Annotated in this window: 44 protein-coding genes and 2 pseudogenes (1 of these 46 running past the window's edge); 25 read left to right on the top strand and 21 right to left on the bottom strand. The window is 71.5% G+C overall.

Translation table 11 applies throughout. The features are described from left to right. Positions 1-283, bottom strand: partial view of a serine/threonine-protein kinase gene (locus H8R17_RS11360; RefSeq protein WP_187823026.1) — the 5' portion only. It extends 1,391 nt beyond the left edge of the window; 283 of the gene's 1,674 nt are visible here — the first part of the coding sequence; the start codon lies at positions 281-283; its stop codon lies beyond the left edge, outside the window. Positions 284-665: 382 nt separating this feature from the next. Between H8R17_RS11360 and H8R17_RS11355 the strand changes: the two genes are divergently transcribed. The 5 genes from H8R17_RS11355 (at position 666) to H8R17_RS11335 (ending at position 11,037) form a co-directional block, all read left to right on the top strand. Further along, entirely contained in the window at positions 666-4,787 is a 4,122-nt protein-coding gene (locus tag H8R17_RS11355; protein ID WP_187823094.1) for an FHA domain-containing protein, read from the top strand. Between the two features lie 167 nt (positions 4,788-4,954). Beyond that, positions 4,955-6,367 (top strand): ABC transporter substrate-binding protein, encoded by a 1,413-nt coding sequence (locus H8R17_RS11350; protein WP_187823025.1) that lies wholly within the window; start codon positions 4,955-4,957, stop codon positions 6,365-6,367. A gap of 7 nt (positions 6,368-6,374) precedes the next feature. After that, positions 6,375-7,721: a carbohydrate ABC transporter permease gene (locus H8R17_RS11345; protein ID WP_223124899.1), complete on the top strand. Its 1,347-nt coding sequence runs from the start codon at positions 6,375-6,377 to the stop codon at positions 7,719-7,721. After that, positions 7,718-8,632, top strand: a complete 915-nt coding sequence (locus tag H8R17_RS11340; protein ID WP_187823024.1) for a carbohydrate ABC transporter permease — start codon at positions 7,718-7,720, stop codon at positions 8,630-8,632. Before H8R17_RS11345 ends, H8R17_RS11340 begins: the two co-directional genes overlap by 4 nt. A 155-nt stretch (positions 8,633-8,787) precedes the next feature. Next, positions 8,788-11,037 carry a bifunctional glycosyltransferase family 2 protein/CDP-glycerol:glycerophosphate glycerophosphotransferase gene (locus tag H8R17_RS11335; RefSeq protein WP_187823023.1) on the top strand — a complete coding sequence of 750 codons (2,250 nt, stop codon included), beginning with the start codon at positions 8,788-8,790 and terminating at the stop codon, positions 11,035-11,037. A gap of 129 nt (positions 11,038-11,166) precedes the next feature. Here the strand turns inward: H8R17_RS11335 and H8R17_RS11330 are convergent, their stop codons facing one another. Continuing rightward, complete coding sequence (locus H8R17_RS11330; RefSeq protein ID WP_187823022.1) at positions 11,167-11,580, bottom strand: organic hydroperoxide resistance protein; 414 nt, start codon at positions 11,578-11,580, stop codon at positions 11,167-11,169. A 119-nt stretch (positions 11,581-11,699) separates the two neighbouring features. Between H8R17_RS11330 and H8R17_RS11325 the strand changes: the two genes are divergently transcribed. The 3 genes from H8R17_RS11325 (at position 11,700) to galE (ending at position 14,977) form a co-directional block, all read left to right on the top strand. After that, positions 11,700-12,197, top strand: coding sequence for a MarR family winged helix-turn-helix transcriptional regulator (locus tag H8R17_RS11325; protein ID WP_187823021.1), 498 nt, complete (start codon positions 11,700-11,702; stop codon positions 12,195-12,197). Positions 12,198-12,314: 117 nt separating this feature from the next. Continuing rightward, entirely contained in the window at positions 12,315-13,916 is a 1,602-nt protein-coding gene (locus tag H8R17_RS11320) for a glycosyltransferase family A protein (protein ID WP_187823092.1), read from the top strand. Positions 13,917-13,996: 80 nt separating this feature from the next. Next, positions 13,997-14,977 carry a UDP-glucose 4-epimerase GalE gene (galE, locus tag H8R17_RS11315; RefSeq protein ID WP_187823020.1) on the top strand — a complete coding sequence of 327 codons (981 nt, stop codon included), beginning with the start codon at positions 13,997-13,999 and terminating at the stop codon, positions 14,975-14,977. Positions 14,978-15,037: 60 nt separating this feature from the next. Here galE and H8R17_RS11310 read toward each other — a convergent pair whose 3' ends face one another. The 3 genes from H8R17_RS11310 to H8R17_RS11300 form a co-directional block, all read right to left on the bottom strand. Then, positions 15,038-15,319: a hypothetical protein gene (locus H8R17_RS11310; RefSeq protein ID WP_187823019.1), complete on the bottom strand. Its 282-nt coding sequence runs from the start codon at positions 15,317-15,319 to the stop codon at positions 15,038-15,040. After that, positions 15,316-15,672, bottom strand: a complete 357-nt coding sequence (locus H8R17_RS11305; protein WP_187823018.1) for a hypothetical protein — start codon at positions 15,670-15,672, stop codon at positions 15,316-15,318. The genes H8R17_RS11310 and H8R17_RS11305 overlap by 4 nt, the downstream gene beginning before the upstream one ends. A gap of 89 nt (positions 15,673-15,761) precedes the next feature. After that, positions 15,762-16,181 (bottom strand): ATP-binding protein, encoded by a 420-nt coding sequence (locus H8R17_RS11300; RefSeq protein ID WP_187823017.1) that lies wholly within the window; start codon positions 16,179-16,181, stop codon positions 15,762-15,764. 207 nt (positions 16,182-16,388) lie between these two features. Between H8R17_RS11300 and H8R17_RS11295 the strand changes: the two genes are divergently transcribed. The 4 genes from H8R17_RS11295 (at position 16,389) to H8R17_RS11275 (ending at position 18,650) form a co-directional block, all read left to right on the top strand. Beyond that, complete coding sequence (locus H8R17_RS11295; protein WP_187823016.1) at positions 16,389-17,240, top strand: helix-turn-helix transcriptional regulator; 852 nt, start codon at positions 16,389-16,391, stop codon at positions 17,238-17,240. Positions 17,241-17,250: 10 nt separating this feature from the next. Then, the gene (locus H8R17_RS11290) at positions 17,251-17,448 is read left to right on the top strand and encodes a DUF397 domain-containing protein (RefSeq protein WP_187823015.1); all 198 of its coding nucleotides are present in this window, start codon (positions 17,251-17,253) and stop codon (positions 17,446-17,448) included. 171 nt (positions 17,449-17,619) lie between these two features. Then, positions 17,620-18,327 carry a GNAT family N-acetyltransferase gene (locus tag H8R17_RS11280; protein ID WP_399476592.1) on the top strand — a complete coding sequence of 236 codons (708 nt, stop codon included), beginning with the start codon at positions 17,620-17,622 and terminating at the stop codon, positions 18,325-18,327. A 134-nt stretch (positions 18,328-18,461) separates the two neighbouring features. Further along, positions 18,462-18,650 (top strand): hypothetical protein, encoded by a 189-nt coding sequence (locus tag H8R17_RS11275; RefSeq protein ID WP_187823014.1) that lies wholly within the window; start codon positions 18,462-18,464, stop codon positions 18,648-18,650. Positions 18,651-18,751: 101 nt separating this feature from the next. On the opposite strand, the gene H8R17_RS11270 is transcribed toward H8R17_RS11275, so the two are convergent. After that, on the bottom strand, positions 18,752-19,390 hold the full coding sequence (locus H8R17_RS11270) for a TetR/AcrR family transcriptional regulator (RefSeq protein ID WP_187823013.1): 639 nt from the start codon (positions 19,388-19,390) through the stop codon (positions 18,752-18,754). Positions 19,391-19,673: 283 nt separating this feature from the next. On the opposite strand from H8R17_RS11270, the gene H8R17_RS11265 reads away from it, so the two are divergent. The 4 genes from H8R17_RS11265 (at position 19,674) to H8R17_RS11250 (ending at position 25,450) form a co-directional block, all read left to right on the top strand. Further along, positions 19,674-20,588 carry an ABC transporter permease gene (locus tag H8R17_RS11265; protein WP_187823012.1) on the top strand — a complete coding sequence of 305 codons (915 nt, stop codon included), beginning with the start codon at positions 19,674-19,676 and terminating at the stop codon, positions 20,586-20,588. Continuing rightward, on the top strand, positions 20,581-21,495 hold the full coding sequence (locus tag H8R17_RS11260; RefSeq protein ID WP_399476573.1) for an ABC transporter ATP-binding protein: 915 nt from the start codon (positions 20,581-20,583) through the stop codon (positions 21,493-21,495). Before H8R17_RS11265 ends, H8R17_RS11260 begins: the two co-directional genes overlap by 8 nt. Before the next feature lie 92 nt (positions 21,496-21,587). Next, positions 21,588-23,792: a CDP-glycerol glycerophosphotransferase family protein gene (locus H8R17_RS11255; protein ID WP_399476571.1), complete on the top strand. Its 2,205-nt coding sequence runs from the start codon at positions 21,588-21,590 to the stop codon at positions 23,790-23,792. Continuing rightward, positions 23,789-25,450, top strand: coding sequence for a glycosyltransferase family 2 protein (locus tag H8R17_RS11250; RefSeq protein WP_187823011.1), 1,662 nt, complete (start codon positions 23,789-23,791; stop codon positions 25,448-25,450). The genes H8R17_RS11255 and H8R17_RS11250 overlap by 4 nt, the downstream gene beginning before the upstream one ends. 27 nt (positions 25,451-25,477) lie before the next feature. Here the strand turns inward: H8R17_RS11250 and H8R17_RS11245 are convergent. The 7 genes and pseudogenes from H8R17_RS11245 to H8R17_RS11215 form a co-directional block, all read right to left on the bottom strand. Then, a pseudogene (locus H8R17_RS11245) lies at positions 25,478-26,142 on the bottom strand (response regulator). Positions 26,143-26,330: 188 nt separating this feature from the next. Beyond that, positions 26,331-27,038: pseudogene (locus tag H8R17_RS11240) on the bottom strand (histidine kinase); the annotation flags it as partial. 63 nt (positions 27,039-27,101) lie between these two features. Continuing rightward, positions 27,102-28,583, bottom strand: coding sequence for a hypothetical protein (locus H8R17_RS11235; protein WP_187823088.1), 1,482 nt, complete (start codon positions 28,581-28,583; stop codon positions 27,102-27,104). After that, positions 28,567-29,025 (bottom strand): GtrA family protein, encoded by a 459-nt coding sequence (locus tag H8R17_RS11230; RefSeq protein WP_187823010.1) that lies wholly within the window; start codon positions 29,023-29,025, stop codon positions 28,567-28,569. Before H8R17_RS11230 ends, H8R17_RS11235 begins: the two co-directional genes overlap by 17 nt. Before the next feature lie 113 nt (positions 29,026-29,138). Continuing rightward, positions 29,139-34,076, bottom strand: a complete 4,938-nt coding sequence (locus H8R17_RS11225) for an NAD-glutamate dehydrogenase (RefSeq protein WP_187823009.1) — start codon at positions 34,074-34,076, stop codon at positions 29,139-29,141. Positions 34,077-34,614: 538 nt separating this feature from the next. Next, the gene (locus H8R17_RS11220; RefSeq protein WP_187823008.1) at positions 34,615-35,280 is read right to left on the bottom strand and encodes an HAD family hydrolase; all 666 of its coding nucleotides are present in this window, start codon (positions 35,278-35,280) and stop codon (positions 34,615-34,617) included. 98 nt (positions 35,281-35,378) lie between these two features. Continuing rightward, positions 35,379-35,894 (bottom strand): DUF6912 family protein, encoded by a 516-nt coding sequence (locus H8R17_RS11215; protein ID WP_187823007.1) that lies wholly within the window; start codon positions 35,892-35,894, stop codon positions 35,379-35,381. Positions 35,895-36,225: 331 nt separating this feature from the next. On the opposite strand from H8R17_RS11215, the gene H8R17_RS11210 reads away from it, so the two are divergent. Next, complete coding sequence (locus tag H8R17_RS11210; protein WP_187823006.1) at positions 36,226-36,975, top strand: Rv3235 family protein; 750 nt, start codon at positions 36,226-36,228, stop codon at positions 36,973-36,975. 234 nt (positions 36,976-37,209) lie between these two features. On the opposite strand, the gene secA is transcribed toward H8R17_RS11210, so the two are convergent. Next, positions 37,210-40,056: a preprotein translocase subunit SecA gene (gene secA, locus H8R17_RS11205; RefSeq protein WP_187823005.1), complete on the bottom strand. Its 2,847-nt coding sequence runs from the start codon at positions 40,054-40,056 to the stop codon at positions 37,210-37,212. A gap of 289 nt (positions 40,057-40,345) precedes the next feature. Here secA and H8R17_RS11200 point away from each other — a divergent pair, with 289 nt between their 5' ends. Both H8R17_RS11200 and H8R17_RS11195 read left to right on the top strand, forming a co-directional pair. Then, positions 40,346-40,915, top strand: coding sequence for a GNAT family N-acetyltransferase (locus H8R17_RS11200; RefSeq protein WP_187823004.1), 570 nt, complete (start codon positions 40,346-40,348; stop codon positions 40,913-40,915). Positions 40,916-41,184: 269 nt separating this feature from the next. Next, entirely contained in the window at positions 41,185-42,384 is a 1,200-nt protein-coding gene (locus tag H8R17_RS11195; RefSeq protein ID WP_187823003.1) for a winged helix-turn-helix domain-containing protein, read from the top strand. 30 nt (positions 42,385-42,414) lie between these two features. On the opposite strand, the gene H8R17_RS11190 is transcribed toward H8R17_RS11195, so the two are convergent. The 3 genes from H8R17_RS11190 to H8R17_RS11180 form a co-directional block, all read right to left on the bottom strand. Then, positions 42,415-43,164, bottom strand: coding sequence for a response regulator transcription factor (locus H8R17_RS11190; protein ID WP_187823002.1), 750 nt, complete (start codon positions 43,162-43,164; stop codon positions 42,415-42,417). A gap of 205 nt (positions 43,165-43,369) precedes the next feature. Continuing rightward, positions 43,370-44,059: a ribosome hibernation-promoting factor, HPF/YfiA family gene (hpf, locus tag H8R17_RS11185; protein ID WP_187823001.1), complete on the bottom strand. Its 690-nt coding sequence runs from the start codon at positions 44,057-44,059 to the stop codon at positions 43,370-43,372. Positions 44,060-44,369: 310 nt separating this feature from the next. After that, positions 44,370-45,227: a ComF family protein gene (locus H8R17_RS11180; protein ID WP_187823000.1), complete on the bottom strand. Its 858-nt coding sequence runs from the start codon at positions 45,225-45,227 to the stop codon at positions 44,370-44,372. 158 nt (positions 45,228-45,385) lie between these two features. Here H8R17_RS11180 and H8R17_RS11175 point away from each other — a divergent pair, with 158 nt between their 5' ends. Beyond that, entirely contained in the window at positions 45,386-45,772 is a 387-nt protein-coding gene (locus tag H8R17_RS11175; protein ID WP_187822999.1) for a spore-associated protein A, read from the top strand. Positions 45,773-45,859: 87 nt separating this feature from the next. Here the strand turns inward: H8R17_RS11175 and H8R17_RS11170 are convergent, their stop codons facing one another. From H8R17_RS11170 to mtnA, 4 genes are read right to left on the bottom strand one after another with little or no spacing between them, the layout of a single operon-like run. Continuing rightward, positions 45,860-47,695 (bottom strand): LpqB family beta-propeller domain-containing protein, encoded by a 1,836-nt coding sequence (locus H8R17_RS11170; RefSeq protein WP_187822998.1) that lies wholly within the window; start codon positions 47,693-47,695, stop codon positions 45,860-45,862. After that, positions 47,685-49,901, bottom strand: a complete 2,217-nt coding sequence (gene mtrB, locus H8R17_RS11165; RefSeq protein WP_187822997.1) for an MtrAB system histidine kinase MtrB — start codon at positions 49,899-49,901, stop codon at positions 47,685-47,687. The genes H8R17_RS11170 and mtrB overlap by 11 nt, the downstream gene beginning before the upstream one ends. Before the next feature lies 1 nt (position 49,902). Further along, positions 49,903-50,592, bottom strand: coding sequence for a two-component system response regulator MtrA (gene mtrA / locus H8R17_RS11160; RefSeq protein ID WP_187822996.1), 690 nt, complete (start codon positions 50,590-50,592; stop codon positions 49,903-49,905). An 8-nt stretch (positions 50,593-50,600) separates the two neighbouring features. Continuing rightward, positions 50,601-51,746, bottom strand: a complete 1,146-nt coding sequence (gene mtnA, locus H8R17_RS11155) for an S-methyl-5-thioribose-1-phosphate isomerase (protein ID WP_187822995.1) — start codon at positions 51,744-51,746, stop codon at positions 50,601-50,603. A gap of 140 nt (positions 51,747-51,886) precedes the next feature. Here mtnA and H8R17_RS11150 point away from each other — a divergent pair, with 140 nt between their 5' ends. Genes H8R17_RS11150 through H8R17_RS11130 form a run of 5 tightly spaced genes read left to right on the top strand, consistent with a single transcriptional unit; the run spans position 51,887 to position 57,530 of the window. Further along, positions 51,887-53,245 (top strand): glycerophosphoryl diester phosphodiesterase membrane domain-containing protein, encoded by a 1,359-nt coding sequence (locus tag H8R17_RS11150; protein WP_187822994.1) that lies wholly within the window; start codon positions 51,887-51,889, stop codon positions 53,243-53,245. 4 nt (positions 53,246-53,249) lie between these two features. Continuing rightward, positions 53,250-54,035: a DUF4129 domain-containing protein gene (locus tag H8R17_RS11145; RefSeq protein ID WP_187822993.1), complete on the top strand. Its 786-nt coding sequence runs from the start codon at positions 53,250-53,252 to the stop codon at positions 54,033-54,035. Then, positions 54,032-55,231, top strand: a complete 1,200-nt coding sequence (locus H8R17_RS11140; protein ID WP_187822992.1) for a DUF4350 domain-containing protein — start codon at positions 54,032-54,034, stop codon at positions 55,229-55,231. The genes H8R17_RS11145 and H8R17_RS11140 overlap by 4 nt, the downstream gene beginning before the upstream one ends. Further along, positions 55,231-56,220, top strand: coding sequence for a MoxR family ATPase (locus H8R17_RS11135; RefSeq protein ID WP_187823087.1), 990 nt, complete (start codon positions 55,231-55,233; stop codon positions 56,218-56,220). Before H8R17_RS11140 ends, H8R17_RS11135 begins: the two co-directional genes overlap by 1 nt. Next, positions 56,220-57,530 (top strand): DUF58 domain-containing protein, encoded by a 1,311-nt coding sequence (locus H8R17_RS11130; RefSeq protein ID WP_187822991.1) that lies wholly within the window; start codon positions 56,220-56,222, stop codon positions 57,528-57,530. Before H8R17_RS11135 ends, H8R17_RS11130 begins: the two co-directional genes overlap by 1 nt. Positions 57,531-57,671: the final 141 nt, after the last annotated feature.

The raw sequence follows: 57,671 nt of genomic DNA, 5'->3' as shown, positions 1-57,671 counted from the left end.
CCAGGGCCAGCAGATCGCCCTCGACGACGAGGTCGCGGATCCGGACGATGTTCGGGTGGGTCAGCCGGAGCAGCACCGACCGCTCCCGGAGGAAGCGCATGACGACATCGGCGTCGTTCGCCAGCTCCTCCTTCAGGACCTTGATCGCGACGGTCTCGCCCGGCTGACCGGGTACGGCCGCCTCGGCGCCCGCGGTCTCCCGCTGGCGGGCGCGCCATACAGTGCCCGTGGCGCCGCGCCCCAGCGGCTCCTCAAGGAGGTACTTGCTCCCTACCGGACGCACGTCATGCGCTCCCTGCTGCTTGCGAATCAGTTCCGACCCACTGTAGTGGCGCAGTCGGAGGCACCGGCTCCAGTGGAGCCGGCTCCTGCCCGTCAATGCCCGTCAATACCCGTCAAGGTTTCGAAGGAAAGACGCTCGACTCGATCCGCAGGTTGCCGGAGCGCGGACGTGACCGATCTCAACCGGTCTTCGGCCGATCAACGACAGGTCACTGGTCAGCCACTTTTCCGGCCAGAGCCGACCAATCAAGATCATTTGATGTCCGATGACGGGCGCGCTGTCAGTGGCAGGTGCGAGGATGCCTCCTGTACTGGACGACGTGCTCGCGGGGCCTCCGGCCCCGTATTCGCGGGCGCCCGCGCAGAAGGGACCGCTGACGGCGATGCAGATCCGGCTGACCGTCGTAGACCCGCTGGGTTCCCCGGCTCCCGCGCGGGGCCGGGCCGCGAGCCGCGACGTGCTGGTCACGGCGCCGGCGGGCACGGCCCTGGCCGCGGTGGCGCCCGCGCTGGCCGCCGCGGTCACCGGCGAGGGCGGCCACACCCCGGCCGAGCGCGGCCGGGAGTCCGGCGGCGCTCCCGTCGTGCTGTACGCCGGTGCGCAGCGGCTCGACGCCCAGCGCTGCACGCTTGGCGTGCCCCCGCTGGTCGATGGTGCCGTGCTGTCCGTGGGCGCGCCGGGCGAGCCCGAGCCGCATCCCGAGCTGGACGACGCCCCGACACAGCTGCACGTGATCGCCGGCCCCGACGCGGGCGGCGTCCACCTCCTCCACGGCGGCGAGATCCGCATCGGCCGCTCCGCCGACGCCGACATCCCGCTCGACGACCCGGACGTCTCCCGGCTGCACTGCGCGGTGACGGTCGCCGCCGACGGCCGCGTCTCGGTCGCCGACCTGGGTTCCACGAACGGCACGGCCCTGGACGGCACCCGCGTGGGCCCCCGCCCGGTCCGACTCGCCCCCGGCGCGTTGCTCCGTATCGGTGAGTCGGCCCTGCGGCTGGCCCCCACCGGGGGACCCGGGGCGCGGGTGGAGACGGCACCGGACGGCGAGGGCCACGTGCGCGTGCCGGCGGCGGACGGCGAAGGACACGTCCGGTCCGCCGTCGCCGGAACAGGGACGCCACACGCACGCGGGCCGGGCACCCCGACGACGAACGGCACATCGCACGCTTACGGCACGGCCGACTGGGTGTCCGCCGCGGACACGTCCGCCGCGGACACCCAGGGACATGCGGTGCCCGGCCAGGGCGGGGCGCCGCGGATCGAGCGCCGGGCGGGGTCGGGGGCGCCGGGTGCGGGATCTGCCGGGGACGCCTCTGAAGCCGCCCGCGCAGGTGCCTCACGGGCGGGCTCCGGGGAGGGCGACCCGCACGGTGGGCGGGCCGGGGTGGGGGCTTTCGGCGACGCGGACGGATCGCGAGCGGGTTCCGGAGACGCGCCGCGCGTGGGTGCCCGGGACGGTGACACACACGGCGGAACGGCCGGAGCGGGGGCTGTCGGCAGCCGGTTCGAAGCCGGGGGCGCCGGGGATCCCGGGGGCGCCGTGTCCCGCCCGTTGGCGGCCGACGGCAACGGCTCCGGGGCGGCGGCCCTCGACGACCGGTCCGGTCGTGAGGGCGGGCGCAAGGCGACGCCGATTCGGGGTACCGACGTGCCGCAGGGCGTGCGCAGGCGCGGAGGGCTCGCGGCGTGGGCGCGGCGGCTGGCCGGTGGGCGCGTGGAGCCTGCGGCGGACGGACGGCGGGAGTACTACGACGACAAGTCGGCCGGAGTGGCGGCGGAGACGTCGGCCGTCGTGCCCGGGGTGCCGGAGACCTGGCCGGATCCGGCCACCCTGCTGCTGGCAGCACTGGGGCCGGGGCCGCGGCTGTGGGAGCGCGGGCCCGGGCATCCGGAGGCGCTCGCGGTGCGGCTCGGCACGGCCGACCGGACGGCGCCCGACGGATCGGGACTGCTGCCCGCGGTGCCGGTGACCGCCGGGCTGTGCGAGGTCGGGGCGCTGGGGCTGGCCGGTCCGCGCGGGCGGCTCGGCGGGCTGGCCCGCGCGGTACTGGCCCAGCTCGCCGCGCTGCACTCCCCCGACACCCTGGAGATCGTCCTGATCAGCGCGGACCGCTCCCGCCCGCTGGAGGAGCGCACCGCCGAGTGGTCCTGGCTGGGCTGGCTGCCGCACGTCCGCCCGGGACACGGCCAGGACTGCCGCCTCCTCCTCGCCTACGACCGCGAACAGGCCATGGCCCGCACCGCGGAACTCCTGCGCCGCCTGGAGGACCACCCGACGCAGACGCGCGCCGCGGCACGGCCGACGGCGCCAGGAGAGCGGACGACGGACAGAGCGGACCTCGCCGGTGTGCCGAGCTCCTCCGGCACGCCGGGTCCCTCCGGCGCAACAGCGTCCGGCGCGGGCGGCACCGGCGGCACACCGGGGTCCGCGGCGACCGGACCCGGTGCGACGGGATCCCGTGCGACCGGATCGGGCGCGGCGGCATCCGACGCGATGTCCTCCGACTCGGCACGGATCAGCGGTACGCAGGGATCCCCGGCCGCCAACGCCGCGCCGCAGTACGGCACGGCGGCACAGGCCGCGGCGCCCACCAGCGGCGACACTCACCCCGCCCCCGCTCCCACCCCCGACGCCCCGCACCGCGGTGCACCCCGCCGCCCCTCCTGGGCCAGGGACGACGACCGTGCCGACGAGGCGAACGGGTTCCCTGGGCCGTACACCGTGGTCGTCGTGGACGGGGACCCCGGTGGTGCCGATCTGCGCGACGCGGTGGCGCGGCTGGCGCTGGAGGGCCCGCGGGCCGGCATACACGTGGTGTGCCTCGCAGAGACGGCCGCCGCCTCCCCGGCCTCGCCGGTGACGGAGACGTACGAGGCCGCCTGCGCGGTGGCGCCGACGTTCCGCGACTGCAGTGCCGTAGCCCTGCTCAGCGGCGACGTGGCCACGGCCCTGCGGCTGCTGCGCGTGGCCCGCACGGGCGGCACCGGAGCATCAGCGGCATCCCCCGCCGACCAGCGGCGCGCCGCACCCGGCAACAGCGACCGGCGCCCCACCGCCCCCAGCTGCACCGACCAGTGGCACCCGGCACCCGGCACCGGCCCCGCCCCCGGCCCCGGCGACCAGCACCCCACCGACCGCCACCCCGCCGCACACAACGCCCCGCACTCCCCCGGCCCCGTGGGCCACGGCACCATCGCCGCCGTGGACGCCGTCTCTCCCGCCTGGGCGGAGCGGTTCGCGCGGGCGCTCGCGCCGCTGCGGGCGGACGGCGGCGGTGCGCGGCACGCGTGCGTGGCAGCACCGTTGCCTCAGGCGGCGCGGCTGCTGGACGAGTTGGGGCTGGCGCGGGCGACCCCAGCCTCCCTGATGGCGCGCTGGGCGGACGCGGCCGACGACACGGCGGCGCTCGGCGGACGGGTGTGCGCCGTGCTGGGGGCCGGTCCGCGCGGGCCGGTCTGCGCGGACCTCGTGGCCGAGGGACCGCACCTGCTCATCGAGGGCCCGGCGGGCAGCGGCCGTACGGAGCTGCTGCGGGCCGTGGTCGCCTCGCTGGCCGCAGCCGAGCGGCCGGACCGGCTGGGCATCGTCCTGGTGGACGGCCGCGACGGCGCCGGACCGGGCGGCGGGCACGGCGACGGTCTGCGGGTGTGCACGGACGTACCGCACGTCACCACGTACCTCAGCGCCAACGACCCGGTCCGCATGCGGGAGTTCGCCCAGTCCCTGAGCGCCGAACTGAAGCGGCGCGCCGAGTTGCTGGGCCGGTCCGACTTCACCGAGTGGCACACCGGCCGCGAGCTGTCCGGCCGGATGGTCGCCCAGCGCACGGCGGCGGCGCGCGGCGCCTCAGGCTCGGGCCCGGTCTCGGGCGCGGCTGCGCGGGCCAGCGGCGGCGCGGACGACGGCTCCGGTGACCTCGACACCCCGCCCAGCTCGACCCTGCGGCTGCGGCCGGGAGCCGCCCGGCGGCGGACGGAGGCCGCGCCCCCGCTGCCCCGGCTCGTCGTCGTCGTGGACGACCTGGACGCGCTGGTCTCCCCGGCGCTCGGTTCGCCCGGCCGGCCCGCCGCCGGTTCCGTGATACGGGCGCTGGAGGCGGTGGCCCGGGAGGGCGCGCGGCTCGGCGTGCACCTGGTGGCGGCCGCCGGGCCCGGCGGCCGTACGGCGCAGACGGAGCCGGCGCGGCGGGCGGCCCTGCGCGTCGCGCTGGACGCGCCGGCGGCGGGGACGGACGAACCGGCGCCGGGCCGGGGACGGCTGACGCGCGCGGACGGGCGGGTCACCGCGTTCCAGGGCGGGCGGGTCACGGGCCGTATCCCGCGGACGGCGACGCTGCGGCCGACGGTCGTGCCGCTCGACTGGCACCGCATGGGCGACCCGCCCACCCGGCGTCCGGTACGGGAGTTGGGCAACGGGCCGACTGATCTGGCGCTGCTCGCCAGCGCGTTGGAGAGGGCGGCGCGGGAGGTGGCGTCCTTGAAAGTCGCTTCACTCCTGTAAGCACCCGGCGCCCCAGTCGAGGTCTTTTTCCCTCCGCGAGTCACGAGGGGGTCACGATCTTCCGCTGGACAGCTCAGGTGCCCTTGCCGCCCATAACTCTCCAGCGTAGACCAGACCGCACGGGACAGGGTTCGAGCGTTCGACGAGGAACGAAGAACGGGGCAGTGATGCGACGCACCACGAGCAGCACGATCCGGACACCCAGGTCGCCCAAGTATCCCACGGCAAGGCGCACACCCAGGGCCGCGAAGACCGCGGCCGCCGTCCTCGCGGGAGCCCTCGCGCTCTCGCTCACCGCTTGCGGAGGCGACGACGACAACAGCAGCGCAGGAGAGACGGGCAAGGAAACAGGCACCACCGTCACCCTCCCCAAGCTGAACGGCGAGAGCCTGGAAGTCGCCGCCGTCTGGACCGGCACGGAACAGGCCAACTTCAAGAAGGTCCTCGCGGAGTTCGAGAAGCGCACGGGTGCCAAGGTCACCTTCGTGCCCGCCCAGGACCCGATCATCAACTTCCTCGGCTCGAAGATCGCCGGCGGCCAGCCCCCGGACGTGGCGATGCTGCCGCAGCCCGGCGCGATCAAGCAGGCCGTCGGCAGGGGCTGGGCCAAGCCGCTGGGCGCCGAGACCCAGGCGCAGCTGACGAAGAACTTCTCGCAGGGCTGGCAGGACATCGGCAAGGTGGGCGGCAAGCCGTACGGCGTGTACTACAAGGCCGCCAACAAGTCGCTGGTCTGGTACAACAACCAGGTCTTCGAGAACGCGGGCGCGAGTGAGCCCAAGACCTGGAAGGACCTGCTCACCACCGCGCAGACGATCTACGACTCCGGCGTCACCCCGTTCTCGATCGGCGGCGCCGACGGCTGGGTCCTCACCGACTGGTTCGAAAACGTCTACCTCTCGCAGGCGGGCCCGGAGAAGTACGACCAGCTGGCCAAGCACGAGATCAAGTGGACCGACCCGTCCGTGAAGCAGGCCCTGACCACCCTGGCCGAGATCTGGGGCAAGAAGGACTACCTCGCGGGCGGCCCGAACGGCACGCTGCAGACCGAGTTCCCGGCGTCCGTGACGCAGGCCTTCACCGGCGGCGACCAGCCCAAGGGCGCCATGGTCGTCGGCGCCGACTTCGTGCAGGTCAACATCGGCGAGGCCAAGGCGAAGATCGGCACGGACGCGAAGGTGTTCCCGTTCCCGGCGGTCGGCGACACGGCCCCCGTGGTCACCGGCGGCGACGCGGCCGTCATCCTGCGGGACTCCAAGGCGTCGCAGGCACTGGCCACCTTCCTGGCCTCCCCGGACGCGGCGGCCATCCAGGCCGGTCTTGGCGGCTACCTCTCGCCGAACAAGAACGTGCCGAACTCGGCGTACCCGAACGCGGTGCAGCGGGAGATGGCCAAGGCGCTCGTCGAAGCCGGCGACGACTTCCGCTACGACATGTCCGACCAGGCACCGCAGGCCTTCGGCGGCACGCCCGGCAAGGGCGAGTGGAAGATCCTCCAGGACTTCCTGAAGAACCCGACGGACGTCGCGGGTACGCAGAACAAGCTGGAGGCGGCCGCCGCGGCTGCGTACGGAGGCTGATCCGGCGATGACGTCGGCCACGGCGGCAGGGGTCCCACCGACCCCTGCCGCACCCAAGTCGCGCAAGAGCGTGACGGGCACGCGCAAGACCGTGGCGGCACTGTTCCTGCTGCCCGCTCTCGTGCTGCTCGGCGCGCTCGTGGTGTACCCGATCGGGTACTCGCTCGTCCGCAGCTTCTACGACCAGTCCGGCGACGGCTTCGCCGGATTCGACAACTACGAGGCCCTGTTCACCGACCAGGGCATACGCACCGCCCTGAAGAACAACATCATCTGGGTGGTGTTCGCGCCCACGATCGCCACCGCGCTCGGCCTGATCTTCGCGGTGCTGACCGAGCGGGTGCGCTGGGGCACGGCGTTCAAGCTCGTCGTCTTCATGCCGATGGCGATCTCGATGCTGGCGGCGGGCATCATCTTCCGCCTGGTGTACGACCAGGACCCGGAGAAGGGCGTCGCGAACGCGGTGTGGGTCGGCGTCCACGACACGTTCGCGCAGGCGTCGGCGTTCCCGAAGGCGCACCCGGGCCGTGAGTCGCCGCTCGAGTCCGCGGGCGGCGGCGCGTTCATCACGAAGGCGCCGGTGCGCGCCGGGGATCCGGTGGCGCTGCCCCTGGTGGGTGTGGCCCCGGACCAGATGCCCGACGGCGCGCAGACCGCGGTGGCGCCGAAGGCGGAGCCGGGGAAGGTCACCGGCACGGCCTGGCAGGACTTCACGCGCGGCAAGGGCGTCGGGACCCTGAACGGGGTCGACGGGTCCGAGACGGGCTACGCCGGGATGAAGATCGAGGCCGTCAAGGACGGCAGGGTGGTCGCGTCGACGACGGCCGGCGACGACGGCACGTTCACGCTGCCGGCCTCGGCGGACGGGGGCCGACTGCGGCTCCCGGCGAGCAACTTCAAGGAGCCGTACAACGGCCTGAACTGGCTCGGCCCGTCGCTCGTCACACCGGCGATCATCGGGGCGTACATCTGGATGTGGGCGGGCTTCGCGATGGTGCTGATCGCGGCCGGGCTCGCGGGCATCCCGCGCGACCTGCTGGAGGCGGCGCGGGTGGACGGCGCGAACGAGTGGCAGGTGTTCAGACGGATCACGGTGCCGCTGCTCGCCCCCGTCCTCGCGGTCGTCACCGTCACCCTGATGATCAACGTGCTGAAGATCTTCGATCTGGTCTTCATCATCGCGCCCGGCTCCTCCCAGGACGACGCGAACGTCCTCGCCCTGGAGCTGTACCGCAAGGGCTTCTCCGAGGACCAGCCGGGCATCGCGAGCGCCATCGCGGTGTTCCTGCTGCTGCTTGTGATCCCGGTGATGTGGTTCAACATTCGTCGGCTCAGGCGGGAGGCCAGGCGATGACCGCGGACACCACACGTCTCACGAAGGCGGCGCCGCCGCCCGTCACGGCCGGCAGCGCCAGGCAGTCGCTCGGCGGGCGGATCGTCGACAAGCTCAGCGGCGGTCTGGTCCGTGCCTTCCTCATCGTCGTCGGCCTGTTCTGGCTGGTGCCGACGGTCGGTGTGCTGCTGGCCAGCCTGCGCGCACCGGAGGACATCGCCGCGACCGGCTGGTGGAACGTCTTCACCCAGCCCTCGCAGCTCACCTTCGGCGCCTACCAGAAGCTGCTGGAGAACGACGACATCACCAACTCCCTGGTGAACACGGTGGCCATCACCGTGCCGGCGACCGTCCTGGTGGTGGTGATCGGCTCGCTCGCGGGCTACGCGTTCGCCTGGATGGAGTTCCCGGGCCGCGACTGGTGGTTCCTGGGCGTGGTCGGCCTGCTGGTCGTGCCCGTGCAGGTGGCGCTGATCCCGGTCGCCGAACTCTTCGGCAACATCGGCGTCTTCGGCTCGCTCATCGGCGTGATCCTGTTCCACGTCGGCTTCGGTCTGCCGTTCGCGGTGTTCCTGCTGCGGAACTTCTTCGCCGAGATCCCCAAGGAGCTGCTGGAGGCGGCCCGCCTGGACGGGGCGGGCGAACTGCGCCTGTTCCTGCGCGTGGTGATGCCGCTGGGCGGGCCCGCGATCGCGAGCCTCGGCATCTTCCAGTTCCTGTGGGTGTGGAACGACATGCTGGTCGCGCTGATCTTCACCGACTCCGACAGTCAGCCGATCACGGTCGCCCTGCAGACGCAGGTACGGCAGTTCGGCAACAACGTCGACGTGCTGGCGCCCGGCGCGTTCATCTCACTGGCGATCCCGCTGGTCGTGTTCTTCGCGTTCCAGCGGCAGTTCGTGCAGGGCGTGATGGCGGGGGCGGTCAAGTAGCCGACGGAGCAGGCTGGTGGGGGCGGTCCGGGATGGAGTACCGGGCCGCCTCTCGGCGCTGACGAGGGTGTCCCCCGAATGCCGTAGCCGCCGTAACCAAGTCACTCCAACGGCCGTTGCCGGGCCGAACGCCCGCGCCGACCCATGGATGTGCCTTGCCCAGGTTCAGTGTCATCGTCCCCGCGTACAAGGTCCAGGCGTACCTGCACGAGTGCCTGGATTCGGTGCTCTCCCAGTCGTACCCCGATCTCGAACTGATCGGGGTGGACGACTGCTCGCCGGATGCCTGCGGCGCGATCCTCGACGAGTACGCCGTGCGCGACCCCCGGGTCAGGGTGCTGCACCTGCCGGGGAACACCGGCCCGGGCGGCGCCCGCAACGCCGCTCTGGAGGAGGCGGCCGGCGACTATCTGCTCTTCCTGGACGGCGACGACACGCTCGCCCCGGACGCACTGCGGTCGATCGCCGACCGGCTGAAGGAGACGGACGAGCCGGACGTGCTGGTGTACGACCACGCGCGCACGTACTGGTCGGGCGAGACCGTCCACAGCCGGGCCGCCGGCCGGCTCACCGAGCAGGACTCGGCGCCGTTCCGCCTGGAGAACCGACCGGGGCTGCTGCGGCTGCGCACGGTCGCCTGGAACAAGGCGTGCCGGCGGGAGTTCGTGCGCGAGCACGGCTTCGCGTTCCCGCCCGGCCACTACGCGGACACGCCGTGGACGTACCCGCTGCTGATGACGGCGGAGTCGCTCGCGACGCTGGACCGGGTGTGCGTGCATCACCGGCAGCGCCGCCACGGCAGCGTCCCGCGCACCGCCGGCGAGCGGCACTTCGACGTCTTCGAGCAGTACGACCGGGTGTTCGCCTATCTCGACGAGCGGCCCGAACTGGCAGCGTGGCGGCCGGTGTTGTTCCGCCGCATGGTCGACCATCTGTGGGCGGTGTCCGCCCGCCGGAACCGGCTGCCGCGCCGCGCCCGGGCCGAGTTCCTGCGGCGGGCCCGCGCCCACTACCGCCGCTACCGCACGCCGGGCGCCGGTGTCCCGCCGCGCACCCGGTTCCGTCACGCCCTGGTCCGCTTCGGCCTGCGCCGCACCTGGACGGCCCTGCGGTGGGCGTCGGCCGTGGGCCGCGCGGCGACCCACTTCGCCGGGCTGCTCCTCCGGGGCGTGCGTGCCGCCCTGCTGAAGGCCCACTACCGCGTCCAGCGATGCCTGCCCCTGCGCGCCGACCGCGCCGTCTTCACCGCCGACGGCGGCCAGGGCTACGGCGGCGACCCGGCCGCGCTGGAGCGGGCGTGCCGCAGCCTCGCCCCGCATATCGGCACGGCGTGGATCGCCCGCCCCGAGTACCACGCCGCGATCCCGCCGGGCCCCCGCCGTGTCACCCCGGGCACGGCCGCCTACTGGACGGCGCTGGCCCGCTCCACGTACCTGGTCACGGACGCCGGCCTGGACCGCCGCCTGGTCAAGCGCCCCGGCCAGATCCTCGTCCAGACCCACCGCGGCACGCCGCTCAAGCACCAGGGCCTCGACCTCCAGGAACGCCCGGCCGCCGCCCGCGACACCGACTTCGCGCAGCTGCTGCGCGAGGTCGACACCTGGGACTTCGTCGTGTCCGCGAACCGCCACTCCACCCTGACCGGGGAGCGCGTCCACCCCGGCCGCTACACCACGCTGGAGTACGGCCGCCCCCGCACCGACCTGTTCCAGAGCACGACCTCGCACGACGTGGCCCAGCTGCGTGAGTCCCTCGGCGTACCGGAGGGCACGGTGGCGATCCTGTACGCGCCGACCCACCGCGACTACCGCCGCACCCAGCGCCACACCCTCGACCTGGAGCGCATCGTGCGGCGCCTGGGCCCGCGCTTCGTGGTCCTGGCCCGCGCCCACCCCCGGCACGGCGGGCCGCTGGCCCGCGCCGCGGGCCGGGTCATCGACGTCACCGGACACCCGAGCGTGGAGTCGCTGTGCCTGGCCTCGGACGCCCTGGTCACCGACTACTCGTCGCTGATGTTCGACTACGCGAGCCTGGACCGGCCGATCGTGATCCACGCCGACGACTGGGAGGCGTTCACGGCGGCCAGCGGCACCTACTTCGACCTGCGGTCCTTCCCGCCGGGCGCGGTGGCGCGCAGCGAGGACGAGCTGATCGACATCTTCGCCACCGGCCATTGGCGCGGCTCGCGCTCGGCCCAGCTGCGCTCGGCGTTCCGCGAGCGGTTCTGCCCGTACGACGACGGACGCGCCGCCGAGCGGGTCGTACGCCGGGTCGTGCTCGGCGAGTCCGACACGGGCCTGCCTGCGGTCGTGCCGCTCGACGAGCGGCGCGCGGTGCCGTCGGCGGCCGCGGCGCTGGACCGCTCCCCGCTCACCACCGTGCCGCACCCTGCCGGCCCCCGCTGACCGCGCCCGCCGAATCCGCCGACCGCCCCTTCGGAGTTGCCATGCCCCACGGTTCGTCGCGGCCCACCCCGGCCCGTGTGCCCGCGCCGGTCGGGTGATCCACGGCTGATCCACCGGGGCGCGCCCGGTCTACTCGACGGCGAGGTCGACCGGGATGTTGCCGCGGGTGGCGTTGGAGTACGGGCAGACCTGGTGGGCCTGTTCGATCAGCTTGCGGCCGGTCTCCTCGTCCACGCTGTCGGGCAGTTCGACGCGGAGGGTTACGGCGAGGCCGAAGCCCTCGCCCTGCTTGCCTATGCCGACCTCGGCGGTCACGGCGGCGTCGCTGACGTCGACCTTGGCCTGCCGGCCGACGAGACCGAGGGCGCTGCCGAAGCAGGCGGCGTACCCGGCGGCGAACAGCTGCTCCGGGTTGGTGCCCTGGCCGTTGCCGCCCAGTGCGACCGGCATGCCCAGCGGGAGGTCGAGGACGCCGTCGGAGCTGACGGCGCGGCCCTCGCGGCCGTGGGTGGCGGTGGCGACAGCGGTGTAGAGCGCGTCCATGGAAAAACCGTCCCTCTCGAGTCGTGTTCCGGCGGCGGTGGCGGCCGCCTCACGACCATGAGTAGAGCACACAATTTAGTTGTACACAACTGAATGGCGTCAAGCGCTACCCTGGAGGCATGGCCTCGACCCCGACGACCCCCGCACCCGCCCCGGACGGCGACTGGCTCCGCCTCGACCAGCAGATCTGCTTCTCCCTGAACGCCGCCTCGCGCGCCTTCGGCGGTATCTATCGCGTCGCACTGAAGGACCTGGGGCTCACCTACCCCCAGTACCTGGTGATGCTGGTGCTCTGGGAGCACGGCGAGCTGCCGGTGAAGAAGCTCGGCGAACATCTGCGCCTCGACTCCGGCACGCTGTCCCCGCTGCTCAAACGGCTGGAGGCGGCCGGTCTGGTCCGGCGGGAGCGCAGCGCGCGCGACGAGCGGTCGGTGGAGGTACGGCTGACCGAGGAGGGCACGGCGCTGCGGGAGCGGGCGCTCGAGGTGCCGCGCCGGATCGCCGCCGCTACCGGCGTCGACGTCGGCGAACTCCGCGAGCTGCGCGCCCGCCTCGACCGCCTCACCTCGGCGCTGGACGCGGCGGCACTGGAGGAGACTCCGCTGCGCGCGCCGTGAAAATCAGGGCCGGTGAGTGAACCGGGATCCGGTTCCGACCGTCTTCACCAACGGGCACTAAGTACGTCATAGCGGGGCATTTGGTCATCTTTCCTGCAATCATGCACGTGGATGCCCATGAAACCTCACCTCCCCCAGGTCGGCATCGTCGTCATCGGCTACGACGACGCCGCACACGTGACCGAGGCGGTGCGCTCCGCGCTCGCGCAGGGGCCCGCCGTCCGTGAGGTCGTCGCCGTCGACGACTGCTCGACGGACGGCAGCGCGGAACTGCTCGCCCGCCTCGCCGAGGAGGAGCCGCGGCTCACGGTGGTGCGACGCCGGGTCAACAGCGGCGGCTGCGGCAGCCCGCGCAACACCGGACTGGACGCGGTGACCTCGCCGTACGTGATGTTCCTGGACAGCGACGACGTGTTGCCGCCCGGCGCGGTGGACGCGCTGCTCGACGCGGCGGCGGGGACGGGCGCGGAGGTCGCGAGCGGGCTGTGCGTGCGCCGTGAGCTGCCCTCGGGGCGCGAGGTGCCCTGGCAGGCGCCCCTGTACGCGACGCACGCCGTCATCGCACGTCCGACGCGGTGCACGCGCCTGGTCCACGACACGCTCTGCGTCAACAAGCTCTACCGCACCGCCTTCCTGCGCGAGCACGGCATCCGCTTCCCCGAGGGCCGCTTTCCCTACGAGGACGTGGTGTTCAGCGCGCGCGTGCTGGCGGCCGCCCCGCGCATGGTGCTCGTCCCGGACCAGGTGTACGTGTGGCACGTGCGCCGGTCCGCCGAGCGGCTGTCGATCTCGCTGGACCGGACCGGGATCGCCAACTGGCGGGCGCGCACCGAGGCCTGTCGGCTGGCGTACGAGATCCTGCTGGGCGCCGGGCAGAAGGAGCTGGCGCGGGCGGCGCGGGCCAAGTTCCTCGACCACGAGCTGCGCATGTACGTGCGCGAGCTGGGGTTGCGCGACGCCGCCTACCAGCGCGCGTGGTGGGCGCTCACGCGGGCGCACCTCGCGGCGTACGACGCGACCGACTGGACCGTGAACCCGACCGCGCCGGGCCGCCTGATCGGGCGGGTCGTCCTGGCCTCCGCCGAGCCGCGCGACCTGCCCCGCCTGCGGGAGCTGGCGGCCCGCCCGGCGCGCCTGCTCCCGCCGTACGCCCTGACAGCGGACGGCACGCCGGTCTGGGCGGACGATCTTCCCCAGGTCACGCTGGAGCCCCTGCTGATCCGTCCGGTGCGCCTGCTCCCGCTCGCCGTCGACGCGGAACTGCGCCCACACGCGCGTGCCACCCGGCTCCGGCTGCGCCTGCACGAGCTGTACGGGCGGCTGGCGCAGGCCGGGCCGCGGGCGCTGGAGATCGAGTGGCGCAGCCGCGACGGCCGGACCGGCCCGTGCAGCACCGCGCCCCTGGTCGCCTCGCTTGCCGGCGCCACCTGGTCGGCCGAGACGACCGTGGATCTCACCGCGCTGTCGGCGCCCGGCCCGGGCACCTGGGATCTGCGCCTGCGGGTGCGCATCGGCGACGGCGCGAGCCGCGAGGTCACAGCGCACGCACTGACGGGCGCCGGGCTGCTGCGCCGCCACGCCGTGCCGAACGCCCGGCGCGGCGTGGTACTCGTGCAGCCGTACGCCACACACTCGGGCGCGCTGGCGCTGCGGGTGGCGCCCGGCGTGCGCGGTGTCACCACAGTTGCGCGCAGCAGGCTGCGGCGCCTGCTTCACTGATACCGGGGAGCTGGTATCCGACGGTCCGAGCGCACGCCCGGACCACCACCACGGGCCAACTGACGAGGGGACGGCCGCACATGACCTGGCTGATCACCGGCGGCGCCGGTTACATCGGGGCGCACGTCGTACGGGCGATGACCGAGGCGGGCGAACGGACGGTCGTGTACGACGACCTGTCCACCGGCATCGCCGAGCGCGTGCCGGACGACGTCCCGCTGGTGCTGGGCTCCACCCTGGACGGCGAGCGGGTCGCCCGCGCGCTGACCGACCACGCCGTCACCGGCGTCGTCCACCTGGCGGCGAAGAAGCAGGTGGGAGAGTCGGTGGAGCTCCCCCTGCACTACTACCGCGAGAACGTCGAGGGCCTGCGCGTCCTGCTGGAGGCGGTGACCGCGGCCGAGGTGCCGTCCTTCGTGTTCTCCTCCTCGGCGGCGGTGTACGGCATGCCGGACGTGGACCTCGTCACGGAACAGACCCCGTGCGTGCCGATGTCGCCGTACGGCGAGACCAAGCTGGCCGGGGAGTGGCTGGTGCGCGCGACCGGCCGGGCGACGGGCCTGTCCACGGCCTGCCTGCGCTACTTCAACGTGGCGGGCGCGGGGGCCCCGGAACTGGCCGATGTGGGCGTCTTCAACCTCATCCCCATGGTCTTCGAGAAGCTCACGGAAAACGCGCCCCCGCGCATCTTCGGCGCCGACTACCCCACCCCCGACGGCACCTGCGTCCGTGACTACATCCACGTGGTGGACCTGGCCGAGGCCCACGTCGCCGCGGCCCGCGCGCTGCGGGCGGCCCCCGGCCGCGACCTCACCCTCAACATCGGCCGCGGCGAGGGCGTCTCCGTCCGCGAGATGATCGACCGCATCAACGCGATCACCGGCTACGACCGCGCCCCCACGGTCACCTCCCGCCGCCCCGGCGACCCACCCCGAGTCGTCGCCTCCGCCGACCGCGCCGCCACAGAACTGGGCTGGAAAACCCGCCACGACGTCCAGGACATGATCACATCAGCCTGGGAGGGCTGGGTACGACTGCATCCGGAGGCGGCGCGGGGTTGAGCTTCCGCTGCGCCGGCCTCGTCGAGCCGCCATCGGCACCGCCGGACGGCGGCTCAAAGGTCAGCCGAGCCAGGTCACACGCTGGATGTACACACGCTTGCGGTAATCGATGACCTGATACCACACCATGAGCGGTCCCATGGCGATCACACGCAGACCCTGCGGGTTCGTCACGCTCGCTCCATCGCCGGGGTCCTGCCCCAGCGAGGCGAGTACAACAAGTTCCCGTGCGACCTCCTCAGCGGCTGCGCGCCCCTCAGGAGGAAGATCTCCGACCACCCAGTCGGGTTCTGCTCCGTACTCCCAGACCCACTCCGGGTCCGGCGGCTCCTGATCGTTCAATCCCCGATCTCCTGCTCGGCCTCGCGCAGGATCCCGTTGATCTCCGCCATGGCGGCACGGAACGCGTCCTGGCCCACCGTGCTGTCCTGGGAGATCCGCTCGGCCTCATGGAGGCGTGCCGCCCGCTTCGGATCCCGCTCGATCGCCACAAAGACGCCCCAGCGTCTCAGGAAGAGCTGGAGCGGAGCCGTACTCCCGGTCTGACTGGCCTGGTCGAACGCCCGCCCGGCTTCGAGGTCGAACTGCGGGAGGTTCACGAGGCTCAGTCGCTTCACGGCCTCGCGCAACGCATCCCTGGTCAAAGGGGGCATCGGGATGATCGGCCCGTCATGATGCACCGGCTGTGCGCTCATCCCTCGTTTCCCTCTCTCCCGCCGGGCAGGCTCGGCATGCCCGTAACCATCACCTGCCAGGGTAGCCACGCGGGAGCTCAGCCGAGCGGTCACCGCCCACACCCGGACGGACCCCGCGTGCCGAGTTCGAACCAGACACCCTTCCCGCCCTCGCCCGTGCGCCCGGCCCGCCACCCACGCCGTTCGGCTCCCCACCGTCCCTCGGTCAGGGAGTCGAGGATCCACAAGCCGCGTCCGCACTCAGGGTCGAGCCCCTCCCTCATGACGGGCAGGGTCACGTCTCCGTCGTAGACCGTCGCGCGCATGCCGACCGGGTTGGTGACGAGGAGGAGTCCGGGGCCGGTTCCGGCCGCGTGGACGCAGGAGTTGGTGACCAGCTCCGAGACGCAGAGCGCCGCGTCGTCCACGATGGCGCCGAGTTGCTGCGCGTGCAGTACGGAGGTGACGAAGTCGCGGGCGATGAGGGGGGAGGTGGCGTGGGAGGGGATGCGGAGGCTGTATTCGGGCATGGGGGATCGGCTCCAAGTCGCCGGGGAAGCGGGTGAGTTGAGGCAGGCGGATACCATGCGCAACAGAGAGTACCGCCTACGTCACCGACAGTAGGGCGCAACCCATATGCACTGCAACCTATATGCCGAAAATGCCAGTCGGCCGAGTGACCCGTGCCATGCTGGCCCGGCACACTCGCACGCTGGACAGACCAGGGGACGCCAGAGATGCCGCTCAGGAGCAATCCCACCTACCGGCAGGAGCGATTGGGGGCCGAGCTGCGCAAGATGCGCGAACGCGCAGGCGTCACCGCGAGAGCCGCAGCCGCGCTGCTCAGCTCAAGCCCCATGTATCAGAGCCATGTCGAGAACGGCCGCAGCGGCATCAGCGAGGACCGCATTCGGCGCCTTGCCAGGCACTGCGCCTGTGACGACTCGGCGTACATCGATGCACTGGTCGGCATGGCTCTGGAGCGGGGCAAGGGCTGGTGGGAGGAGTACCGCGGCATCGTGGTGCCCGTCGGCCTCAACCTGGCGGAGCTGGAGCAGCACGCCGTACGCATCCAGACCTTTCAAATGGCGCACATTCCCGGCCTGTTGCAGACCGAGGATCACATGCGAGCGGCGTTCCGTTACGCATCCCCGGAGCTGACGCCCCAGGACCTGGAGGCGTATGTGGCGTTCCGTCTGCGCCGCCAGCACGTCATCACGGAGTCACCGGCGACACCGTACGAAGCGATCATCCACGAGGCTGCCCTGCGCATTCGCGTCGGTGGCCGCAAAACAGCCCACGCGCAGTTGGAGCGCATCCTTGAGCGCTCGGAGCTGGACCATGTGACCTTGCGCATCCTGCCCTTCGCCGCCGAGGACTTCGCCGGCGCCGGTCACTCGATGGATTACCTACACGGCGTTGCTCCCCAGCTGGACACCGTGCAGACCGAGACCGGTCACGGCAGTGTCTTCATTGATGCCGAGCCGCTGCTCAAGCAATACCGCAAGCGGTACGACAGGGTGGCAGGCTCAGCCTTGAACCCCGCCGAATCGCGGGACCTCATCGTCCACATGCTCCAGGAACTCTGAAAGGTGCGACATGACCACACCCCTCACTTGGCAGAAGTCCTCCTTCTCGGGCGGCGGCACAGGCGACAGCTGCGTCGAACTCGCCGACTCCCCCACGGCGATACACCTCCGCGAAAGCGACACCCCCACCACGATCCTCACCACCACTCCCACCGCCCTGTACGCCCTCCTGGCCACGCTCAAGAACGGCAACGACCTGCCGGGATGAGCGCCCCTCCCCAACGAACCGCGCCCTCGGCGCCGTCATCGGCTCCGCCGTAGGCGACGCCCTGGGTCCGCCCTTCGAGTCCGGGCCGGAGGGCGCCTCCTCGGCCCGCTTCCCGAAGCCCGGACACGGCGGCGAGATGAGCGGGGCGACCTCTGGGACACGGCCGCCGCACTGCACTTCCAGGTCGGTCAACGAGCCGCAGGCAACGGTGCCTTGATGCGCGCGACCACCTCAGCCGTCCACTTCGCCCGTCAGGGCAGAGACGCCACCATGGACGCCACCCGCCGCCTCGCCGCGCTCACGCACGGGGACCGGGATAAGTTGTCCGCCATGGCTGAACTCGGACCCGTCGCCTGGCCACCTGCCCCGATACGGACCGAACGGCTCGTGCTCCGTGAGTCCGAGGCCCGGGACCGTGCGGCGTTCATCGAGCTGTTCGCATCGCCAGAGGTGCGCACCTACCTCGGTGGCCCTCGACCGCGCGATGAGCTCGAACGCGCGGTGCCTGAGGTGCCCGGGCGGCGCCCTGGCCTTTTCGTGATCGATCTGGACGGAGCGGTGATCGGCACCATCTCGCTCGATCGGCGCGACGCAGAGCGTCCGGGTCACGTCCGTCCGGATGCAGGAGAGGCCGAGCTCGGATACATGTTCCTGCCGAAGGCGTGGGGCTGCGGGTCCGCCGCCGAGGCGTGCGCAGCGGCACTCGACTGGTTCGCCGACGCGTTCCCCAGCGAGCCGGTGGTGCTCTGCACCCAGACCGCCAACAACCGCTCGATGCGCGTCGCGACCAAGCTGGGGTTCACCGAGGTGGAGCGGTTCGAGGAGTACGGCGCCGAGCAGTGGTTCGGCGTGTGGTCCTCGGTCACGCCGTCCGCTTGAGCCTTCTTCTGGATCACCACGCGGACCAGTTGAAGATTACCCGCCACGTGCAATGCGGCCAGGTAGACGGTCGCGGAGCACGGCCAGGCGATCCCTTTCGTGGCCGCGAAACTGCACAGCTGTCCCGCCGGTGCGTGGTACCGGGCACCCGAGGAGGGCCGCCCCTGCTGGGCGCCGCGACCGGCGCCGAAGTGGCCCGGCTCTCGCAGCAGGCCGTCGACGCCGCAGCCGCCCTGCGCCACGGCACGGGAGGTCGGCGGTCCACGACCATCTACCTGGCCGCACTCCACATCGCGGGCATCTTCCTCTGGTCCGCCCGCTGATCCAGACGAAACCGCCTATGCCGGCGTCTTCTCCCCCCACCGCCCACGCAGCGACGCCGGCTCCGGCACCGATCAGCTGTGGCCGGTTGCGCGCAGCTCGCTCACAGCGCCTTGAGCGCCTGCGCGGTAGCCCGGGCCAGGGCATCCAGATAGCCCTTCGGGAGCTTCGGCGTACGAATCACCACCGAGCGCCAGTACAGAGGGCCGGAGATCAGGTCGAGGGCGAGGCTGTGGTCGGTGCCCTCGCGGACCTCGCCGCGCCGCTCCGCCGCCGTCACAATGCCGCTGGCGACCCCCTCCTGCCCCTCCCGCAGCGCCTTCTGCAGGGCCTCCGCGATCTCGGGGTTGCGGGCGGCCTCGGCCTGGAGGTCGGGGATGATCTGCGAGGCGACAGGGTGGCGCAGGGCACGGGCCGTCACCTCGTACAACAGCCGCAGATCGCCCTCCAGGGAGCCCGTGTCCGGCGCGGGCAGCCCCTGCACCGCGACGGCCGACACCAGGTCGAGCACCAGGTGCAGCTTCGAACGCCAGCGCCGGTACACCGCCGTCTTGCCGACCCCCGCACGGCGCGCGATCCCCTCGATGGACATCCGCGCATAGCCGACCGCCGCGAGCTCCTCGAAGACCGCCCCCCGGATGGCTTCCGTCACATCCTCCCGGAGCACGGCCGCCCCGGCGGGAGCCCGGCGGCGCGGACGCGTCCGGTGCTCGTCGGCGTTCGTCGTCATGCCGACCAGCATAGGGCGTAGCGACGATACGGGGCCGTCCTCACGCGCGCCCCGCTCCGCACGCCGCCTCACACGCTCCCTCACGGTGCCCCTCGTCACGCCCACCACCTCGCGCATCGTCACGACGAAACGGTTGCGTCCCGACGTCATTTCGGCCTACGCTCACGTTGCGACGATACGGTCCCGTCCCGACGTAAGAACTCGTGAAGAGTCACGTAAGGAAGCGCCGCCGGACGGGCCCGGCAGCCGCACACCCACCCCACCCCACCCCACCCCACGAGCGAAAGCAGCGGATGTGAGTCAGGTCCTCCACACACCGCCCCCGAGCCAGGTCCCGGCCGACGACGACCTCGCGGCCCTTGCCGCCCGCCACGGCCTGTCGGTCAGCGGCGCCCGCCCCTCGCTGCCGCAGTACGTCCGCCAGCTGTGGGCCCGCCGCCACTTCATCACCGCGTTCGCCACCGCCAAGCTCACCGCCCAGTACGCCCAGGCGAAGCTGGGCCAGGTCTGGCAGGTCATGACCCCGCTGTTGAACGCGGCGGTGTACTACTTCATCTTCGGCGTGCTACTGGGCACCAAGCGCGGCGTGCCGGACTACATCCCGTTCCTGGTCACGGGCGTGTTCATCTGGACGTTCACGCAGAGCTCGATCATGGCGGGCACCCGCGCCATCTCCGGCAACGTCGGCCTCGTCCGCGCCCTGCACTTCCCGCGCGCCGCACTGCCGCTGTCCTTCTGCCTGCAGCAGCTGCAGCAGCTGCTGTTCTCGATGGCCGCCCTGGTCGTGATCCTGCTCTGCTTCGGCGTGCCGATCGCCATCTCCTGGGTGCTGGCGGTCCCGGCCCTGGTGCTGCAGTTCACGTTCAACGCGGGCGTCTCGATGATCATGGCCCGGCTGGGCGCGAAGACGCCGGACATCGCCCAGCTGATGCCGTTCTTGCTGCGCACCTGGATGTACGTCTCGGGCGTGATGTGGAGCATCGACAAGCTGTCCAAGGGCGACCACATGCCGCACCTGGTGAAGATCATGCTGGAGACCAACCCGGCCGCTGTCTACATCGACCTCATGCGCTTCGCGCTCATCGACAGTTTCCACGCGAACCAGCTGCCCCCGCACGTGTGGGCGGCCGCAGTGGGCTGGGCGCTGCTCGCCGGCGTCGGTGGCTTCATCTACTTCTGGAAGGCTGAGGAGACGTACGGCCGTGGCTGAGTACACCGAGGGCATCGAGGGCATCGAGGGCAGGGTCGGCACGACGACCGGCGAGCAGATCCCCACCGTCGTCGTCGACGGCGTCGACATCGTCTACCGGATCAACGGCACCGGCGCCGGACGCGGCTCCGCGACCGTCGCCCTCAACCGCATGCTGCGCCGCAAGCAGGCCGAGAAGGCGGCAGGCGTGCGCACGGTGCACGCCGTCAAGAAGGTGTCGTTCGTCGCGTACAAGGGCGAGGCGGTCGGGCTGATCGGCACCAACGGCTCCGGCAAGTCGACCCTGCTGAAGGCGATCGCGGGCGTGCTGCCGGTGGAGAACGGCCGCATCTACACTGCGGGCCAGCCCTCCCTGCTCGGCGTGAACGCGGCCCTGATGAGCGACCTGACCGGTGAGCGCAACGTGCACCTCGGCGGCCTGGCCATGGGCATGTCCCGCGAGCAGGTCAGGGAGCGCTACCAGGACATCGTCGACTTCTCCGGCATCAACGAGAAGGGCGACTTCATCACCCTGCCGATGCGGACGTACTCCTCCGGCATGGCGGCCCGGCTGCGCTTCTCCATCGCCGCCGCCAAGGACCACGACGTCCTCCTCATCGACGAGGCCCTGGCCACCGGCGACCGCTCCTTCCAGAGGCGCTCGGAAGACCGCATCCGCGAGCTGCGTGAGCACGCGGGCACGGTGTTCCTGGTCAGCCACAACAACAAGTCGATCCGGGACACCTGCGACCGGGTGCTGTGGCTGGAGCGCGGCGAGCTGCGCATGGACGGGCCGACGGAGGAGGTGCTCGCGGAGTACGAGGCGTTCACGGGCGGCGCGGACAAGGCCGGGCCGAAGCCCGAGCCCGAACCCCGCAAACAGGAGCAAAGGGAACCTAACGCCGCGAAAGTCCCCCTTCCCTCATGAGGCGCAACTCAACTCACCTCGTTCATCACATTGATGGGACTATGACCGAATAGTCGCGCCGGGAGAGACAGAGGCGAAGGAGTTCCACCGTGATGCCCGAGATGCCGCAGACACCCCGGCTCAGCGTCATCGTCCACGGGCCGGACACCCAGGGCCACCTGGCCGGACTCCTCGACTCCCTGGCCGCCCACCCGCTCCCGGACACCGAGGTGATCGTCGCGGCGGTCGGCGACTGGGCCCGGGCGACGGCCGAGGCCCACGCGCCCGGCAGCGCCGGTGCCGTACTGCCCCTGCCGGACGGCACCGGCGACGCGGCGGCCCGGGCCGCGGGCGCCGCGCGGGCGTCCGGCGACTGGCTGCACTTCGTGCACGCCAAGGACGGGCTGCCCGCCGGCGCCCCGCGCATGGTCGCCGAGCGCGTCGCGGAACTGCCCGACACGGTCGACGTGCTGCTCCTGGACCACCTGCGCAGCACCTGGCGGACCTCGGGCCTGCCCTCCCCGGACGGCCCCCTCCTCGCCCGCGCGGGCCGCGCAGGCGACTGCGCGCCCCTGCTGCGCCTGACCCCGCTGCTCGGCACCCGCGTCCTGCGCACCGGCTTCTGGCGGGCGCACGAGGAGCGGCTCACCACGGACGACGAGCCGTTCGCCGCGTACGCCGCCCTCCTCCTCGCCGACGGCATGGCCTGCCTGCCGCACATCGCCTACGAGGACCGCCGCCCGCGGCCCGAGAGCCTCCCGCCGCTCACCCCCGAGCAGCGCTACGCCCTCGTCGACCGCTACGAGACCCTCCTCGACCTCACCCGGGACCGCCCCGCCGCGCACGCCGTCCTGTACAACGTCATGGTCCACGACCTGCTGCGCATCTTCGCCCGCTCGGCCATGCCGGACCCGGTGGCCCGCGAGTTCTTCCGGCGCGCCTCGCTCGCCGCGCTGCGCCGCCGCCCCGAGGGCTACCGCCCCCCGGCGGGATCGGAGGGCATCCGCCGCAGCCTCCTCGAACGGGGCGCCTACAGCCGCTACCGCGCCTTCCAGGCCGCCAACCGCACCCGCCGCGCCGCGAGGTCGACCCTGCGGACCGGCAAGCGCCAACTCGGCGCGCGGCTGCGTGACCACCAGTACCGCAGGGCCCTCGACCGCCCGGTCGACCCCCACCTGGCCGTCTTCGCCGCCTACTGGAACCGCGGCGTCACCTGCAACCCGGCCGCGATCGCCGCCGAGCTCGCGAAACGCGCCCCGCAGATCCGCCCGGTGTGGGTGGTGACCGCGCAGAACGCGCCGCTGCTCCCGCCCGGCACGGACCACGTCGTCCCCGGCACCCGCCGCTACTGGGAGGTGCTGGCGACCGCCCGGTACCTGGTCAACAACGTCAACTTCCCCAACGCGCTGGTCAAGCGCCCCGGCCAGATCCACCTCCAGACCCACCACGGCACCCCGCTCAAGCGAATGGGCGTGGACCAGATGCCGTTCCCGGCCGCCGCGCAGGGCATTGACTTCGGGGCCCTGCTGGAACGCGTCGACAAGTGGGACTACAGCCTCTCCGCCAACAGCCACACCACCCGCATGTGGCAGCGGGCCTACCCCGCCCGCTACACGTCCCTGGACTACGGCTATCCGCGCAACGACGTCTACTACAAGGCGACCGCTCAGGACATCCGCGCGATCCGCGCCCGCCTCGGCATCCAGCCCGGCCGCCGGGCCGTCCTCTACGCCCCGACCCACCGCGACTACGAAGCCGGCTGGACCCCCCGCCTGGACCTCGCCGCCCTCGCCGACCGCCTGGGCGAGAACACGGTCCTCCTGGTCCGCGGCCACTACTTCTACAACGGAACGGCGTCCCCCCTGACGGGCCTGCGCCGCACCGGCCGGATCGTCGACGTCTCCTCCTACGACCCGGTCGAGGACCTCTGCCTGGCCGCGGACGTCCTGGTCACGGACTACTCCTCGATCATGTTCGACTACGCCAACCTCGACCGCCCGATCGTCATCCACGCCGACGACTGGGACACCTACTGCACCACCCGCGGCGTCTACTTCGACCTCCTGGCCGAGCCACCGGGCCAGGTGTCCCGCACCCAGCAGGACCTCACCGAGATCCTCACCACCGACGCCTGGCGCGACGAGAGCGCGGCGAAGACGCGGGCCGTCTTCCGGCGCCGGTTCTGCGAGTACGACGACGGACGCGCCGCCGAGCGCGTCGTACGCCGGGTCTTCCTCGGCGCGGGCGAGGACTCGCTGCCCCCGGTCCTCCCGCTCGAGGACCGCACCCCCGCGCCGCGCCCGGAGGAGGCCGTATGACCCCCGACGTGACGGTCACCGTCATCGTCCACAACGACGCCGAACGCCTCCCCCGCGCGGTCGAGTCCGTCCGCCGCCAGACCCACGCGAACATCGAGATCGTCATCAGCGACGACCACTCCACGGACGACACCCCGGCGGTGGCCCGGCGGCTGGCGGCACAGGACGGCCGTATCCGTGTGTTGCGCATGCCGGAGAACAGCGGCGGATGCAGCGCCCCGCGCAACCGGGCGCTGGAGATCGCCCGGGCGCCGTACCTGATGTTCCTGGACAGCGACGACGAACTCCCGCCGGACGCGGTCGCGCTGCTGCTGGCCGCGCACCGCGAGCAGGAGATCGACTTCGCGATGGGCGCCGTACAGCGGATCCGGGTGGACAGCGGCCGCCGCTCGACCTGGATGCCGCACCTGGTCGCCGAGCGCCGCACGGTCCACGGCATCGAGTCCGAGCCGCGCCTGCTCTTCGAGCACCTGTCGACCAGCAAGATGTACGCCCGCGCCTTCCTCGACCGGCACGGTCTGCGCTTCCCCGAGGGCATCCACTACGAGGACCAGCTGTTCTCCGCGCAGGCGTACTGCCTGGCCAGGTCGTTCACGATCATCCCGGAGCCGGTCTACCGCTGGTACATAGCCCCGTACGCCGTCTCTGACGCAGCGTCGATATCGAACCAGCGGCACAGGCTCACCAACGTCCGCGACCGCATCCACGTCCAGCACCTCATCGACGACTTCCTGGCCGAGAGCGGGCACGCGGCGCTGCGCGAGGACAAGGACCACAAGTTCCTCAAGCACGACTTCCGGATGTACGCCGGGGACCTCCCCTACCGCGACGAGACCTGGCTGACGTCCTTCGCGGAGCTGATGAACCCCTACCTGGCCACCCTCGCCCCCGGCGCTTACGAACGTCTCCCGCGCGCCGAACGCGTCGTCCTCCAGCTGGTCCGCGACCTCCGCCTGCCCGAGGCACAGCTGGCGGCGCGCGGCCTCGGCCACGGCGTGGCACCGCGGCAGGTGACGACGGACGCGGAGGGCCGCACGTACTGGGGCGACCGGGTCCCGGACTCCGACCGGGCGCGCCGCGAACTGGACGTGACCGACCTGGAGCTGGACACGCGTCCCTTCCCCAGCGCCCAGTTCCGCCACGAGATCACGGACCTCACCCGAGGCCCGGGCGCCTCCCTCGACCTCACCGTCCGCACCTACGACCCAGCCCTGCGCCTCCCCGTCGGCCCCCACCGCGCCATCCTCCTCCTGGCCCCCGGCCGGCGCCGCCTCCGCGTCCCCTTCCGCCTCTCCCCGGTCAGCCCCGGCATCTTCGAGGGCCACGTCCACCTGGACCTCGCGACAGCCGCCCTCCCCCTCCAGGGCTTCGCCGGCACCCGCCACCCCGTGCTCCGCCTGGAACACCGGTCCCTCACCCACACGGGCCTGCTCCTGGCCCCTTTGTTCTTCCCGCCCTTCACCGCCCAGGTCGCCTACCGCAGCGGCACAGCGCCCCACCGGGTGACCGTCGAACCGGAGGGCCACGGCCCGGGCCGCCTCCAGGTGCGCTGGGAGCCGGTGGGGGTGACGGCGCGGGTGATCCGCCCGGTGGCACGGAAGGTGGCGCGGCCGAGGGTGCGGCGAGCGGCCCGGCTCGTGGCGAGCGCGTTGCGCTGAGCGGGATCGGCCTGGTGCCCAGTGGGGTCAGCCTGGTTCGCGTGGGGTAACGAGGCCGGACTCGTAGGCGAGGACCACGAGCTGGGCGCGGTCGCGGCCGTGGAGCTTGGCCATGGCCCGGTTGATGTGGGTCTTCGCGGTCAGCGGACTGATCACCATGCGGTCGGCGATCTGCTCGTTGGACAGCCCCTGCGCGACCAGGGCGACGGCCTCGCGTTCCCGGTTGGTCAGCTCCTCCAGGTTCGTGCCTGTCCCGATGCCGAGCGGCTGGGTGACGTACCGGTGGATGAGCTTGCGGGTGACCGAGGGCGCCAGCAGTGCGTCACCGCGCGCGGCGACTCGTACGCCGTGCAGGAAGTCCTCCGGATGGATGTCCTTGACGATGAATCCGGCTGCGCCGGCGCGCAGGGCATCGAAGACGTACTCGTCGAAGCAGTAGTTGGTCAGGATGACGACGTGCACCCCGGACAGGGCCGGGTCCGCGGCGGTGCGGCGGGTCGCCTCGATGCCGTCCATGACCGGCATCTGGACGTCGACGAGCGCGACATCGGGCAGGTGCTCCCGGGCGAGCGCCAGCCCCTCCTCGCCGTCGGAGGCTCGGCCACCACGTCGATGTCGTCCTCGGCGCCCAGGAGCGCGCGGAATCCACTGCGCAGGAGGGGCTGGTCGTCGACCAGGAGGACGCGGATCATGAGGGGTGGTCCCTGGGGGTTGGCGTGCGGTGTGCGGGAGTCGGCGTGCGGTCGACGGGAGGCGCCGTACGGTCTACGGGAGTCGGCGTCAGGTCCATGGGGGCAGGCGTACGGTCCACGGGAGCCGGCGTCAGATTTGTCGGGGTCGGCGTACGGTCCCCCGGAGTCGATGTCCTGTCGACGAGAGCCGATGTCCTGTCCAGGGGAATCTCGCCCTGGACGGTGAAGCCGCCCTCGCTGCGCGGCCCGGCGTGCAGCCGACCGCCCAGGGCGGTGACGCGCTCGCGCATCCCGAGCAGCCCGACGCCGGAAGCCGGGACGGCGGGGCCCGGTGCGCCGCCCCGGGCCGCCTCACCGCCGGCCTGCTGGATCGCCAGCAGGGCCTCCGGCACGTCCTCGCCCCGCCTGCGGGCGAGGTGGACGGCGACTTCGGCCTGCACCTTGACGACCGAGATCTGGTGGGTGAGCGAGTCGTGCAGTTCCCGCGCGATGTGCAGCCGCTCCTCGTCGGCGCGGTGCCGTGCGGCCTCCTCCCGGGTGCGCTCGGCCTCGTCCGCCCGCCGCTCGGCCTGCCGCAGCGCCTCGCCTGCGGCACCCGCGGCGATCAGCCAGGCGACCTCCAGGGCACCGCGGGCCTGCGCGAACGCCTCCCCGGTGTCGTGCAGCCCCGAGGCCAGCGCGGCGAGCGGAAGCGCGGCCCGCAGGGCCACGGTCGCCGCCACGGTGACGATGTGGTGTCCGGCCCGTACGGCGGCGTACACCGCGAACAGGTAGGCGACGGCCGGCACGTCGAATCCGGCCGCCTGATACCCCACCGCGCACACCCCGGTGACGACCAGAACGCCAACCGGGGCCCGCCGCCGCCCGGCCAACGCCAGACCGCCGACCGTCAGCACGGGACGGGTAGGGGCGGCGGGGGCGAAACAAGCCCAGGCCCACACGAACGCCGAACACCCTCCTCACCGCACCACCGCGTACAACACCTGCCCACCCGGCCCCCGAGCCACCTCCCGCAGCCCTCCAACCCCCTGCAGCCCATCCCCCCGATCCACCACCCACCGCACCCCGTACTCCCGCAGAATCTCCCCCCGCTCCTCCCCCGACACCCCCACCCCGAAGTACCTCCGCACCGCCGCCTCCCTCCGCCCCGCATCCGGCAGAAAGAAGTCGGGATACCCCGGCGCGACGGTATACGCCCCGTACGCCGGAATCTGCCGCGCCGGAAACGTGCGCGCCATGACCACGTCCCCGTACTTCACCCACGGCGTGATCCACTGGTACCCCACCCACGGCACCCGGTACTTCGCCGCCACGATCCCCGGCAGATCCCCCCGCGGCACGACGTACCCCACCGTCCCCGCCTGCGTCCACGCCCCCACAGCCAACGCCCCCGCCAGCACCGAGGCCCACCCCGCCCGCACCACCCCCCGGCGGCCAGCCACGACCTCCACCGCCTCCACCCCCGCCGCAACCTGCGCCGGAATCAGCGCGGCCGGCAACGCCCGCCCCCACGAGTAGTGCCCACTCACCCCACCCGCCGCGAACACCAGCACCCCCAGCACGAAGAAGATCACCAAGGGATCCCACCGGTCCCGCCGCCACCGCAGCCCCAACGCCACCACACCGACCAGCACCAGCCAGTACCGCCCGAGCAGATCCCGGTACAGCGGCCGGTGCACCGCCTCCAGATCCGCCCCGGCACCGAACAGCGCGAAGAAGTCGTAGTACGGCCACACCGCCAGTACCAACACCCCCGCCACCAGCCCGGCCCCCAACCGCACCCACACCCCCCGCCCGGGCCGCGCAGCGACCACCGTGGCGAGCGCCCCCAGCGAGGCCACGACCCCCGAGAACTGGTGGCACAGCAGAATCACCGCCCACAGCGCCCCCAGACCGAGCCACACCCCCCACCCGGCCCCCACTCCCGCCCGCAGCGCCCCCGCCAGCCACGCCCAGAAGTGAAACGCGAGCCCGAGCGCGAACACACTCGGATACGACACGGTCAGCGCGAGCGAGTTCAGCCCGAGAAGCCCGCTCCAGTTGAACAGGGCCGTGCCCCACAGGAACACCAGGCTCAGCAGCACCAGCGCGGGCGCCGCCCGATGCGCGCTCAGCACCCGCACGTACCGCCAGGCCCCGGAGACGAGCAGCCCGAGCCCCACCAGCGCGCCGATACGCAGCACCAGGAACACCGACAGCCCGCTCACCCGCGCCACGCAGCCGAGCAGGAGCATCCACGGCGAGTAGTACGGACTCGGCGTGTCGGCGTCGACCAGCGGATTCCCGGGGTCGACAAGGCTGTGCCGCAGCCGTTCGACGGTCGCCGCATGCATCCCGAGGTCACCGGCCCACGGCAGCCGCACGATCACCAGAAGCAGCAGCAGGACGACGACCGCGGCCCCCGCCTGCGCCACGACCGCCGGTCTAACCGCGGCGCGCATCATGCTGGAACACCCAGGTCCGGTAAACGAGGAAGCGGAACGCGGAGGCGAGGACGATCGACAGGGCCTTCACCAGATTCGACTGGAGGGGCCCGTGCAGTCCGAGGCCGTGATATCCGACGTAGAACAGGCCGCTCTCCATGGCGACCCCGATTCCGCTGAAGACGAAGAACAGCACGATCTGGCGGTGGGTGCGCGCGGCCCGGTCCCGGTAGGTGAAATACCGGAAGCCCAGGTAATTGCTGCCCATGGCGAGGAGGCTGGCCAGCACGGTCGCCACCATGGCGGGCCAGGCGAGGCCGTGCAGCAGCAGATTGAAGACGAGGAAATTCACCGCGACGCCGCTGCCGCCGACGACCCCGAAGTTCACCACTTCGAGTACGACGCGCTTCACCGGCCGGGGAGGAGCGATCACCCGCTCCTCGGACACGTTGACAGTCACCCAGTAAGCCTTAGCCGGAAACGGTAAGTCCTCCACTCGATTCCTCCTAAGGCACGCCTAGAGAAAGGCGCCCCGAGCCGTTTCCGGCCCGGGGCGCCTTCAATGCCGTACGGCTACGAATGCGTCCGCAGCAACGTCCGCATCGTCCGCATCGCCACCGAAAGATTGGCGAGGTCGAACGACTCCGAGCTGCGGATCTCCTCCAGCGTCGTCCGCGCCCGGCCCAGGATCGCCGCGTTCTTCTGCTCCCACACCTTGTAGCGCTGCTCGGGCGTCGCGGACCCGTCGGCCGCCGCGAGTACGTCCGCCGTCAGCGCCGAGTGCGCCGCGTACAGGTCCTCGCGGATCGCCGCGCGGGCCATGGACTGCCAGCGGTCGGCGCGGGGCAGCTCAATGATGCGGTCCATCAGCTGGGTGATCCGCAGCCGGTCGGCGAGGTCGTAGTAGACCTCGGCGACCTCCAGCGGCTTCCGGCCCATGCGGTCGGCGACCGAGACGATGTCCAGGCTCGGGAAGGCGGAGGAGAACCCGGCCACCCGGGTGGCGAGCTCCTCCGGGACGCCGGCGCCGGTCAGCTCGTCGCAGATCCGCTGGTACCACTCCAGGTCCGCGCCGCGCAGCAGCTTCGGCAGCTGGGACCACACCTGTTCGACGCCCTCGGCGAAGAAGCCGACGGTCTCGGCGAGCTGGAGCGGCTGCGGCCGGTTGTTGAGCAGCCAGCGCGTGCCGCGCTCCACCAGGCGGCGCGAGTGCAGGCGGATACGGGTCTGCACGGCGGCCTCGACCCTGTTGTCGAGCGCCTCGACCCCGTCCCACACAGCCGCCGCGCGGAAGATCACGCGCGCCGCGGTCTGCGCCCGCACGATCTCCTCCAGCGAGGCGCCGGTCTCCTCGCGCAGCCGGTGCAGATACGTCGTACCGCCCGTGTTGACCGTGTCGTTGACCAGGACGGTCGTGGTGATCTCGCGGTGCAGCGGGTGGCCGTCGATGCGGTCGGGGAACTGCTCCTGCAGGGCCGTCGGGAAGTACGCGTGCAGCAGGCTGCGCAGGTACGGGTCGTCGGGCAGCGAGGTGTGCAGTAGCTCCTCGGCGACCGTGATCTTCGTGTACGCCAGCAGGACGGCCGTCTCCGGGCTGGTCAGGCCCTGGCCCGCGCCGAGGCGCTCGCGGATCTGGCGGTCGGTGGGCAGGAACTCCAGCGCCCGGTTGAGGTGGCCCTCGCGCACCAGGTGCTTCATGAAGCGCTGCTGGGCGTGGAGCATGTCCTTGGACTGGGCGAGCGCGTTGGCGATGGCCGTGTTCTGCGCGTAGTTGTTGCGCAGGACCAGGCGGCCGACCTCGTCGGTCATCTCGGCGAGCAGCTTGTTGCGCTGCTTGACGGTCATGTCGCCGTCCGCGACGAGCCCGTTGAGCAGGATCTTGATGTTGACCTCGTGGTCGGAGGTGTCCACGCCCGCGCTGTTGTCGATGGCGTCGGTGTTGACCCGGCCGCCGTGCATCGCGAACTCGATCCGGCCGAGCTGGGTCAGGCCCAGGTTGCCGCCCTCGCCGACGACCTTGACGCGCAGGTCCTTGCCGTCGACGCGGATGGCGTCGTTGGCCTTGTCGCCGACGTCGGCGTTGGTTTCCACGCCGGACTTCACGTACGTGCCGATGCCGCCGTTCCACAGCAGGTCCACCGGCGCCTGCAGGATCGCCTTCATCAGGTCGGCCGGGGTGATCTTGGAGACCTTGCCCTCGATGCCCAGGGCCCGCCGGATGTGGCTGTTGAGCTGGATCGCCTTGGCGCTGCGCGGGAAGACGCCGCCGCCCGCCGAGATCAGCTCCTTGTCGTAGTCGGCCCAGGAGCTGCGCGGCAGTTCGAAGACGCGGCGCCGCTCGGCGTACGAGGTGGCCGCGTCCGGGTTCGGGTCGATGAAGATGTGCCGGTGGTCGAAGGCGGCGACCAGGCGGATGTGCTCGCTGAGCAGCATGCCGTTGCCGAACACGTCACCGGACATGTCGCCGATGCCGACGACCATGAAGTCCTCGCTCTGCGTGTCCACGCCCAGCTCCCGGAAGTGCCGCTTGACGGACTCCCAGGCGCCGCGGGCGGTGATCCCCATGCCCTTGTGGTCGTAGCCGGCCGAGCCGCCGGAGGCGAAGGCGTCGCCGAGCCAGAAGTTGTACTTCTCGGCGACCTCGTTGGCGATGTCGGAGAAGGTCGCGGTGCCCTTGTCGGCGGCGACGACGAGGTAGGTGTCGTCCTCGTCGTGCCGGACGACGTCGGCGGGCGGGACGACCTCCCCGGCCACCATGTTGTCGGTGATGTCGAGCAGCGCCGAGATGAACGTCTTGTACGAGGCGACGCCCTCGGCCAGCCACGCGTCCCGGTCCACGGACGGATCCGGCAGCTGCTTGGCCACGAACCCGCCCTTGGCGCCGACCGGCACGATAACGGTGTTCTTCACCATCTGCGCCTTGACCAGCCCGAGGATCTCGGTCCGGAAGTCCTCCCGGCGGTCGGACCACCTCAGGCCGCCGCGCGCGACCTTGCCGAACCGCAGGTGGACACCCTCCACCCGCGGCGAGTACACCCAGATCTCGTACGCCGGCCGCGGCGCCGGCAGATCCGGGATCGCCTGCGGGTCGAACTTCATGGAGACGTACGCGTGCGGCCTGCCGCCCGCCGCCTCCTGGAAGAAGTTCGTCCGCAGCGTCGCCCTGATGACGGTGAGGAAGGACCGCAGGATCCGGTCCTCGTCGAGGGAGGCCACCTGGTCGAGGGCCGCGTCGACCTCTTCGAGCAGCGCGTCCACGATCTCGCGCCCGGCGCGCTGCCGTTCCGGCGACATCCGCGCCTCGAACAGGGAGACGAGCAGCCGGGTGGTGTGGACGTTGTTGCGGAGGGTGTCCTCCATGTAGTCCTGGCTGAACGTGGACCCGGCCTGCCGCAGGTACTTGGCGTACGCCCGCAGCACCGTCGCCTGCCGCCAACTCAGCCCGGCGCGCAGCACCAGCGCGTTGAAGCCGTCGTTCTCCGCCTTGCCGGTCCAGGTGGCGGCGAAGGCGTCCTGGAACCGCTCGCGGGCGTCGTCACCGGAGTAGTCACTGCCGTTCTTCGGCTTGGGCATGCGCAGCCCGAAGTCGTAGATCCAGGCGACGCTGCGGTCCGCGCAGCGCAGCTCGTACGGCCGCTCGTCGACGACTTCGACGCCGAGCCGCTGCAGCACGGGCAGGACGGCGCTGAGGGAGATGGAGTCACCCTTGCGGTAGATCTTGAACCGGCGCTCCTCCGGCGTCGCGCCCACCGGCTCGTACAGGCTGAGCGCGAAGTTGTGCTCCTCGCTGAGCTGTTCCAGATGGACGAGGTCGGCGACGGCGGCGCGCGGACTGTGGTCGGCCTTGTAGCCCTCGGGGAAGGCGTTGTTGTACCGGCGCAGCAGCTCCGCCGCCTTCTCCTCGCCGAGTTCGGCGTTGAGCGCCTCGCCGAACCCGTCGGCCCAGGAGCGGGCGGCCTCCACCAGCCGCGCCTCGATGCGCTCCTTGTCGGAGTCGGACAGCTGCGGCAGCTCGGTGCCCTGCGGGACGCGGACCACGAAGTGCAGCCGGGAGAGGATCGACTCGGTGTTCCAGGCGGTGAAGTCGACGCTGATCCCGCCGAGCTCCTCCTTCAGGATGTCGATGATCCTCAGCCGCACCCCGGTCGTGTACCGGTCGCGCGGCAGGTAGACCAGCGCGGAGTAGTACCGCCCGTACTCGTCCTGCCGCAGATAGAGCCGAAGCCGCCGCCGCTCCTGGAGGTAGAGCACGGAGGTGACGATGGACTGGAGTTCGTCGACGGGCGTCTGGAACAGCTCGTCGCGCGGATAGGTCTCCAGGATCTGCAGCAGATCGCGCCCGTCGTGGCTGTTGGGCAGGAACCCGGCCCGCTCCAGCACCTCCTGCACCTTGCGCCGGATGACCGGAACCCGGCGCACGGACTCGGTGTACGCGGCCGAGGAGAACAGTCCCAGGAACCGCCGCTCCCCGACGACCTCCCCGTTCGCGTCGAACTTCTTGACGCCGATGTAGTCCAGGTACGACGGCCGGTGCACGGTCGCCCGGCTGTTGGCCTTGGTCAGCACGAGCAGCTTGTGCTCGCGGGCCTTGCGGCGCGCGTCGGCCGGCAGCCGCTCGAAGGACGGGCTGACGGGGTGGGCGTCCTCACCGGCGTGGTGCGGATCGGCCCGCAGAATCCCCAGCCCCGTCCCCGGCACGGCGGCCAGCGAGTCGTCGCCGCGCAGCTCGTACTCGCGGTACCCGAGGAAGGTGAAGTGGTCGTCGGCCAGCCAGCGCAGCAGCTCACGGGCCTCGTCGACCTGCGGCCCCGGCAGATCGCCCGGAACGGGCTCCTCCAGCAGCCCGTCGGCGAGCCGGGTCGCCGCGTCCCGCATCTTCTCCCAATCCTCGACGGCCTCCCGGGCGTCGGACAGGACGCGCAGCAGGTCGGCGGTGATCTGCTTCAGATCGGCGCGGTCGGTCTCGCGGTCGATCTCGACGTGGATCCAGGACTCGGTGTGCGCGTCGTGCGGACGGTCGCCGTCCTCCGGGTCGCTGAGCACCTCGATGAGCTGACCGGTGACATCGCGCCGCGCGATGAACAGGGGGTGGATGACGACATGGATCCCCCGCCCCTGCCGTGTCAGCTCATTGGTGACGGAGTCGACGAGGAACGGCATGTCATCGGTCACCACCTCAACCACGGTGTGGCTGCACGTCCAGCCGTTCTCCTCCACGGTCGGGGTGTGGACCCGCACGTTGGCCGTGCCCTGGGGGCGGTTCTCGGCCAGCCGGTAGTGCGATACGGCGGCTCCGAAGACGTCGACCGGGTCGCGGTCGGTGAGGTCCTCCGGGGCGGTGTGCCGGTAGTAGCGCTGGAGGAACGCGAGCACGGATTCGCGGTCCGGGGTCTCCGGGGTGTCCTCGCCCGTCGTCCCAGTCGGTAGGTGCCCCCCGACCGGGCTGTTCTCAGCTACCCGGGCGGCCCTTTCGAGCAGCTCGGCCTTTGCTTCGTCCAGCTTGGTCTGCATTGTCCTCTGGCTCCTGTCGCGCGCCGTTGCGTGACGTAGAAGGAAGTACGGTCTCCGCCCTTCCGACGCAACGCCTCGACGCGGGGTGTCCGGTCTGCTTCGACGCTATGCCGCAGGGGGAGCGGAGCGGGGGTGTCTGAGCCGTTTTTTGAGTTCGCCGACAGGTGTGACGCTGCTCGCGGCACCGTCCCGACCCCGGCCCTGCCCGGCTCCCCGGGAACCCTTGACGTCCCGGCCCACCCCCGAAGACCAGCGACCGCCACCCGGCCACGGATGTCATCCGCAGACCCCGGGCGCAAGGCAGGGACACCGAGGCCCCCGCGAGCTATCGCGCTGATCACGCCACTAAGGCTATCGCTCCTTACAGGGGGCCCGTCATGAGCCGTATGTGTACAAAACAGGGGCTGGAAGTTTGACGTTCTGCACAGTGCGGTGGGAGGGGGAGGGCGAATGGCGGCGGCCCAGGGGGCGGAGCACCTGCCGGGTCCGTGGCGGAGCCCCAGCCACAACACCGTGCCGTCGAGCAAACAGCCCCCGGTCACATCGCCAACCGCTCCGCCTCCGCAACGGCCTCACCCAACGTATCCACCACCGGCACCCCCACTCCCTCAAGGCTCGCCCGGCTGTGCGAACCGCCGGCATACAGCACCGCCCGCGCCCCCACACTCCGCGCGGCCACCGCGTCATCCGCCGCATCCCCGATCACCACGGTCCGCGCGGCCACCACCCCACTTAACGCTCCGAGATGCCGCACCATGTGCTCCGCCTTACTGCCCCCGGACGGCCCGGTCCGCCCGTCCACCCGTATGAAGTGCGCCTCGATCCCGAACCTCCGCACCAGCGGAACAAGCTCCTCATGCCCGTACATGCTCAGCAGCGACTGACTGTGCCCCGCCGACCGCCACTCCGCGAGCAGCTGCGCCGCCCCGTCGGCAAGCCCGCACCGCACCCGATGTTCGTCGTAGTACCGATGGAACGTCTCGTCCATGACCTCCCACTCGGCCTCGGTCGGCAGCCGCCCCATCAACCGCTCGTAGAACTTCGGCACCGGCACGCAGTACAGCTCCCGGTACTGCTCCAGCGTGATCTGCTCCAGCCCCAGCTCGCCGAACGCCGCGTTCGTCGCCCCGATCACCGCGTCAATGTCGTGGAACAGCGTCCCGTTCCAGTCCCAGACAATGTGCGCGCCTACCTGCTTCCCCATGCCAAAAACCGTACCCGCCCCCACTGACAATCAAGGAAACCCCAGTCCAGACCGGCCCCAACCCACCACAGCCCCCATCCCGGACCGCGAACCGCGACTCAGCCCCCGAGCCCCACCAGATTCGCGATCTCCTGCGTCGCGTACCACAGCAGCTCGTGGTCCTCGGCCCCGTCCACGACGAACTGCGCATCGTCGTCCCCGGCATCCGCCGCCCCCAACGCCTCCGCCGCCGCGGCAACGTCCCCTTCCGCATCCCCCGCATCGACATGCACCGACGCCGCCTTGCCCAGCGGCACGGCACCCTCCACCCGCACCTCACCCAGCGCCGCCGGATCCAGCCCCCGGTCGGGGTCCGCACTCGCCGCCGCGTCGGCCACGTCCACGGCCACCACGACCCGGCGCCGAGGCGCCCCGCGGTCGGCCGCCAGCAGCCGCAGCGAGGCCTGCGCGGCCCGGTTCAGCGCCGCGTACTCCAGCTCCTCGATGTCGTCGGAGAGATACCACTCGCGCAACGCGGGCGTGACGGCGTACGCGACGAGCGGTCCGGGCCCCAGCTCACCCGTCTTGTACGCCTCGGCGAGACCGGAGAGGGTCAGGGGGACGTAGACGCGCATGGCTGGCCGCTTTCGTGGTCGGAGGGCTCCGCATAACACCCCCGGGAAGAGAGGACCCGCGTCTCCCGGAGGCCTTCAGGATACGTGCGGGAGTCCCCTTTCGGGTCCCTGCCCGCCCCCGTCGAGGCGTCCACCTCCGTCCCCGGAACTCACCCCCGCCACCCGCCCCAGCGCGGGCTTCCACCCCCTCCGGTCACCCTGATAGGTGAACCCTCCGGCCACCCCGACCCGCACTCGCGGTTCCTTGCCCCCGCCCGCTTCGGCCCCGTACAAGATCACCAACCACGAAGTTACTGCCCGGTACCATCCGGGCCGCCGAACGGGGACTCCCATGCACAAGGTCATGACCAGGGCGCAGAACCGACCGGGCACCCGCCCGCCGAGCCGCCGCGACCCCCGCCGCCCCGGCGGCACCCCGCCCCGCGCCCCCGGCTCGGGCACGCTCTCCACGACGCCGGGCGACGGCCGCCCACCGGGACGCGCCACCGCCCTCCACACCAGGCCGGCAGACACCCGCCCACCGGCTTCCCCCAACGCCACCACCCCTCGATCACTCCCGACGGCTCCCCGAACCACAGGCACCGCTTCCGGGACTCCCACCACCTCCCGGGCCACCGGCATCACCCCCCGACAGGCCCCCACCACCGCCCGCAGCGGCACCGGGACCACACCCCGGCCGACGTCCCCGGCCGCCGCCCCGGTCGTCCCCGCTCAGACCCCACGCCGCCCCATCCCGCAACCCCGCCCCACCGACCTCTTCGCCGAGCGTCTCCTCGCGGTTCTGAGCGGCCAACGCCCCGTCCACGCGATGCTCCGCCACACCGTGGGCCGTGCCTACGACGAACTGGCCTGGCTGGCCGAACGCGGCCCCCTGCGCACCACGCGCGGCACCCGCCCCGTCGTCCGCGACATCGGCTACTTCATGCCGTGCCCCGGCGCCATCGAGGCCTTTGCCCGCATCGGCGCCGGCGACCGGCTGCGCGCCATGGCCTTCCGCCTGGAACTGGGCCAGGACCTGCGCTGGCGCTGCACAGCGGTGGAACTGGGCGGCCCCCGCCCACCCCACACGAACGTCGACTGACCGACCGCACGCCCACAGGGAACCGTCCGCACGCACCCGCGCACACCGAAGGGCCGGGCACCCAGAAATGCCCGGCCCTTCACACCTCAGCCGCGACGCCCGAGCCGACCGCGATGCCCCGGACTCGACCCGAGCCACACGAACCGATCACGCCAGCTCACGCGGCACAAGACAGGAGCCTCGCACGCGTACCGCACCGACAGGGTGCAGGCCGCCCGCAGGGCCCCGCCCGCGTCACTTCTTACGACGCCGCCCGCCCCGCGCCTGCTTGCGGCGCTCCGCGCGCGTGAGGCCGTCGGCCGGGGAGCGCACGGGCTCGTCGTCGGTGGTGAAGTCGCCCTCGATGGTGCCGCCCTCGCCGTCGACCGTCGGCGCGGAGAAGTGCAGGTTCCGCCGCTGCGGGGCGTCCAGCCCCTTGGCGCGGATCTCCGGGCGGGCGCCCGCCTGCGCCGGCACAGCGTCCTTCTTCTCCAGATCGGCCACCGGCTTGGTGTCCTCTACCGGGACCTCCTCGACCTGCTGCTCGACCTGGACCTCCAGGTTGAACAGGTAGCCGACGGACTCCTCCTTGATGCCCTCCATCATCGCGGTGAACATGTCGAAGCCCTCGCGCTGGTACTCGACCAGTGGGTCCTTCTGGGCCATCGCGCGCAGGCCGATGCCCTCCTGGAGGTAGTCCATCTCGTAGAGGTGCTCGCGCCACTTGCGGTCCAGGACCGACAGCACGACCCGGCGCTCCAGCTCCCGCATGATCTCGGAGCCGAGCTGCTCCTCACGCGCCTGGTACTGCTCGTGGATGTCGTCCTTGATGGAGTCCGAGATGTAGTCGGCGGTCAGCCCGGCCCGGTCGCCGGCCGCCTCCTCCAGCTCCTCGATGGTGACCTTCACCGGGTACAGCTGCTTGAAGGCGCCCCAGAGCCGGTCCAGGTCCCAGTCCTCGGGGAAGCCCTCGGCGGTCTCGGCCTGGATGTAGGCGTCGATCGTGTCGTCCATGAAGTGGTGGATCTGCTCCTGCAGGTCCTCGCCCTCCAGGACGCGGCGCCGCTCGCCGTAGATGACCTCGCGCTGCCGGTTGAGGACCTCGTCGTACTTCAGGACGTTCTTACGGGTCTCGAAGTTCTGCGTCTCGACCTGCGACTGGGCGGAGGCGATCGCGCGCGTGACCATCTTGTTTTCGATCGGCACGTCGTCCGGGACGTTCGCCATCGACATCACGCGCTCGACCATCTGGGCCTTGAACAGCCGCATCAGGTCGTCGCCCAGAGAGAGGTAGAAGCGGGACTCGCCGGGGTCGCCCTGCCGGCCGGAACGGCCGCGCAGCTGGTTGTCGATCCGCCGCGACTCGTGCCGCTCGGTGCCCAGCACGTACAGCCCGCCGAACGACTCGACCTCCTCCTTCTCGGCCTTGACCGCCGCCTCGGCCCGCTTGAGCGCCTCGGGCAGGGCCACGGCCCACTCCTCGATGTGCTCCTCCGGGTCGAGACCGCGCTGGCGCAGCTCCGCCTCGGCAAGGTGCTGAGGGTTGCCGCCGAGCATGATGTCCGTACCACGGCCGGCCATGTTCGTGGCCACGGTCACGGAGCCCTTGCGGCCGGCCTGGGCGACGATCTGCGCCTCACGGTCGTGCTGCTTGGCGTTCAGCACCTCGTGCTGGATACCGCGCTTGCTGAGCTGCTGCGAGAGGTACTCGGACTTCTCGACCGAGGTGGTGCCGACGAGGATCGGCTGGCCCTTCTCGTGCTTCTCGGCGATGTCGTCGACGACCGCCTCGAACTTGGCGACCTCGGTGCGGTAGATCAGGTCCGACTGGTCCGCGCGGACCATCGGCCGGTTCGTCGGGATCGGGACCACGCCGAGCTTGTAGATCTGGTGGAACTCGGCGGCCTCGGTCATCGCCGTACCGGTCATGCCGGACAGGCCGGGCACTTCCTTGCCGTCGTGGTCGTGGCGCTTGTACAGGCGGAAGAAGTTCTGGAGGGTGATCGTGGCGAGCGTCTGGTTCTCGTCCTTGATCGGCACGCCTTCCTTCGCCTCGATCGCCTGGTGCATGCCCTCGTTGTAGCGGCGGCCGGCGAGGATACGGCCGGTGTGCTCATCGACGATCATGACTTCGTCGTCGATGATGACGTAGTCCTTGTCGCGCTTGAAGAGCTCCTTGGCCTTGATGGCGTTGTTCAGGTAGCCGACGAGCGGGGTGTTCACCGACTCGTAGAGGTTGTCGATGCCGAGCCAGTCCTCGACCTTGGTGACGCCGGGCTCGTGGATGGCGACCGTGCGCTTCTTCTCGTCGACGTCGTAGTCGCCGGTCTCCTCGATGCCCTTCAGGGGGTTTCCGGCCTCGCCGCGCTTGAGGCGCGTGACCAGCTTGGCGAAGTCGCCGTACCACTTGGTGGCCTGGTCGGCCGGGCCGGAGATGATCAGCGGCGTACGGGCCTCGTCGATGAGGATGGAGTCGACTTCGTCGACGATGGCGAAGTTGTGGCCACGCTGGACGAGCTCCTCCTTCGACCACGCCATGTTGTCGCGCAGGTAGTCGAAGCCGAACTCGTTGTTCGTGCCGTACGTGATGTCGCACGCGTACTGCTCGCGGCGCTGGGCCGGCGTCATGTTGGCCAGAATGCAGCCCACGTTCAGGCCGAGGAACCGGTGGACGCGGCCCATCATCTCGGAGTCGCGCTCGGCCAGGTAGTCGTTGACCGTGATGATGTGGACGCCCTCGCCGGACAGGGCGTTGAGATACGCGGGCAGCGTGCCGACGAGGGTCTTGCCCTCACCGGTCTTCATCTCGGCCACGTAGCCCATGTGCAGGGCGGCGCCGCCCATGATCTGCACGTCGTAGTGCCGCTGGCCGAGGACGCGCTTGGCGGCTTCTCGGACGGTGGCGTACGCCTCGGGCAGCAGGTCGTCCAGGCTCTCACCGTCTGCGTAGCGCTGCTTGTACTCATCGGTGAGGGCCCGCAGCTCGGCGTCGGAGAGGTCGACGAAGTCCTCTTCGATGGAGTTGACCTGGTCCGCGATGCGGTGCAGCCTGCGCAGGATCTTGCCTTCGCCTGCACGCATGATCTTCGAGAGGACGGACACGGGGGTTGGTCTCCTTGCCGGTCGGGCCTGGGACGGTCGGTTACTACTTGACTCATTGAGCAACGGCCATCGTATGCGAGGACCCCACCGCGCCGGGAGGGCCCGCCATGACAGCGACCGTCCACTTCATCATTTCTCTGTCACGTCGGCTTGCGAGTGCTTCAAGGGGACAACGTCCGGCCCCCTCGGATGGTGCCGCATTCCGCCGTCGGATTGCGCGAACCGTGATCACCCGCTCACGTACGGCAAAGCGATGGCGCGTGCCTCGCGTCCCGAGCAGAATCGGCCGATGGACCCCGTCACACTCACCACCGACCGCCTCGTGCTGCGCACGGTGGGCCCGCAGGACACCGACGCGGTGTACGCCGCCTGCCAGGACCCCGACGTCCAGCGCTGGACCATGATCCCCTCCCCGTATCTCCTCGAACACGCGCAGTCGTTCACGGAGCAGGCGGCACCGGACGGCTGGGCGAACGACTCCATGTTCACGTTCGGCCTCTTCCTCCCCTCCGGGGAACTGGCGGGCACACTCGGCATCACGATGCGCGCCCTGGGCGTCGCCGAGATCGGTTTCTGGTGCGCCAAGGAGCACCGCGGCAAGGGCTACGTCACCGAGGCCACCCTCACGGCCGCGCGCTGGGCCTTCACCCACCTGAAGATCGACCGCCTGGAGTGGCGTGCCGAGGTCGGCAACACCCCGTCCCGCGCGGTGGCGGAACGCACCGGCTTCACCCTCGAAGGCACCCTACGCGCCGCCACCAACCACACCGGAGTCCTCCGCGACTGCTGGGTGGCCTCCCTGCTCCCCTCAGACCTCTCCCTACCCTCAACAACCCAGTACCTCCCCTCCCGCCCCTGAACACCCCACTCGCCAACGGCGTCCAGCCATGCCGCAAGCCGCGGCAGTCGTGCCCAACGCAGAGCGCAGCCGTCGTCGTAGCTGCGGGCATGCGTGCCTCCCCCAGTGCCTCAAGGGCCTGGGAGGTACCCCCAGGGCGGCACGAGTGGGCGCAGCGGCACCCCGCCAGCGCAGGCAAACGACACTTATCCCGGGCCCGCACCAGCCAACGGTCACCCCAAACACCGCTCAACGCCCGCTGTCAGTGCCACCCCCTATGGTGCGGATCCATGACGACCCCGCGCCCCACCACCACCCTCACCGCAGACGACGCCCGCCGCATCGCCCTACGAGCCCAGGGCTTCCTCGGCGCCCCCAACCGCCGCTCAGGCACCCGCGGCATCCTCCGTCACCTCGGCGCGGTCCAGCTCGACACGATCTCGGTCCTCGCCCGCTCCCACGAACTCGTCCCGTACGCCCGCCTCGGCGCGATAGGCCGCAAGACCGTAGAACACGCCTACTGGAAAGCTGCATCTTCTGGCGCGCCTTCGGCACGACCCCACGCCTTCGAGTACTGGTCCCACGCCGCCTGCATCCTCCCCATCGAGGAGTGGCCCCACTTCGCCTTCCGCCGCCGCGCCTACCGCAACCGCCCTCACTGGAACCACGAACTCCCCGACGGCGCCTACGACCAGGTCATCAAACAGCTCCGCTCCGAAGGCCCCCTCACGGCAACCGAACTGGGCGGGGCGAAGAAGACTAACGACTGGTGGGACTGGTCCGGCACCAAGGTCGCCGTCGAACGCGCCCTGATGTACGGCGAAGTGGTCTGCGTGGAGCGCCGCGGCTGGAAACGCGTGTACGACCTCGCCGAACGCGCCGTCCCGGACACCCTCCTGCACGACGAGCCGGACGACACCGAATGCCTGCGCCGCCTGGTCCGTCTCGCGGGCCAGTCCCTCGGCGTCGGCACCCGCGCGGACATCGCCGACTACCACCGCCTCAAGGCCGAACAGGTCGACGCGGTGATCGCCGACTCGGGCCTGGTCCCGGTCACGGTCGAGGGCTGGGGTAAGCCGGCCTGGGCCGACCCCGCGGCCCTGCAGACCCCGCCCCGCGGCCGCCACCGCACCACGCTCCTGTCCCCCTTCGACTCCCTGATCTGGGAACGGGCACGCACGGAGCGGATCTTCGGCTTCACCCACCGCCTGGAGGCCTACGTCCCCAAGCACAAGCGGGTGCACGGCTACTTCGCGATGCCGGTCCTGGCCGGCGGCCACCTCGTCGGCCGCGTCGACCCGGCCCGCGAGGGCCACACGCTGGTGGCCAGGCAGGTCACTCTGGACGGCCCGAAGGCAGTCCCGTCGGTCGCACAGGCGCTCGTCGAGGCAGCGACCTGGGTGAACTGCACGGACGTACGCGTGGAACGGGTGGACGCCCCGGAGCACCGCGAGCCCCTCGTGAAGGAAATCACCCGCATACTCGCCTGAGCGTCACTCCGCTGGCGGACCGCCGGGCCCTCAGCGGATCTCCAGGATCTTCTCCCGCATCGCGTAGACCACGGCCTCCATCCTGGAGTGCAGTTGCAGCTTCTCCAGGATGTTGCGTACATGGTTCTTCACGGTGTTCTCGGAGATGAACAACTCCTTGGCGATGTCCCGGTTGTTCATCCCCGTGGCGACGAGCTTGAGGACCTCAAGCTCACGGTCCGTCAGCCGCGGTGCGGGCACGAGCCGGCGCTCGTCGGTCCGCTGGATCATCGACTTGAACTCGGTGAGCAGCTTCGACGCCATGGAGGGACTGATCTGCGACTGCCCGTCGGCGACCGCGCGGATCGCGGTGGCCACCTCGTCCGTGGAGATCTCCTTGAGGAGATAGCCGGTCGCGCCCGCCTTGATCGCGTCGTACAGGTCGGCTTCCTCGTCGCTGATCGTCAGCATGATGATCTTGGCGCTGGGTGCCACCTCCTTGATGGAGGTGCACGCCTCGATCCCGCCCCGCTTGGGCATCCGTACGTCCATCAGCACGATGTCGGGCAGCAGGTCGGCGGCCTTCTCCACGGCCTCGGCGCCGTCCCCGGCCTCCCCGATGACCTGGATGTCCTCCTCGGCGGCCAGCACGATCTCCAGGCCACGGCGGAACAGGGCGTGGTCGTCCACCACCAGGACTCTGATCGGCTCCTTGCGTGGAGTGCTGCCCTCGTCCGGGCCCATGCCGACGACGCCGTCGTCGGCATCCTCGTCCCGCATCGGTCCGAAGCTGTCCGCCATCGTTCCTCCCCCTGAAGGCTTTGGCCTGTGGTCCTGAGCCATCGCCAACCCAAGGCAACGGCCCACCGCTTGAGCCGTTGCGGCCATGATTTCATGCCCGGGCGACAGCGGGGTGACAGAGCGGGGCGCGAAGTGGTCGCACAGGGGTGCCCCTGGGGGCGCACACGCGCTCCAGGGGCACCGGCTCAGCTGTCACCCGGCGCGGTCAGCCGCCGATCGTGTCGCCCGCCTCGGGTGTGTGTGCCTGGGTGACCATGGTGTCGGTACTGAGGTGGATCACGCCGTAGTCGTACGCGTGCCGCCGGTAGACGACACTGGGTTCCTTGGTCTCGGAGTCGATGAACAGGTAGAAGTCGTGCCCGACCAGTTCCATCTCGTAGAGCGCCTGGTCGAGGGTCATCGGGGCAGCGACGTGGGTCTTCTCGCGGACGACGAGGGGGCCGTCACCCAGCACTTCCAGCGTGCCGATCTTCTTGGTGGGTACACCGCTCGGCTCCGGCTCGCGGACGGCGCCGGTCCCGTTGAGCGTGGCGGCGTCCGGGACGTGGTCGGGGACCTCAGCGGCCGTGCGGCGGCGCGCGCCGCGCCGGGAGAAGCGCTTGTCGTGTTGCTTGCGCAGCCGTGCGCCCAACTTCTCCGCCGCCAGGTCGAGCGCTGCGTACGGGTCGCTCGCCGCTGCCTCCGCCCGGATCACCGGACCGCGGGAGCGGAGCGTGATCTCCACTCGGTCACTGCGGTCCGCCTGTCGGGGGTTGGGCTCCTTGGACACCTCGACGTCGAGGCTGATCACCTTGCCATCGAGCTTCTGGATCTTCTCCAGCTTCAGCTTCTCGGCCACGTGCTTCCGGAACCGCTCGGGCACCTCGGTCTTGCGGCCCTTGACGACGATGTCCACGCAGAACTCCGTTCCCGGATCGCTCCGCTGCGCTGCGGAGCATCTCCCTTTTGCACCAGGCTCCGGTGAGCCCCGGAACCTCGGACTCGGTGACTTCCACCTCCTCCCCCGCGGGCAAGATCTCCATTCCACCGGCGCGGCTGTTTGCGAAAAGCCCGCAACACGGCGTTCGGATATGAGAGGTGTGGCCTGCGGCTTTCCCTCACAACCGAACATATCTCGCCCGGACGGATGTCGTCACCCTCTACTGCGGCGTACCTCCGTTCAGGTGAATGACCCTCTCATCACCTGCAACGATGCAAGTTCTCAGTCAGTTCCGATTTATTTCGAAGGAATCCGGCGATGCCGCGATCACAGCCGCACTGACCACGTCACCGGCGCCGCCGGCTCCGCGCACGCCCGCCACTCCGGCGACGGGCATCCGGTCCGCCCTCTCTCGCGCTGTTCCACTGCCCCGTAGCCCTCTTCCTTCCCATGCCACCGCCGCGTACACGGCCGTCGCCGCCCGCACCGCACGCACCGCCTCCGCCAGGGACGCACCCGTCGTCATCAGGTCGTCGACCAGCACGACCGGTCCGCCGCTCAGCAGCCGGCCACCGCCGGGGACCGCCTCCAGCGCGCCCGCGAGGTTCTCCAGCCGCTGCCGGGAGTCGAGCCCCGCCTGGTCAGCCACGGCACGCCGCTGCCGCAGTACGGCGACCACCCGGGCCGGCGTCCCGGCCCGCCGCAGCTGCCCGGCCGCCGCGAGCGCGATCCGCCGCACCGGATCGTGCCCCCGCGCACGCACCGCACCAGGCGCGGACGGCACGGGAACGAGCAGCACGGCCCGGCCACCCGGATCCGGCACCCGACCCGCCCCGGCCCGGGCCGTCGCCTCCCGCAGTCCCGCCCGCACCGCATCCGCCAGGGCCGTGCCGAGCGGCCCGGCGAGCGCGAGCGCACCGCGTTCCTTGTGGGCGAGCAGCATCGCCCGCACCTCGTCCGCGTACGGTGCAGCCGCGTGCACGGCCGGCAGCCCGGGCGGCTCCGGCACCGGCCGCACCCGGCGCGGTGCGGCTCCGCTCAGGACGACACGGCACTGTGTGCAGAGCACCGTACGAGGCGTCCCGCAGCCTCCGCACTCGGCCGGCAGCACCAGGTCGGTGAGGTCCCGCCACCACCCCCGCATGGCCCCACTGTGCCAACGCCGTTGCCGACCGGCCACCCCTGTGGAAAACTCAAGGACGCCAATCGAACGCGACTGTCATGGACATGTGTTCGATTGATGCATAAGATCACGCCGTGAACAAAAGAAGAAAGATCCTAGCCGTCACAGCATCCACAACGATGCTGACCGCAGCTTCCCTGGCTCTTGCAACACCTGCTAGTGCCGCAGGCGGCATCGTCCCGTACAACGGTGCGTGCGGGTCCGGGTATTCGGTGATCGACTACAAGAACATCTCCCTGTTCGGCGGGTCAGACAGCGCCACGGTCTACCTGACCTACAACGGCCGCAAGAACTGTGCCGTGACGATCCAGTTCCGCACGGACTACAAGGTCGACATGAAGGCGGCGATCCGAGTCTCTGGGGGCGCCTGGGACATAGACAGCGGTGACTATTATCACTACGCCGGTCCGGTCTACACCCTGACGAACTCCGCTGGGCAGTGCGTCGACTGGTACGGCGGCTTCCACGGCATCTACGACGGCGAGGACAACAGTCACTGCGGGTGACCTCCGCTCCCGGAAGCGCGTGCAAGTGCATATCGCCGTTCTGTCCCCGCATCGCCCAGGTGAGGTCCAGACAGAACGGCGATATCGTCAGCCGGGATAGACCACAGCTGTACCCGTCTCGTGCACCGTTTTCCAGCCCCTCCCCCCGGACAGCCGCAGAACCCCTTCCTTTGAGGCAGCCAAGAGCGGGAGGTCGCTGCTCTCGGAGGCAGCGACGCTCTTCACCTCTGTGAGGCTGGGCAAGGATCCCGACTCGGACATCGAACCGTCGCACTGCATGTACTGCATTTGCTCCACACCACCGGGCGAGCGCCCAACCACGACGAGCCGACTATCACCGGCCCACGATATGGCTTTGACCTCCTCCAACTCCGGTGTTACGGAACGCAGTTCACGGACTGTGACGTCGAGGCGCCCGCCCGTCTCCTCAACCCGCTCGGCCCGCCCGATGAGCAGGGACTGCCTGCCGTTCTTCTCCACGACGAGCGCGATCCGCACCCCGTCGGCGGCCACCCGTACGGCCTGGACCCGCCCGTCGAGCCCCGGCGTCGCCACCTCCAGCGGCTCGCCGGAGCCGTCCTCCAGCATGAGCAGCCGGGGGTCGGCGGGATTCCGGTCGGCCACCCACAAGTCGCCGCGAGCGTCCCAGCTGGGCGTCGTCAGCCGGTCCTCCTCGGCCTTGCCGCCGCTGTGCACCACGGCCTTCCCGAGCGTCCCGCCCGACTCCAGCGAGCCGACGTACAGCGACTTGCTGTCGAGGGTGACGCCGGCCGCGGAACGCTCGTCGTACGACACCGCCACCGAGCGCAGTGCCGTGCCGCCCTCGCCCAGCGCCCCCGGCACCGGTTCGATGCGCGTGGCGCTGCTGCCGGTGCCGAGCCGTACGAGCCGGTGTTTGCCGTCGACGAAGTACAGGTAGTCCGGGTGCTGTGACGCACCGCGCATGGCCACCGCCTCGGCCCGCTCCTCGGTGAGCGAGCACAGCTCCGCCCGGCCCGTCCGCAGCGCGACCTCGTCCATCGAAGGAGCGAGACTGCGCAGCGTGAACAGCAGCTGGGCGGCCATCTCCTCGCAGATGCCCGTACCGGCCTTGGCGGCCCGGTCGTTCAGCGGCACGGTCAGTCTGTTGCGGTCGTCGGGCGTCAGCGGGGCGGCGTCCTTCTCCAGCGCCGTACCGGTCGGGAAGCTCGACCGGACCACGGGGCGCAGCCAGCTCGTGGGCCCATCGAGGAGGGAACGCACGGTCTGGGTCATGGGATCGACACGCCTGCGCACGTAGACGGGATCGGCGACGGCCATCGGCTGCCCGCCGGTGGCGACCGACTCGCTGTTCGTGGCGAAGTAGTACTTGTTGACGGACATGTAGTTGCGCTGGAAGTCCGACTTCCCCATCACGACGCCCTGCGGCACCGAGTCGATCCGCCACTGCCCGTTCTTCGGGTTCCGCGTGAGGTGCACCGACTCGTTGTACGACCCGCTGGCGGGCGTGTACGCCTGCTGCGCGTTCACCGTGGCGACCTTGGTGCCGGTCAGCAGGTACGAGTACTCGCCGACGTCCTCCCGGTCGGCCGGGCTGCCCGCCCGCAACCCCGGGCCGTCCACCAGCACCGTGGTGGACTGCTTCGGCCGCCAGGTCCGCGCCGCCTTGTCGGTGAGGTACATGCGCGCCGTCTTGTAGTCCGGTTCGTCGCTGGTCAGCGCCTCAAGAAAGCCCTGCACGATGTCGGTGTACGAGGCGTCGTCGCGCGGCGGCACGGCGAACACCCGTACCTGCGAGTCCTGGCGCGGCGTGGACTCGACGCCCCGCAGATCCCCGCTGTCGGGCATCGAGGCACACCCAGCCAGCAGTACGACACCGCAGGCGGCGTACGCCATCGCGTGCGCCCGCGACCGCCGGCCGCCGCCCTTGCGGTCAGCCCCCACGAAATGCCTCCCCTTGCCCGTCCGCTTGTCTGTCCGCGTCCGCCGGCGGTTCTAACCGACAGTTGGAGCCCTGCGGCTCGTTCCGCCGGTCCTGGCCCTGCGGCCTGTTCTCCTCGTCGGGCGTCCCCTCCGGCCCCGTCCCCGGGCGGCTCACGGTGTCGGCCCGCGCTGCCGGTGCGAGCGCCGGGGCCGGAACGTCCTGCCCGCGCGGGACCGAGGTGATCCCGGAGCCGGAGCGGGGCACCACGCGCGCGCCGTTGCCGGGCAGCGCCGTCGGGTCGACCGTGGGCGGCACCGCGGCCAGCCGGGGCACCATCGAGTCCCGGGCGTCCCGCGCGGGTATCGCGGGCACCTGCCCGCCCGTCTGCTGCGCGGGCACGGTGGCGGTCGCGGTCTTCTCCCCGCCGCCGTGCGGCAGACCGGCGTCGCTCAGTCCGCGGTTGCGCCGCGAGTCCGGCGGCTCCAGCGGTATCGGCGAACCCCGCAGCGCCTCGTCCGCGGTGCGCGGCAGCGTCAGCCGGAACTGCGAGCCGCCGCCCGGCTCGCCCCACGCCTGCAGCCAGCCGCCGTGCAGCCGGGCGTCCTCCAGCGCGATGGACAGCCCCAGGCCCGTACCGCCGGTGGTACGCGCGCGTGCCGGGTCCGCCCGCCAGAAGCGGCTGAAGACACGAGCCGCCTCGCCGGGCTTGAGCCCGACGCCGTAGTCGCGCACCGCGACCGCGACCGCGCCGCCCGCCGCGGCCAGCTTGACCACGACGTCCCGGCCCTCGCCGTGCTCGACGGCGTTGACGACGAGATTGCGCAGGACGCGCTCCACACGCCGGGCGTCGGCCTCGGCGACGACGGGCTGCTGGTCTCCGACGATCTTGATCTGCGTGCCCTTGCACTCGGCGAGCGGCTCGGCCCCGCTCACCACGCGCCGTACGACGTCCCGCAGGTCTATCGGCTCCGCCTCCAGCGCCGCCGCGCCCGCGTCGAATCGGCTGATCTCCAGCAGGTCCGCGAGCAGCGACTCGAACCGGTCCAGCTGGTCGGCGAGCAGCTCCGCCGACCGCGCGGTCACCGGGTCGAAGTCCTCCCGTGCCTCGTGGATGACGTCGGCGGCCATCCGCACGGTCGTCAGCGGGGTGCGCAGCTCGTGCGAGACGTCGGAGACGAACCGCCGCTGCATCCGCGACAGGTTCTCCAGCTGGCTGATCTTCTGCTGGAGGTTCTGCGCCATCTTGTTGAAGGCCTCGCCGAGCCGCGCGATGTCGTCCTCGCCGGTTACCTTCATCCGTTCCTGCAGCCGCCCCGCGGACAGCCGCTCGGCGATGCTGGCGGCCATCCGCACCGGCGTGACGACCTGGCGCACCACCAGCCACGCGATGGCCCCGAGCAGGACGACGACGAACAGCCCGGCGGTGGCCAGCGTGCCCTTGACCAGGCTCAGCGACTTCTCCTCCTGCGCGAGCGGGAAGAGGTAGTACAGCTCGTACGGGTTGCCGTTGGGGTCGTTGATCTGCTTGCCGATGACCAGCCCGGGCTGGGACTCCTGGCCGTTGCTGTAGACGATGCGGGTGTAGCTCTGGACCGCCTCGGTGCTGGTGTTGATCCGCATGCGCAGAGCCTCGGGCACGCTGGCCGACGGGTCGACGAACCCGGAGGCACGCGGTCCGCGCCCGCCACCGCTGTCGTCGCCCGTGGGCAGCGTCACCACGTCGAACGCGCCCTGGCCACCGCTGGCCAGCGACGACACGAGGTTGCTCATCCACTCGATGACGTTCTGCGACGTACGGCCGTCCACGGCCGACGAGGGATCGTCGTCGGTGCCGGCCGCCGCCTCGTCGGCGTTCTGCTTGGCCACCGCGAACCCGCCGGTGGCCTGGCTCTGCGAGGCCTTGACCTTGGCGTCCAGCAGGCCGTTGCGCACCTGCCCGATCACCACGAAGCCGAGCAGCAGGACGACACCCAGCGACATCAGCAGGGTGGTGACGACCACCCTGAGCTGGATGTTGCGCCGCCACAGCCGCATGACGGGCAGCAGCGGCCTGCGCACCCAGCGCATGAGCAGGCGCAGCACCGGGCTGCCCTGGACTCCGCCCTGCAGCAGCAGCCGGCCCTCCAGGAACCGCACCCAGCGGGATACGGCCGTCCCCCGGCCGACAGGCCGCCCGGCACGGGCACCGGACCGCCCGGGCGCCGATGCGGCACTGTCTCCGGACATGTCAGCTCGGCCCGGCCTTGTACCCGACACCACGCACGGTCACCACGATCTCCGGCCGCTCCGGGTCCTTCTCGACCTTGGAGCGCAGTCGCTGCACATGCACGTTGACCAGGCGCGTGTCCGCCGCGTGCCGGTAGCCCCAGACCTGCTCCAGCAGCACCTCACGTGTGAACACCTGCCACGGCTTGCGCGCGAGCGCGACCAGCAGGTCGAACTCCAGCGGCGTCAGCGCGATCGACTGCCCGTCCCGCTTCACCGAGTGCCCGGCCACGTCGATGACCAGGTCGCCGATGGCGAGCTGCTCCGGCGCCGGCTCCTCGGACCTCCTGAGCCGCGCCCGGATCCGGGCCACCAGCTCCTTGGGCTTGAACGGCTTCACGATGTAGTCGTCGGCACCCGACTCCAGCCCCACGACGACATCGACGGTGTCGCTCTTCGCCGTGAGCATCACGATCGGCACCCCGGACTCCGCCCTGATCAGGCGGCACACCTCGATGCCATCGCGCCCGGGCAGCATCAGATCCAGCAGCACCAGGTCGGGCTTGGTCTCACGGAATGCGGCCAGCGCCTTGTCACCGTCGGCTACGAAAGACGGCTCAAAACCTTCACCACGCAGCACAATGCCGAGCATCTCGGCCAGTGCGGTGTCGTCGTCGACGACAAGGACTCGTCCCTTCATGAATGCCATCATCCCATTAACTAAATCGTTACCTGGCGTGACCTGTCACACAGCTCCGCGAGCGCTTCGGCCGTCACGGGCGACACGGCGCCTTCCTCGGTGACGATCGCCGTCACCAGCTCCGGCGGTGTCACGTCGAACGCCGGGTTGTACGCCTGGGTCCCCAGAGGGGCCACCGGAATCCCGCCTCCCGCTTCCGCTCCGGCCACGGGCACCTGAGGTGCCATGACCTCCGTCACCTCATGGCCGGCACGCTGCTCGACCTCGATGGCCGCCCCGTCCGGCGTGTCCGGATCCACCGTCGTCACCGGCGCCACCACGATGAACGGCACATGGTGGTACCGCGCGAGCACCGCGAGCGGGTAGCTCCCCACCTTGTTCGCCACCGAACCGTCGGCCGCGATGCGGTCCGCGCCGATCAGCACCGCGTCCACCTCTCCCGCGGCAAACAGCGAACCGGCCGCATTGTCCGTGAGCAAGGTGTACGCCATGCCGCTGCGGGCCGCCTCGTACGCCGTCAGGCGAGCACCTTGCAGCAACGGACGCGTTTCGTCCACCCACAGCCGCCGCAGCCGCCCCGCCCGGTGCGCGGCCAGCGCCACCGCGAACGCCGTCCCCTCACCGCCCGACACCAGCGAACCGGTGTTGCAGTGCGTGAGGATCCGGCGCCCGACGCCCGGCAGCAGCTCGTCCAACAGCGCCAGCCCGTGCGCGGCCATCCGGGCGCTCGCCTCGGCGTCCTCCCGGTGCAGTGCCCGCGCCGCGGCCAGCGCCGCCCCGGCCGCCTGCTCGGCATCCCCGCTCTCGGCGAGCGCGGCCCGGTGCGCGGCCCGGGCGCGGCGCACGCCGACAGCGAGATTCACCGCCGTGGGCCGGGCGCCCGCCAGCGCGTCCGCGGCCTCGTCCACGTCGAACCCGCGCACAGCGGCGAGCGCGACGCCGTACGCCCCCGCGATGCCCAGCAGCGGCGCCCCGCGCACCGCGAGCGAGCGGATCGCCTCCACCAGCGCGGGCGCGTCCGTGCACACCAGCTCCACCTCCTCGGCCGGCAGCCGCGTCTGGTCGAGAAGGACCAGTACGGGGCCTTCGGGTGGCTCTTCCCAGCGGATCGCCGGAATCTCGGTCGGCCGCTTGTCTTCGCCGCCGTGCGCGTACTGATCAGCCATGCGGTCAGTCTGCCCGTTATCCGGCGGACAATTGAAGGTGCGCAGCCGATACCTCGGCAGGTCCATCGAAGACCACCCCATGGCACGATGGCTGCCAGCCTGCCGCCGCAACCGCGGACGGGCACCGTGAAGGAGCGACGATGAACGACACTCCGGGCTGGGCCTCGCCCGGATCCGCCCCGTCCGACGGGCAGGAACCGGGCACGCCCGGCCCTGCAGAGCCGCCGGACCGCCCTGGCCCCGAGCCCGCGGACCAGCCGGACCACCCGCAGGGCCCCGGCGTGAAGTGGTCCAAGGAGCAGCCGCCACCGAGCCAGTGGTCCGCGCCCACCGGACCCGCCGGACCCGGCCAGGCTCCCCCGCCCCCGCCGCCCGGCCCCGGCTGGGGCGGCCAGCCCACGGCCGGCCCAGGAGGCGGCCACGGCGGCTGGGGAGGCCCCGGCGGCTACGGCGGCGGCCCCGGAGGGTACGGCGGCTACGGCGGTCCTGGCGGCTGGGGCGGCCCCCCGCCCGCCGCCAAGCCCGGCGTGATCCCGCTGCGCCCACTCGGCGTCGGTGAGGTCCTCGACGGCGCCGTCTCCACCATGCGCACCTACTGGCGCACGGTCCTCGGCATCTCGCTGACCGTCGCGGTCCTCACCGAGATCGTCGTCGTCCTGTTCCAAGGCCTCGTCCTGGACAACACCAGCACCGAAGCCCTCAACGACCCGAGCGCCACCCTCGGCGAGCTGACCCGCGCCCTGGGCGACTCCCTGCTCAACTCCGGCGTGATCCTCCTGATCTCCCTGGTCGGCACCATCGTGGCGACCGCCATGCTCACGACCGTCACCAGCCGCGCCGTGCTCGGCAAGTCGGTCACCACCCGCGAGGCCTGGCGCGACGCCCGCCCGCAGGTCATGAAGCTCTTCGGGCTGATCTGCCTGCTGCTGCTCATCACCGCCGCCGTCGTCACCGCGGGCGCCCTGCCAGGCATCCTCGTGGCCGTCACGGGCGGCGGTGACGGAGGCATCGCGCTCGCCGTCCTGGGCAGCCTCGGCGCCGGCATCGTCGCGCTGTGGCTGATGATCCGCTTCTCCCTGGCCTCGCCCGCGCTGATGCTGGAGAAGCAGGGCGTCAAGAAGTCGATGAGCCGCTCCGTGAAGCTGGTCCGCGGCTCCTGGTGGCGCGTCTTCGGCATCCAGCTGCTGGCGACGATCATCGCGAACGTCGTCGCGTCGATCATCGTCATCCCGTTCGCCTTCCTCGCCGCCGCGCTGAGCGGCGACGGCATCTCCGGCTTCCTCAACAGCGGCGGCGACTTCGGCTGGACGTTCCTGGTCATCAGCGGCATCGGCTCGGTGATCGGCTCCACGATCACCTTCCCGATCACGGCGGGCGTCACCGTGCTCCTCTACATCGACCAGCGCATCCGCCGCGAGGCCCTCGACCTCGAACTGGCCCGCGCCGCCGGTGTCCAGGACTACGGCTCCAACGCCCCCGGCACCACCCCGAGGAGCTGATGCAGTGAGCCCGGCGGGGGGAGTACTCACAGCCGTGCCGGCGCTGCCGCAGGCCGCCGGCACGGCCGTACGGACGCTGCTGCGCGCCGGCGAGACCGCCGTACGGGCGCTGTCGCGCTCCGGCGACGAGCCGCCGATCACCATCCCGCGTGATCCCGCGCGGGAAGCGGCGCGGGACGAACTGTCCAAGCGCATGTACCACGAGAACGACCCCAGCTGGGTCCAGCGCGCCCTGAACGCGTTCTGGGACTGGATCGACAGCCTGTTCCGCACCGCCTCGCAAGCCACCCCCGGAGGGACGCTGGGGCTGCTCGTGATCGTCGTGGCCGTGCTGGCGGTTCTCGGCGCGCTGTGGTGGCGCCTGGGCACTCCCCGCCGCCAACCCGTCTCCTCCCCCGCCCTGTTCGAGGACCGGCCCCGCAGCGCCTCCGAACACCGCGCGGCCGCCGAGGCACACGCCGCCCAGGGCCACTGGAACCAGGCCGTCCAGGAGCGCATGCGGGCCGTCGTCCGCAGCCTGGAGGAACGTGCTCTCCTCGACGTGCGCCCCGGCCGAACCGCCGACGAGGCCGCGGCCGAAGCCGGCCGTGCCCTGCCCGCCCACGCCGACCGGCTGCGCACCGGCGCCCGGGACTTCGACGACGTGACATACGGCGGACGCACCGCGACCGAGCAGTCGTACCGCCGCATCGCCGAACTCGACCGCGACCTGGAGCGGACCAAGCCCCAGCTCGCGAGCAGCAGTCCCCACAGCACGGACCACAGCGCCCGCCAGGGAGCCGCCGGATGACCACCGAGGCCACCCCGTCCACCTCGGCCTCGCCCACCGCCCGTCAGGTGTGGACCCGCGCCCGAGGCATCGCGCTCGCTCTCGTGCTCCTGATTGCCGCGGCCGTCGCGATCGCCGTGATCCGCTCCGATGCCCGGCACGGCGAACTCGACCCGCGCTCCGCCGACCCCTACGGCAGCCGCGCCGTCGCCGAACTCCTCGCCGACCGCGGCGTCTCCACGCGCGTGGTCACCACCCTGAGCCAGGCCCGCGCCGCCGCCGGAGCGGACACCACCCTCCTGGTCGCCGACCCCGACCTGCTGACGCACACTCAACAGAACCGGCTGCACACGACGCTCCACGAATCCGGCGGCCGTACCGTCCTCGTCGCCCCGGGCAGCCCCTCCGTCGAACGGCTCGCCCCCGGCGTCACCGCAGACCCCGCGACCAGCCTCGACTCCGCCCTCTCCCCCGCCTGCGACCTGCCCGCCGCCCAGCGCGCCGGCAACGCCGACACGGGCGGCGTCCGCTACACCACCACGCACCTCGACGCCGACGAGTGCTACCCCAGCGAGCGTCTCGCCACCCTGCTGCGCATCCCGGAGCCGTCCGGGGGCGACACCGTCGTCATCGGCGCGCCCGACATCCTGATCAACGACCGCCTCGACGAGCAGGGCAACGCCTCGCTCGCCCTCCAGCTCCTCGGCTCCCGCCCCCATCTGGTCTGGTACCTCCCCTCTCTCTCCGACTCCTCGGTCACCGACACCGGCGGCGACGAGCGCAGCTTCTTCGACCTGATCCCGTCCGGCTGGCTGTGGGGCACGCTGCAACTCTTCGTCGCGGCAGCCCTGGCCGCCCTGTGGCGGGCACGCCGACTCGGCCCCCTCGTGCCGGAAAAACTCCCCGTGGCGATCCGCGCCTCCGAAACCGTCGAAGGCCGCGCCCGCCTCTACCGCAAGGCCAACGCCCGCGACCGCGCGTCCGCCGCTCTTCGCTCCACCACCCGCACGCGCCTCGCCCCTCTCGTGGGTGTCCCCGTCCCCCAGGCGCACGCGCCCGAGGCCCTGCTCCCCGCCCTGTCCGCCCACCTCCACGGTCATGGAGACGGACAGGCCCTCGACTCCCTCCTCTTCGGCCCGCCGCCCGGTGACGACGCAGCCCTGATCTCCCTCGCCGACCAACTCGACGCCCTCGAAAGAGAGGTACGCCGTCCATGATGGACCCGACCACTGACAACGCCGCGCACAGCGGGGATCCGGGCGCCGCCCGGGCCTCCCTGGAAGCCCTGCGCGCCGAGATCGCCAAAGCCGTGGTCGGCCAGGACCCCGCCGTGACCGGCCTCGTCGTAGCGCTCCTCTGCCGCGGACACGTCCTACTAGAAGGAGTCCCCGGGGTCGCCAAAACGTTGCTCGTCCGCGCCCTCGCATCAGCACTGGAACTCGACACCAAGCGCGTCCAGTTCACCCCGGACCTGATGCCGAGCGACGTGACGGGCTCCCTGGTCTACGACACCCGCACCGCCCAGTTCTCCTTCCAGCCCGGCCCGGTCTTCACCAACCTCCTCCTCGCCGACGAGATCAACCGCACGCCCCCGAAGACCCAGTCGTCCCTGCTGGAGGCTATGGAGGAACGCCAGGTCACCGTCGACGGCACCCCCCGGCCGCTCCCCGAACCGTTCCTGGTCGCCGCGACCCAGAACCCGGTCGAGTACGAGGGCACCTACCCCCTCCCCGAGGCCCAGCTGGACCGTTTCCTCCTCAAACTGACGATCCCTCTCCCCTCCCGCCAGGACGAGATCGACGTCCTCACCCGCCATGCCGAGGGCTTCAACCCACGCGACCTGCACGCCGCCGGCCTACGCCCCGTGGCGAACCCCGCCGACCTGGAGGCAGCGCGCGCCGCGGTCGCCAAGACGACGGTCTCCCCCGAGATCACCGCCTACGTCGTGGACATCTGCCGGGCCACCCGCGAGTCGCCGTCCCTCACCCTCGGCGTCTCCCCGCGCGGCGCGACGGCCCTCCTGGCGACCGCCCGCGCCTGGGCCTGGCTCACTGGCCGCGACTACGTCATCCCCGACGACGTCAAAGCCCTGGCCCTGCCGACTCTCCGCCACCGCGTGCAGCTCCGCCCGGAGGCCGAGATGGAGGGCGTCACGGCCGACTCCGTCATCAACGCGATCCTCGCCCACGTCCCCGTCCCCCGCTGATGGCACTCACCGGACGCGCCGCGCTGATCGCGGCCCTCGGCTCACTCCCCGTCGGCATCTGGGACCCTGGCTGGTCGGGCCTCCTCGCCGTCAACGCCCCCCTGGCCATGGCCTGCGCCTGCGACTTCGCCCTGGCGGCCCCCGTACGACGCCTGGGCCTGACCCGCGACGGCGACACCTCCGTACGCCTCGGGGACACGGCCGACGTCACCCTCACGGTCACCAACCCGTCCCGGCGCCCCCTGCGCGCCCACCTCCGTGACGCCTGGCCTCCCAGCAGCTGGCAGCCTGGCACGGAAACGACGGGCTCCCGGCACCGCCTGACCGTCCCCGCGGGCGAACGCCGCCGCGTCACGACCCGTCTGCGCCCCACCCGCCGCGGTGACCGTCTGGCAGACCGCGTGACGATCCGCTCGTACGGCCCCCTCGGCCTGTTCACCCGCCAGGGCACCCACAGGGTCCCGTGGACGGTCCGCGTCCTGCCTCCGTTCACCAGCCGCAAGCACCTGCCCTCCAAACTGGCCCGCCTCCGGGAACTGGACGGCCGCACCAGCGTCCTCACACGAGGCGAGGGCACGGAATTCGACAGCCTGCGCGAGTATGTCCCTGGCGACGACACCCGCTCCATCGACTGGCGCGCCACCGCCCGCCAGTCCGCGGTCGCCGTGCGCACCTGGCGCCCCGAGCGCGACCGCCACATTCTCCTGGTCCTCGACACCGGCCGCACCTCGGCAGGCCGCGTGGGCGACGCCCCCCGCCTGGACGCCTCCATGGACGCGGCCCTCCTCCTGGCCGCCCTGGCATCCCGCGCCGGCGACCGCGTCGACCTCCTCGCCTACGACCGTCGCGTCCGCGCCCTCGTCCAGGGCCGCACGGCAGGCGACGTCCTGCCGTCCCTGGTCAACGCGATGGCGACACTCGAGCCCGAACTCGTCGAAACCGACGCCCGAGGCCTTACGGCCACGGCACGCCGGACGGCGCCCCGCCGCTCCCTGATCGTCCTGCTCACCACTCTCGACGCGGCCCCCATCGAGGAGGGCCTGCTGCCGGTCCTCCCGCAGCTCACCCAGCGCCACGCAATCCTCCTGGCATCAGTGGCCGACCCGCGCGTCGCCCACATGGCCAAGGCACGCGGCAACGCAGAAGCCGTCTACGAGGCGGCATCCGCCGCCCAGGCCCAGGCCGAGCGCCACCGCACGGCGGAGCAACTGCGCCGCCATGGCGTGACGGTCGTCGACGCGACACCGGAGGATCTGGCGCCGGCTTTGGCCGACGCGTATTTGGCACTTAAAGCGGCGGGGCGACTGTGATGCAGGGGACGGGGGTGTGTCAACCCGTCCCTCGGCCACAAATGATTGGCCCAAAACGCAGAAAGCCCCGTACCGGTGAACCCGGTACGGGGCTTTCATCAAGAATTGTTCGGCGGCGTCCTACTCTCCCACAGGGTCCCC

This window comes from Streptomyces sp. TRM68367 (genome assembly GCF_014495685.1).
GTDB lineage: Bacteria > Actinomycetota > Actinomycetes > Streptomycetales > Streptomycetaceae > Streptomyces.
Note: the sequence above shows the minus strand (reverse complement) of the source record. Positions and strands in the feature narration are given on the sequence as shown.

Excerpts from the sequence above, each read along its gene's own strand:
- H8R17_RS11355 (WP_187823094.1), top strand. The coding sequence starts at position 666 with ATGCAGATCCGGCTGACCGTCGTAGACCCGCTGGGTTCCCCGGCTCCC.
- H8R17_RS11350 (WP_187823025.1), top strand. The coding sequence starts at position 4,955 with ATGCGACGCACCACGAGCAGCACGATCCGGACACCCAGGTCGCCCAAG.
- H8R17_RS11345 (WP_223124899.1), top strand. The coding sequence starts at position 6,375 with ATGACGTCGGCCACGGCGGCAGGGGTCCCACCGACCCCTGCCGCACCC.
- H8R17_RS11340 (WP_187823024.1), top strand. The coding sequence starts at position 7,718 with ATGACCGCGGACACCACACGTCTCACGAAGGCGGCGCCGCCGCCCGTC.
- H8R17_RS11330 (WP_187823022.1), bottom strand. The coding sequence starts at position 11,580 with ATGGACGCGCTCTACACCGCTGTCGCCACCGCCACCCACGGCCGCGAG.
- H8R17_RS11325 (WP_187823021.1), top strand. The coding sequence starts at position 11,700 with ATGGCCTCGACCCCGACGACCCCCGCACCCGCCCCGGACGGCGACTGG.
- H8R17_RS11320 (WP_187823092.1), top strand. The coding sequence starts at position 12,315 with ATGAAACCTCACCTCCCCCAGGTCGGCATCGTCGTCATCGGCTACGAC.
- galE (WP_187823020.1), top strand. The coding sequence starts at position 13,997 with ATGACCTGGCTGATCACCGGCGGCGCCGGTTACATCGGGGCGCACGTC.
- H8R17_RS11305 (WP_187823018.1), bottom strand. The coding sequence starts at position 15,672 with ATGAGCGCACAGCCGGTGCATCATGACGGGCCGATCATCCCGATGCCC.
- H8R17_RS11300 (WP_187823017.1), bottom strand. The coding sequence starts at position 16,181 with ATGCCCGAATACAGCCTCCGCATCCCCTCCCACGCCACCTCCCCCCTC.
- H8R17_RS11295 (WP_187823016.1), top strand. The coding sequence starts at position 16,389 with ATGCCGCTCAGGAGCAATCCCACCTACCGGCAGGAGCGATTGGGGGCC.
- H8R17_RS11290 (WP_187823015.1), top strand. The coding sequence starts at position 17,251 with ATGACCACACCCCTCACTTGGCAGAAGTCCTCCTTCTCGGGCGGCGGC.
- H8R17_RS11270 (WP_187823013.1), bottom strand. The coding sequence starts at position 19,390 with ATGCTGGTCGGCATGACGACGAACGCCGACGAGCACCGGACGCGTCCG.
- H8R17_RS11255 (WP_399476571.1), top strand. The coding sequence starts at position 21,588 with ATGCCCGAGATGCCGCAGACACCCCGGCTCAGCGTCATCGTCCACGGG.
- H8R17_RS11250 (WP_187823011.1), top strand. The coding sequence starts at position 23,789 with ATGACCCCCGACGTGACGGTCACCGTCATCGTCCACAACGACGCCGAA.
- H8R17_RS11235 (WP_187823088.1), bottom strand. The coding sequence starts at position 28,583 with ATGCGCGCCGCGGTTAGACCGGCGGTCGTGGCGCAGGCGGGGGCCGCG.
- H8R17_RS11225 (WP_187823009.1), bottom strand. The coding sequence starts at position 34,076 with ATGCAGACCAAGCTGGACGAAGCAAAGGCCGAGCTGCTCGAAAGGGCC.
- H8R17_RS11220 (WP_187823008.1), bottom strand. The coding sequence starts at position 35,280 with ATGGGGAAGCAGGTAGGCGCGCACATTGTCTGGGACTGGAACGGGACG.
- H8R17_RS11215 (WP_187823007.1), bottom strand. The coding sequence starts at position 35,894 with ATGCGCGTCTACGTCCCCCTGACCCTCTCCGGTCTCGCCGAGGCGTAC.
- H8R17_RS11210 (WP_187823006.1), top strand. The coding sequence starts at position 36,226 with ATGCACAAGGTCATGACCAGGGCGCAGAACCGACCGGGCACCCGCCCG.
- H8R17_RS11200 (WP_187823004.1), top strand. The coding sequence starts at position 40,346 with ATGGACCCCGTCACACTCACCACCGACCGCCTCGTGCTGCGCACGGTG.
- H8R17_RS11195 (WP_187823003.1), top strand. The coding sequence starts at position 41,185 with ATGACGACCCCGCGCCCCACCACCACCCTCACCGCAGACGACGCCCGC.
- H8R17_RS11190 (WP_187823002.1), bottom strand. The coding sequence starts at position 43,164 with ATGGCGGACAGCTTCGGACCGATGCGGGACGAGGATGCCGACGACGGC.
- H8R17_RS11180 (WP_187823000.1), bottom strand. The coding sequence starts at position 45,227 with ATGCGGGGGTGGTGGCGGGACCTCACCGACCTGGTGCTGCCGGCCGAG.
- H8R17_RS11175 (WP_187822999.1), top strand. The coding sequence starts at position 45,386 with ATGCTGACCGCAGCTTCCCTGGCTCTTGCAACACCTGCTAGTGCCGCA.
- mtrB (WP_187822997.1), bottom strand. The coding sequence starts at position 49,901 with ATGTCCGGAGACAGTGCCGCATCGGCGCCCGGGCGGTCCGGTGCCCGT.
- mtrA (WP_187822996.1), bottom strand. The coding sequence starts at position 50,592 with ATGATGGCATTCATGAAGGGACGAGTCCTTGTCGTCGACGACGACACC.
- mtnA (WP_187822995.1), bottom strand. The coding sequence starts at position 51,746 with ATGGCTGATCAGTACGCGCACGGCGGCGAAGACAAGCGGCCGACCGAG.
- H8R17_RS11150 (WP_187822994.1), top strand. The coding sequence starts at position 51,887 with ATGAACGACACTCCGGGCTGGGCCTCGCCCGGATCCGCCCCGTCCGAC.
- H8R17_RS11140 (WP_187822992.1), top strand. The coding sequence starts at position 54,032 with ATGACCACCGAGGCCACCCCGTCCACCTCGGCCTCGCCCACCGCCCGT.
- H8R17_RS11135 (WP_187823087.1), top strand. The coding sequence starts at position 55,231 with ATGGACCCGACCACTGACAACGCCGCGCACAGCGGGGATCCGGGCGCC.
- H8R17_RS11130 (WP_187822991.1), top strand. The coding sequence starts at position 56,220 with ATGGCACTCACCGGACGCGCCGCGCTGATCGCGGCCCTCGGCTCACTC.